The 57,671-nt window shown below is 51.8% G+C and carries 52 protein-coding genes (1 of these 52 cut by a window edge); 39 read left to right on the forward strand and 13 right to left on the reverse strand.

What is annotated here, in order from left to right; genetic code table 11:
* A protein-coding gene (locus PsAD26_RS27170) for a DinB family protein (protein WP_063312895.1) crosses the window boundary here: on the forward strand, positions 1-413 show its 3' portion. Its footprint begins 115 nt before the window's first position; only the last 413 of its 528 coding nucleotides appear in the window; its start codon lies beyond the left edge, outside the window; it ends in the stop codon at positions 411-413.
* 158 nt (positions 414-571) lie between these two features.
* Here the strand turns inward: PsAD26_RS27170 and PsAD26_RS27175 are convergent, their stop codons facing one another.
* Positions 572-1,099, reverse strand: coding sequence for a MarR family transcriptional regulator (locus PsAD26_RS27175; protein ID WP_063312896.1), 528 nt, complete (start codon positions 1,097-1,099; stop codon positions 572-574).
* A gap of 326 nt (positions 1,100-1,425) precedes the next feature.
* Between PsAD26_RS27175 and PsAD26_RS27180 the strand changes: the two genes are divergently transcribed.
* Positions 1,426-1,836 carry a hypothetical protein gene (locus PsAD26_RS27180; RefSeq protein ID WP_153041591.1) on the forward strand — a complete coding sequence of 137 codons (411 nt, stop codon included), beginning with the start codon at positions 1,426-1,428 and terminating at the stop codon, positions 1,834-1,836.
* Positions 1,837-1,861: 25 nt separating this feature from the next.
* On the opposite strand, the gene PsAD26_RS27185 is transcribed toward PsAD26_RS27180, so the two are convergent.
* Both PsAD26_RS27185 and PsAD26_RS27190 read right to left on the reverse strand, forming a co-directional pair.
* Positions 1,862-2,629: an ABC transporter ATP-binding protein gene (locus PsAD26_RS27185; RefSeq protein ID WP_063312898.1), complete on the reverse strand. Its 768-nt coding sequence runs from the start codon at positions 2,627-2,629 to the stop codon at positions 1,862-1,864.
* Between the two features lie 33 nt (positions 2,630-2,662).
* On the reverse strand, positions 2,663-3,475 hold the full coding sequence (locus tag PsAD26_RS27190; RefSeq protein ID WP_153041592.1) for a hypothetical protein: 813 nt from the start codon (positions 3,473-3,475) through the stop codon (positions 2,663-2,665).
* Between the two features lie 207 nt (positions 3,476-3,682).
* Here PsAD26_RS27190 and PsAD26_RS27195 point away from each other — a divergent pair, with 207 nt between their 5' ends.
* Both PsAD26_RS27195 and PsAD26_RS27200 read left to right on the forward strand, forming a co-directional pair.
* Complete coding sequence (locus PsAD26_RS27195) at positions 3,683-4,486, forward strand: creatininase family protein (protein WP_063312900.1); 804 nt, start codon at positions 3,683-3,685, stop codon at positions 4,484-4,486.
* A 113-nt stretch (positions 4,487-4,599) separates the two neighbouring features.
* Positions 4,600-5,841: a radical SAM protein gene (locus PsAD26_RS27200; protein WP_063312901.1), complete on the forward strand. Its 1,242-nt coding sequence runs from the start codon at positions 4,600-4,602 to the stop codon at positions 5,839-5,841.
* Positions 5,842-5,944: 103 nt separating this feature from the next.
* Here the strand turns inward: PsAD26_RS27200 and PsAD26_RS27205 are convergent, their stop codons facing one another.
* Positions 5,945-6,295 (reverse strand): ArsC family reductase, encoded by a 351-nt coding sequence (locus tag PsAD26_RS27205; RefSeq protein ID WP_063312902.1) that lies wholly within the window; start codon positions 6,293-6,295, stop codon positions 5,945-5,947.
* 313 nt (positions 6,296-6,608) lie between these two features.
* On the opposite strand from PsAD26_RS27205, the gene PsAD26_RS27210 reads away from it, so the two are divergent.
* From PsAD26_RS27210 to PsAD26_RS27245, 9 genes are all read left to right on the forward strand, one after another.
* The gene (locus tag PsAD26_RS27210) at positions 6,609-8,189 is read left to right on the forward strand and encodes an ABC transporter substrate-binding protein (protein WP_063312903.1); all 1,581 of its coding nucleotides are present in this window, start codon (positions 6,609-6,611) and stop codon (positions 8,187-8,189) included.
* An 82-nt stretch (positions 8,190-8,271) separates the two neighbouring features.
* Entirely contained in the window at positions 8,272-9,252 is a 981-nt protein-coding gene (locus tag PsAD26_RS27215; protein ID WP_057461862.1) for an ABC transporter permease, read from the forward strand.
* Positions 9,253-9,273: 21 nt separating this feature from the next.
* Positions 9,274-10,236, forward strand: coding sequence for an ABC transporter permease (locus PsAD26_RS27220; protein ID WP_063290307.1), 963 nt, complete (start codon positions 9,274-9,276; stop codon positions 10,234-10,236).
* Positions 10,237-10,248: 12 nt separating this feature from the next.
* The gene (locus PsAD26_RS27225) at positions 10,249-11,976 is read left to right on the forward strand and encodes an ABC transporter ATP-binding protein (RefSeq protein WP_063312904.1); all 1,728 of its coding nucleotides are present in this window, start codon (positions 10,249-10,251) and stop codon (positions 11,974-11,976) included.
* A gap of 270 nt (positions 11,977-12,246) precedes the next feature.
* Positions 12,247-12,705, forward strand: coding sequence for a hypothetical protein (locus PsAD26_RS27230; RefSeq protein ID WP_063290309.1), 459 nt, complete (start codon positions 12,247-12,249; stop codon positions 12,703-12,705).
* Positions 12,706-12,727: 22 nt separating this feature from the next.
* Positions 12,728-12,883: a hypothetical protein gene (locus PsAD26_RS29800; protein ID WP_193758374.1), complete on the forward strand. Its 156-nt coding sequence runs from the start codon at positions 12,728-12,730 to the stop codon at positions 12,881-12,883.
* Between the two features lie 83 nt (positions 12,884-12,966).
* A complete protein-coding gene (locus tag PsAD26_RS27235) occupies positions 12,967-13,332 on the forward strand; it encodes a hypothetical protein (protein WP_063312905.1) in 366 nt (121 codons plus the stop codon).
* Between the two features lie 171 nt (positions 13,333-13,503).
* Entirely contained in the window at positions 13,504-14,487 is a 984-nt protein-coding gene (locus PsAD26_RS27240) for an aminotransferase class I/II-fold pyridoxal phosphate-dependent enzyme (RefSeq protein ID WP_153041593.1), read from the forward strand.
* 178 nt (positions 14,488-14,665) lie between these two features.
* The gene (locus PsAD26_RS27245) at positions 14,666-15,442 is read left to right on the forward strand and encodes an endonuclease/exonuclease/phosphatase family protein (protein ID WP_208985897.1); all 777 of its coding nucleotides are present in this window, start codon (positions 14,666-14,668) and stop codon (positions 15,440-15,442) included.
* 6 nt (positions 15,443-15,448) lie between these two features.
* Here the strand turns inward: PsAD26_RS27245 and PsAD26_RS27250 are convergent, their stop codons facing one another.
* Positions 15,449-16,072, reverse strand: a complete 624-nt coding sequence (locus PsAD26_RS27250; RefSeq protein WP_063312907.1) for a class I SAM-dependent methyltransferase — start codon at positions 16,070-16,072, stop codon at positions 15,449-15,451.
* An 85-nt stretch (positions 16,073-16,157) separates the two neighbouring features.
* On the opposite strand from PsAD26_RS27250, the gene PsAD26_RS27255 reads away from it, so the two are divergent.
* Complete coding sequence (locus PsAD26_RS27255; protein ID WP_063312908.1) at positions 16,158-17,057, forward strand: LysR family transcriptional regulator; 900 nt, start codon at positions 16,158-16,160, stop codon at positions 17,055-17,057.
* A 591-nt stretch (positions 17,058-17,648) separates the two neighbouring features.
* A complete protein-coding gene (locus PsAD26_RS30425) occupies positions 17,649-17,858 on the forward strand; it encodes a GNAT family N-acetyltransferase (protein WP_343229019.1) in 210 nt (69 codons plus the stop codon).
* A gap of 99 nt (positions 17,859-17,957) precedes the next feature.
* On the opposite strand, the gene PsAD26_RS27265 is transcribed toward PsAD26_RS30425, so the two are convergent.
* Positions 17,958-19,295 (reverse strand): aminotransferase class I/II-fold pyridoxal phosphate-dependent enzyme, encoded by a 1,338-nt coding sequence (locus PsAD26_RS27265; protein WP_063312910.1) that lies wholly within the window; start codon positions 19,293-19,295, stop codon positions 17,958-17,960.
* 98 nt (positions 19,296-19,393) lie between these two features.
* On the opposite strand from PsAD26_RS27265, the gene PsAD26_RS27270 reads away from it, so the two are divergent.
* The 5 genes from PsAD26_RS27270 to PsAD26_RS27290 all read left to right on the forward strand — a co-directional run bounded on the left by PsAD26_RS27270 (position 19,394) and on the right by PsAD26_RS27290 (position 26,732).
* Entirely contained in the window at positions 19,394-20,272 is an 879-nt protein-coding gene (locus tag PsAD26_RS27270) for a LysR family transcriptional regulator (RefSeq protein ID WP_063312911.1), read from the forward strand.
* A 270-nt stretch (positions 20,273-20,542) separates the two neighbouring features.
* The gene (locus PsAD26_RS27275) at positions 20,543-22,768 is read left to right on the forward strand and encodes a heavy metal translocating P-type ATPase (RefSeq protein WP_063312912.1); all 2,226 of its coding nucleotides are present in this window, start codon (positions 20,543-20,545) and stop codon (positions 22,766-22,768) included.
* Between the two features lie 335 nt (positions 22,769-23,103).
* A complete protein-coding gene (locus tag PsAD26_RS27280) occupies positions 23,104-24,087 on the forward strand; it encodes a TRAP transporter substrate-binding protein (RefSeq protein WP_063312913.1) in 984 nt (327 codons plus the stop codon).
* Between the two features lie 147 nt (positions 24,088-24,234).
* Positions 24,235-24,981 (forward strand): FCD domain-containing protein, encoded by a 747-nt coding sequence (locus tag PsAD26_RS27285; RefSeq protein WP_063312914.1) that lies wholly within the window; start codon positions 24,235-24,237, stop codon positions 24,979-24,981.
* Between the two features lie 197 nt (positions 24,982-25,178).
* The gene (locus PsAD26_RS27290) at positions 25,179-26,732 is read left to right on the forward strand and encodes a CYTH and CHAD domain-containing protein (RefSeq protein WP_063312915.1); all 1,554 of its coding nucleotides are present in this window, start codon (positions 25,179-25,181) and stop codon (positions 26,730-26,732) included.
* Positions 26,733-26,740: 8 nt separating this feature from the next.
* Here the strand turns inward: PsAD26_RS27290 and phnF are convergent, their stop codons facing one another.
* The gene (gene phnF, locus PsAD26_RS27295) at positions 26,741-27,481 is read right to left on the reverse strand and encodes a phosphonate metabolism transcriptional regulator PhnF (RefSeq protein WP_208985899.1); all 741 of its coding nucleotides are present in this window, start codon (positions 27,479-27,481) and stop codon (positions 26,741-26,743) included.
* Positions 27,482-27,676: 195 nt separating this feature from the next.
* Between phnF and phnG the strand changes: the two genes are divergently transcribed.
* Genes phnG through phnN form a run of 10 tightly spaced genes read left to right on the forward strand, consistent with a single transcriptional unit; the run spans position 27,677 to position 35,558 of the window.
* On the forward strand, positions 27,677-28,147 hold the full coding sequence (phnG, locus tag PsAD26_RS27300) for a phosphonate C-P lyase system protein PhnG (RefSeq protein WP_063312994.1): 471 nt from the start codon (positions 27,677-27,679) through the stop codon (positions 28,145-28,147).
* Between the two features lies 1 nt (position 28,148).
* The gene (gene phnH / locus PsAD26_RS27305; protein WP_063312917.1) at positions 28,149-28,781 is read left to right on the forward strand and encodes a phosphonate C-P lyase system protein PhnH; all 633 of its coding nucleotides are present in this window, start codon (positions 28,149-28,151) and stop codon (positions 28,779-28,781) included.
* A gap of 3 nt (positions 28,782-28,784) precedes the next feature.
* Positions 28,785-29,900 carry a carbon-phosphorus lyase complex subunit PhnI gene (locus tag PsAD26_RS27310; protein ID WP_063312918.1) on the forward strand — a complete coding sequence of 372 codons (1,116 nt, stop codon included), beginning with the start codon at positions 28,785-28,787 and terminating at the stop codon, positions 29,898-29,900.
* On the forward strand, positions 29,897-30,808 hold the full coding sequence (locus tag PsAD26_RS27315) for an alpha-D-ribose 1-methylphosphonate 5-phosphate C-P-lyase PhnJ (protein ID WP_063312919.1): 912 nt from the start codon (positions 29,897-29,899) through the stop codon (positions 30,806-30,808). Before PsAD26_RS27310 ends, PsAD26_RS27315 begins: the two co-directional genes overlap by 4 nt.
* The gene (phnK, locus tag PsAD26_RS27320; protein WP_063291758.1) at positions 30,808-31,605 is read left to right on the forward strand and encodes a phosphonate C-P lyase system protein PhnK; all 798 of its coding nucleotides are present in this window, start codon (positions 30,808-30,810) and stop codon (positions 31,603-31,605) included. Before PsAD26_RS27315 ends, phnK begins: the two co-directional genes overlap by 1 nt.
* A gap of 10 nt (positions 31,606-31,615) precedes the next feature.
* Positions 31,616-32,326: a phosphonate C-P lyase system protein PhnL gene (gene phnL, locus PsAD26_RS27325; RefSeq protein ID WP_063312920.1), complete on the forward strand. Its 711-nt coding sequence runs from the start codon at positions 31,616-31,618 to the stop codon at positions 32,324-32,326.
* 42 nt (positions 32,327-32,368) lie between these two features.
* A complete protein-coding gene (locus PsAD26_RS27330) occupies positions 32,369-32,992 on the forward strand; it encodes a DapH/DapD/GlmU-related protein (RefSeq protein WP_208985900.1) in 624 nt (207 codons plus the stop codon).
* Positions 32,993-33,050: 58 nt separating this feature from the next.
* The gene (locus tag PsAD26_RS27335; protein WP_063312922.1) at positions 33,051-33,749 is read left to right on the forward strand and encodes a DUF1045 domain-containing protein; all 699 of its coding nucleotides are present in this window, start codon (positions 33,051-33,053) and stop codon (positions 33,747-33,749) included.
* Positions 33,750-33,790: 41 nt separating this feature from the next.
* Positions 33,791-34,939, forward strand: coding sequence for an alpha-D-ribose 1-methylphosphonate 5-triphosphate diphosphatase (locus tag PsAD26_RS27340; protein WP_063312995.1), 1,149 nt, complete (start codon positions 33,791-33,793; stop codon positions 34,937-34,939).
* A gap of 25 nt (positions 34,940-34,964) precedes the next feature.
* Positions 34,965-35,558, forward strand: a complete 594-nt coding sequence (gene phnN / locus PsAD26_RS27345) for a phosphonate metabolism protein/1,5-bisphosphokinase (PRPP-forming) PhnN (RefSeq protein WP_063312923.1) — start codon at positions 34,965-34,967, stop codon at positions 35,556-35,558.
* Here phnN and PsAD26_RS27350 read toward each other — a convergent pair.
* A complete protein-coding gene (locus tag PsAD26_RS27350) occupies positions 35,548-36,240 on the reverse strand; it encodes a TetR family transcriptional regulator (RefSeq protein WP_208985901.1) in 693 nt (230 codons plus the stop codon). The two genes, phnN and PsAD26_RS27350, sit on opposite strands and share 11 nt — an antisense overlap.
* Before the next feature lie 100 nt (positions 36,241-36,340).
* On the opposite strand from PsAD26_RS27350, the gene PsAD26_RS27355 reads away from it, so the two are divergent.
* The gene (locus tag PsAD26_RS27355) at positions 36,341-36,805 is read left to right on the forward strand and encodes a (2Fe-2S)-binding protein (protein ID WP_063312925.1); all 465 of its coding nucleotides are present in this window, start codon (positions 36,341-36,343) and stop codon (positions 36,803-36,805) included.
* 2 nt (positions 36,806-36,807) lie between these two features.
* The gene (locus PsAD26_RS27360; RefSeq protein WP_063312926.1) at positions 36,808-39,090 is read left to right on the forward strand and encodes a molybdopterin cofactor-binding domain-containing protein; all 2,283 of its coding nucleotides are present in this window, start codon (positions 36,808-36,810) and stop codon (positions 39,088-39,090) included.
* Positions 39,091-39,148: 58 nt separating this feature from the next.
* Here PsAD26_RS27360 and PsAD26_RS27365 read toward each other — a convergent pair whose 3' ends face one another.
* Positions 39,149-42,133, reverse strand: coding sequence for an AsmA family protein (locus PsAD26_RS27365; protein ID WP_063312927.1), 2,985 nt, complete (start codon positions 42,131-42,133; stop codon positions 39,149-39,151).
* A gap of 366 nt (positions 42,134-42,499) precedes the next feature.
* Here PsAD26_RS27365 and PsAD26_RS27370 point away from each other — a divergent pair, with 366 nt between their 5' ends.
* Both PsAD26_RS27370 and PsAD26_RS27375 read left to right on the forward strand, forming a co-directional pair.
* Positions 42,500-42,979, forward strand: a complete 480-nt coding sequence (locus tag PsAD26_RS27370; protein WP_063312928.1) for a TerB family tellurite resistance protein — start codon at positions 42,500-42,502, stop codon at positions 42,977-42,979.
* Between the two features lie 15 nt (positions 42,980-42,994).
* A complete protein-coding gene (locus tag PsAD26_RS27375; protein WP_063312929.1) occupies positions 42,995-43,744 on the forward strand; it encodes a glutamine amidotransferase in 750 nt (249 codons plus the stop codon).
* A gap of 50 nt (positions 43,745-43,794) precedes the next feature.
* On the opposite strand, the gene PsAD26_RS27380 is transcribed toward PsAD26_RS27375, so the two are convergent.
* The 3 genes from PsAD26_RS27380 to PsAD26_RS27390 all read right to left on the reverse strand — a co-directional run bounded on the left by PsAD26_RS27380 (position 43,795) and on the right by PsAD26_RS27390 (position 49,208).
* A complete protein-coding gene (locus tag PsAD26_RS27380; RefSeq protein WP_063312930.1) occupies positions 43,795-44,400 on the reverse strand; it encodes a GPR1/FUN34/YaaH family transporter in 606 nt (201 codons plus the stop codon).
* Positions 44,401-44,700: 300 nt separating this feature from the next.
* Entirely contained in the window at positions 44,701-48,147 is a 3,447-nt protein-coding gene (gene pyc, locus PsAD26_RS27385; protein ID WP_063312931.1) for a pyruvate carboxylase, read from the reverse strand.
* Positions 48,148-48,488: 341 nt separating this feature from the next.
* Entirely contained in the window at positions 48,489-49,208 is a 720-nt protein-coding gene (locus PsAD26_RS27390; protein WP_057461895.1) for a LuxR family transcriptional regulator, read from the reverse strand.
* Between the two features lie 959 nt (positions 49,209-50,167).
* Here PsAD26_RS27390 and PsAD26_RS27395 point away from each other — a divergent pair.
* The 5 genes from PsAD26_RS27395 to PsAD26_RS27415 all read left to right on the forward strand — a co-directional run bounded on the left by PsAD26_RS27395 (position 50,168) and on the right by PsAD26_RS27415 (position 56,151).
* The gene (locus PsAD26_RS27395) at positions 50,168-53,113 is read left to right on the forward strand and encodes a helicase-related protein (protein WP_063312932.1); all 2,946 of its coding nucleotides are present in this window, start codon (positions 50,168-50,170) and stop codon (positions 53,111-53,113) included.
* Positions 53,114-53,135: 22 nt separating this feature from the next.
* Positions 53,136-53,537, forward strand: a complete 402-nt coding sequence (locus PsAD26_RS27400; protein WP_063312933.1) for an RNA-binding S4 domain-containing protein — start codon at positions 53,136-53,138, stop codon at positions 53,535-53,537.
* A gap of 186 nt (positions 53,538-53,723) precedes the next feature.
* Positions 53,724-54,062 (forward strand): ferredoxin FdxA, encoded by a 339-nt coding sequence (fdxA, locus tag PsAD26_RS27405; RefSeq protein ID WP_057461898.1) that lies wholly within the window; start codon positions 53,724-53,726, stop codon positions 54,060-54,062.
* Between the two features lie 514 nt (positions 54,063-54,576).
* A complete protein-coding gene (locus tag PsAD26_RS27410; protein ID WP_057461899.1) occupies positions 54,577-55,161 on the forward strand; it encodes a CarD family transcriptional regulator in 585 nt (194 codons plus the stop codon).
* Positions 55,162-55,281: 120 nt separating this feature from the next.
* Positions 55,282-56,151, forward strand: coding sequence for an RNA polymerase factor sigma-32 (locus tag PsAD26_RS27415; protein ID WP_063312934.1), 870 nt, complete (start codon positions 55,282-55,284; stop codon positions 56,149-56,151).
* 56 nt (positions 56,152-56,207) lie between these two features.
* Here the strand turns inward: PsAD26_RS27415 and PsAD26_RS27420 are convergent, their stop codons facing one another.
* Positions 56,208-57,614: a M48 family metalloprotease gene (locus PsAD26_RS27420; protein WP_082827061.1), complete on the reverse strand. Its 1,407-nt coding sequence runs from the start codon at positions 57,612-57,614 to the stop codon at positions 56,208-56,210.
* Between the last annotated feature and the right edge of the window lie 57 nt (positions 57,615-57,671).

Genomic DNA, 57,671 nt, shown 5'->3' on the forward strand with positions numbered 1-57,671 from the left:
TCAAGTCAGTCTCCGCGACCTTCAATCATATTGTGGTGGGAGATCTGGTTTGGCTACGCCGCTTCGCAAAGCATTCCCAAACCTATGAGAGCCTGCAGCAACTTGATCAGTTTCCAGTGCCAACAGCACTCACATCTATTCCATATGACAGCTGGTCAGACCTGAAAGCAGCCCGGCAAAAGCTGGACGCGATCATTGAAGAATTTGCAGGGGACATCACCACCGCCCAAGCGGAGGCCGCTCTCACCTATGCCAACATGAAAGGCATACCTGCAACGAAAAACTTTGGGGACTTGGTGCTGCATTTCTTCAATCACCAAACCCATCACAGAGGGCAGATAACAACCCTACTCACTCAGTTTGGGCTGGAAACACCAGACACAGATCTGTTGTTTCTCTGCCAGGACGCTTAGAGCATATTCCCCAAAAATTGGCTCCGGTTATCGGACAAGAATACGCAAGGAAATAAAAAATTTGAGCTTGGTGCGTGAATGTAAATGAACGCAACACGCTCTAAACTAATAAAAAATACAAAACCCTGTGTTCCACGCACAGGCTTTACGCCTTCAGCTTAATCAGCAGCTTCCAGCTCTGCTTTCCTCGTTGCCTGCTCTTGCGCAGTTTTGTCATCATTTTCCAGTTCATCTTCCAGATCCGGATCATCTTCAAAACTGGCAGACAGGTTTTTCTCAACCTGACGCAACAAACGACGAAGCTTCTTGCGGTCTTTGTCATCCATACCTGCAAGCGCTTCTTTCTCAAGACGCTTCCACGCACGGTCAACCAACAAAATCCGGTCACGGCCTTCTTCACTCAAAAACACACGGGCAAGCCGACCGTCAGTTTCAGAAATGCGGCGAAACACAAGTCCCTGAGCTGTCAGGCGTGTCACCATTTTTGTCACGGTTGGCGGCTGAACACCAAGCGCCAGAGCCAACTGGCTCATGGTCTTGCCATCAGTCTCGCTCAAAACTTTCAGAACAGCTTCCTGCCCCGGATGCAATCCAATGCGCGATAAGTGTGCCCCAGAACGCGCCCGTTGCGCCTTCGCGGCCTGAGCAAGACGAAAAGTCGTGCTTTTTTTAAAATTAAAACCCATGGTCTGGCTAATCTCGCTGCTGTCCCGATCAACGTAAAACGCCCGAAAAAAGGCGCCGCACAGCAGTGATAGCCGCCGAATATATAACTCAGATGACAGTTCGATAATTATTTAGTGACCTAATGAGATTTCTTAGGCGAATAAGCTCTTTAAGTTCTACTCAGTGGGATTTTGGGTGCATAGATCTGGAAAACTAATATTCGCTATTGAGGAGGGAAACGTGGCATGAGCTAAACTAATTAGCATTCTAGCGTTTAAAGTTGCTTTCAAACGCAAACTTTGAGGTGTTATGTAAGCATTGTCGGTTGTTTTTATTGGTGATTGAAATGCTTCGTGTTGTACTTTTATTTGCTTTGCTTTCCGGATCAGTTGCGCAGGCCGAAACTATCGATGTTCCTGTGCTAGCCGATGGCAAGGTTGACCTTGATGCTATCTATTCAACGTTCAAAGCAACCACCTATGCAGTAGAAACAGGACGTATGCCAGAATTCACGGGATCATTTCTCGAGCAGTCCTTCTCTGCAATCTATGACAACTCCGACTTCACAAAACCTTTCGATCTGATCATCAAGTCCACAGACCTGTCAGAAAATGCATACTTTATGTTAGCTGTTTTGCTAAACGACATTATTTGCTTGGAGCCCAAGCTCCCCCCCAACAAACTTCTTTGGCAAGAAACTGCTGTATCGTTTAGTGGTGGATGGAAAGTACAGCTCTCTTGTGCTGAAGCTGACTAATTGAAGCACATTTTAGTTGATCTTTCTACGCGGATACTTTTACCCGATGTCCCATAGCTCGCTCCAACGCATCCACCGCTTCACGGCAATACGACGCATACTGTGATTCCATACGGTAGTTCAGCGAGCGTGGGTAAGAAGCGTCCAGTGTCATATCGTGGGTAATACGTCCCGGTCCCGCCGCCATCACAACGATGCGGGAAGACAAAAACACACTCTCATAAACAGAGTGCGTCACGAACAGGATTGTCCAGTCATGGGCAGACTTCAGCTCAAGCAGATCATCATTCAGCTTATTGCGAGTGATCTCATCCAGAGCCGCAAACGGCTCATCCATCAGCAACAACTTCGGCTTGGTCACCAGGGCTCGTGCAATGGAAACCCGCATCTTCATGCCGCCAGAAAGTTCAGAGGGCATATGCGTCGCAAAGTTGGAAAGCCCAACCGTCTCCAACGCTTCTTCCACGCGATCCTTCGCATCACGCTTGGAAACACCCTTCACCTTCAACGGCCAACAGACATTCTCAAAAGTATTCGCCCACGGCAGCAGCGTTGGTTCCTGAAAAACAAACCCAACCTCTTCCTGTCCGGATCGGATAATCTCACCTGAGCTAGGCTCCTCCAACCCGGAAATGAGCCGCAGAATAGTAGACTTCCCACACCCTGACGGCCCAAGAATGCTCAAAAACTCCCCCGCCCGCACATCCAGATCAAACCCATCAACAGCAGTGGTGCCATTGTCAAAGGTCTTGGAGATGTCCTTTAGGGACAGGAGGGGGGAATTTTTCATCATTTAACCTTCTGGTTATCCAGATTTTGGCTGATCTTAGTCAGGGCAAGGGGCATGATCTGCACCGCAAACGTCAAACTCAGTGCCTTCATTGTTCCACTTAATCAGTAAGCCATAGTTATGACTGGTAGCAATATCGTCTGATTGAGCATCGACCATAAATTCTTGATAGACTGCATCATGAAACTCAGCAAGATCATCTGTATCTAATGGGTCAACATATGCCTCACAGGCAGCCTTCCAGGTCACCCCAGTATCTTTGTACTCACCAGTTCCAGACCAGACATCCATGATGTTGTCTGCAACGGTATTGAAGTCATCGTCGTCAGTATGAGACACACTGTAAAGGTTTTGTGCACTTGCAAGGTCAGCACTGCCATCACCAACCAAAGCACATGAGTTAAGTGGCCCATACAGCGAGCCAATAGCATTGCCATACTTTTCATTGGTTAGTTTGCGAACATCACCGGCTCCGGTGCTACAACTGCTAAAAAATATTAAGTCAGGTGTATTCGCATGGGCTGCCTTAAAAAAACTGGCAAAGTGGGCGTTTGTAATGCCCCCCACATTTGTCGGAGACCCGTGCGCTGAAACATACACATTAGCCAGATCATCAAAATCCGTTTCTGTATTGATTTTCTCTACCTCTCCCGTAGATTTCATAAAATATACGTCACTAGCCCCATGCTTCAGCTTAGCCCAATGCGACACAATGATATCAGCGGGATTGGTACAAATTTCCTTTGTAAGCAACACGGCTCCAGCAGCCCCAGCCTCGCCAGCCATCATCCCAGCCAGCGCCAGTGCAACACCGCCGAGCAATCCTTTTCGTGTCTTTCTGGAAAACATAATCGGCTTCTCCTTCTTGTTATTAGCCACCAAGAAGGACGGGGCACCACTCCCCGCGTGAGCCATTAGCCTCTGCCGCCCGCCAGCAAAGTAAACACCTTCCTACCCACTACCTCTGAAAAACCAGAGCATCCCACGCCTTCCCCCATGACGTCCACGCTTCAACACGCTACTCTGCATGCAAGACAACAAGCACCGGAAAACCACATGAGCGCCCTGCCCCGCCGTTTTTGGCATGAGATGACAACAACTGACTTCTCTGAGAGTGACACCAGCGACTGGATCGCGGTGTTGCCGATTGCAGCAATTGAGCAGCATGGCCCTCATCTTCCGGTCTACACGGACACCTGCATCGCAGAGGGGCAAGTCGCTCGCACGGTTGAGCTTTTGCCTGATGATCTGCCGGTCACATTCCTGCCTGTTCAGGCCGTCGGCAAGTCAGACGAGCATCATTCATTCCCCGGCACACTCAGCCTCACATGGGAAACCGCTGTCAAAGCCTGGATTGAGATCGGAGAATGCGTCGCCAGAGCAGGCATCCGCAAACTGGTGCTTGCCAACTCCCACGGCGGCAACTCACCGCTTATGGACATCATCACCCGCGATCTGCGCCTAAAACACAACATGCTCGCCGTGGAATCCAGCTGGCTCCGCTTTGGGCAGCCGGAAGGTCTCTACTCTGCGGAAGAGTTCACCTACGGCATTCATGGCGGCGATATCGAAACATCCATCATGCTGGCTCTGCGCCCGGACCTGGTGCGCATGGATCAGGCCACAGACTTCACCTCGACCCAAACTGACCACATCAACAACGATGCTTATCTGCGCGCCCATGGCCGCCATCAATATGGTTGGATGAGCGAGGATCTGAACAAGACCGGCGCTCTTGGCAACGCGGCTCTCGCTACAGCAAAAAAAGGCCAGACATCCCTCACACACGCCTCTCAGGAATTCATCAAACTCCTGCGCGATGTGCAAAGATTTGATGTCTCCTCCTTCAGCAGGACCTAAGCAGATCCTGAATTAATCACGCAATTTCAACGAGATAAATCCTCTTAAAAATTCCCCTTGCTATAAATTGTCATTTATGACAATTTATTCAAAACAAACACATGAGGTTGGCAATGAAGATCTGTCTCATCAAAGCTTCTGCTCCGAGCTATTTTAAAGATTACAAGAAAGCGCGTGGAGGCCCGCCTCAGTCCATCTTCTCAGCTGCGGCAGCAACCCCTCGCCATTTTCAGCTGGAGATGCATGACGAAACCATCAGGATGTTCGATCCCCGTAAGGTGACCGCCGACCTCGTGGTGCTTTTCTTCGCAACCCCGGATGCCAACCGAGGCTACGAGCTCGCCTCAGCTTTCTCGGAAAAGGGCAGTCAGGTTGTGATTGGCGGTCTCCACGCCACCTTCATGCCAGAAGAAGCCGGCGAATATGCAGATGCGGTGATGACAGGCGAATGTGAAAATGTCTGGGATGAGTTGCTGCAGGATGCGCAAAACCGAAGCCTCAAACCAAGATACACCGGCACCTACGCCGACATGTCCAAGCTTAACCCATATCCGCGCCACCTCATCACCGCAGAACAGTATGGCTGGGAATGGTCGGTGCTGGTCAGCCGTGGCTGCAAACACAATTGCAGCTTCTGCCTCATCCCCGGCATGCTCGGAAAAACCCGCTATCGTCCGATCCCAGACATAATCAATGAGATTTCCGAAATGGAAACCGATTGGGTCGAACTTCACGCCGATCACCTGACGGAGGATCGTGAGTACGCTTTGGAATTATTCAAAGCATTAGAAACGCTCAAGATTAGATGGGCGGGCGAAACCACTATTCGTATAGCAGATGATCCAGAACTTCTGGAAGCCGCAGCAAGGTCCGGTGCGAAGTACTTGCTCATTGGAATAGAAACCCCATCCAAGGCAGCACTCAAACGTGCTGGCAAGGGTTTTGTGAAACCTGAAAACTTAAAATCTCAAATTTCTAACATTCATACACATGGAATTATTGTCGACACCACAGCTATTTTTGGCTTCGACGAGCATACACCAGAAATTTTCATCGAAACCGCCAAGTTCTACCATGACATAGGGGTAGATATTACCGCACCCGCCATCGCCATCCCCTTCCCCGGCTCTCGCTTCTACAAACAGCTGGAAGAAGAGGACAGATTGCTCTCTGACAACTGGGGAGAATTTGATGGGGCCCACGCGGTCTATCAGCCAAAAAACATGACCTGTGAAGAGCTTGAGGCAGGTGCAGAAGAATTCTCGCAGCATTTTTACTCAATGTCGCGGTCAGCTTCGAGAAAACTTCGTCAGATAAAAGATTTCGGGTTGGCAACCACGCTTCAGATTACGTGATTGCCAGCGCCTCATACCATAGGAAGGATGGCTAAGCCTAAAGGATCCCAACCCTTAAACTTTACCGTCCAAAAAAGGAGAGCTTAGAACAGTTCTACTGTCCCTACAGCTCTCCTTTTTCCAAAATTTCACCCCACAAAGACGCATCAAATCCAAGCAAAAGTTGCTTTCCACCCGTAATAAGTGGCCTTTTAATTAATGAAGTTTCCTGTGCCATCAAGGCGATAGCGCTGGCCTGGTCCGTCACACCAGCCTTGGTTTCATCATCCAATTTGCGCCATGTGGTACCCCGTTTATTCAAAACAGCGTCCCAACCGAATCGCTCGCAGGCCTCTATCAGCGCATTTTCATCTGCACCATTTTTCTTGTAATCGTGAAAATTGTACTCGACTTCTGATTCATCCAGAAGTTTACGAGCTTTGCGAACACTGTCGCAATTGCGAATACCATACATAATCAACAAGATCAGAACCCTTCATTTCCTCATCATTAGATGAAATATACTCATCTTAACGTTGGTGTGTCTCTCAACTGACACGCATTAAACCGCAAGAAATACATCCCTTAGCGCCTGAATACGCTATGAAATTGCGCTGCGCCCACATTAATTCCTCGTTTCAACTACGCAATGCCCCCTAGACGCATTCATTCATATGGGTAATATCACTAAGATGCCAGAATCCGCCTAATAAGTGGTCGGCGAAACCAGAGGGGCCCTGCAGAACAATTAATTTTCTGCATGAGGGGAAAAGGGGAGTTAATTTAGAATGCGTTTAAAGATTGCATCCGCTGCATTGGCAATGACGCTTGCTGCTGGAACTCAGGTAAATGCTGAAACGCTGAAGTTCGCATTTCAAGGGACTTACAATCAGCTAGATCCATACAGCTTGAACGAAACATTCACCATGGCCATGCACGGCAATGTGTATGAAGGTCTCGTACGCCGTACAGCTGATCTCCAGATCGAACCTGCACTTGCAGAGAGCTGGGAAGTTATTGAACCAACCCGCTGGCGCTTCCACCTGCGCAAGGGCGTCAAGTTCCACAACGGCAACGACTTCAATGCTGACGACGTGGTTTTCTCTGCAAACCGTGTTCGCGCTGAAGGCTCTGACCTGACAACCCGCATCGCTGCGGACGTGAAGGTAGAGAAAGTAGACGACTACACCGTTGATTTCGTCCTGACAGGCGTAAACCCTATCCTGCACTCCGAGTGGTCCACTTGGTACATCATGGATAAGGAATGGACTGAAGCAAACAACGCTGTAAAAGTGACAAGCGCTTCTGACACCAATCCAAACTATGCATCTTTGAATACAAACGGCACCGGCCCGTTCAAGATTGCAACGCATGAGCCAGGCGTTAAAACCACTTTCACCGTAAACGACGGTTGGTGGGACCAGAAAGTACACAACCTGACTGGCGTTGAGTTCACTCCAATCGGATCTGATGCAACCCGCGTTGCAGCTCTTCTTTCCGGCGAGCTGGACATGGCGTTCCCAATCCCGGTACAGGACATCAAGCGTGTGGACAGCAATGCAGGTACATCTGCACTGACCGGTCCTGAGCTGCGCACCATCTTCCTCGGTTTCGACCAGAAGCGTGATGAGCTGACCTACTCCAACATCAAAGGCAAGAACCCATTCAAGGACGTTCGCGTTCGTAAGGCGTTCTACCAGGCAATTGACGTTGATGCGATCAAAGCGAAAATCATGCGTGGTCTGTCCGAGCCAGCTGCTCTGATGATCTCACCATTCCTGTTCGCAAACTCCGGTGACTTCTCCCGCTACCCGTACGATCCAGCAGCTGCGAAAGCACTTCTCGCAGAAGCAGGTTATGCAGACGGCTTTGAAGTTGGCATGGACTGCCCGAATGATCGCTACGTCAACGACGAAGCAATCTGTCAGGCAACTGCTGCATTCCTCGCGCGCGTAGGCATCAAAGTAAACCTGAATGCACAGCCTAAAGCGAAGTACTTCGCTAAGATCCTGGCATCTGGCGGCTTTGACACATCCTTCTACATGCTGGGCTGGACCCCAGGTTCATTCGACAGCTACAACATTTTGCTCAACCTCAACAACTGCCGTGATGACAAAGGTGCTGGTGGACCATTCAACCTCGGTGGTTACTGTAACCCACGTGTTGATGAGCTGACAAAAATGGTTCTCTCCGAAAACGACGAAGAGAAGCGTAACAGCATGATCTCCGAAGCCTACACAATCCTGAACAACGAAGTATCTCACATTCCACTGCACCAGCAGGGTCTGGCTTGGGGTGTATCCGACAAGGTTACTCTGAAGCAGCGTGCGGATAACGAGTTCCACTTCAAGTTTGTAGTGAAGAACTAAGTTGACGGCTTAGCCAACAAAATAATAGCCCGGCGCCCTAAGCGCCGGGCGCCTCTATTCTCAGGAACAACTATAAAACACCATGTTTGGCTTTATTTCCCGGCGTATCGCCATGGCTCTCGTGGTCATGTTTGTCGTAGCCTTAATCTCCTTCCTGCTCTTCCGCTTTGTTGGAGATCCTGTAAACCAGATGGTGGGCATTGAGACCACCCCGGAACAGCGTGAAGCCTTGCGCCAGCGCCTCGGTCTGAACGACCCTGTTCTCGTTCAGTTTTTCCGTTATGTCCTGGGCGCAATCCAGTTTGACTTCGGTAACTCCTACCAGTTCAAGCAGCCTGTGGCAGACCTGATTGGTCGCCGTCTGCCTGCAACTCTGGAACTGTCCTTCGCCTCTGCAATTTTTGCATTGCTGCTGGGCATTCCAATGGGCGTTTACACCGGTCTGAACCGCGATTCCTGGCTCTCAAAGATGTTCTTGTCGGTATCTCTAGTAGGTATCTCTCTGCCAACATTCTTTATCGGCATCCTGTTTATCTTCTTCTTCTCGGTCACACTGCAGTGGCTGCCAAGCTTTGGCCGCGGCGAGGTCGTTGCCCTGGGGTCTTTCTGGGACACAGGCTTCCTAACCATCAGCGGTCTGAAGGCCATCATCCTGCCGGCAATTACGCTTGGGCTGTACCAGATGACCCTCATCATGCGCCTGATCCGCGCTGAGATGCTGGAAGTGATGCGGACCGACCACATCAAGTTCGCCCGCGCTCGCGGTTTGCCGAACCGGTCTGTCTATTACATCCACGCTCTCAAAAACACGATGGTCCCTGTGATCACCATCACCGGTCTGCAGCTCGGCTCCATCATCGCCTTTGCGATTATCACCGAGACCGTGTTCCAGTGGCCGGGCATGGGCATCCTCTTCCTGCAAGCCGTGCAGAATGTGGATATTCCGATCATGGCAGCTTACCTGCTGCTCACCGCTTTCATCTTCGTGTTCATCAACCTCATCGTAGACATTCTCTACGTCGTGATTGATCCACGCCTGCGCACCGAACGCGGCCGCGCATAAGAAACGGTAAGGATAATAATCATGACAGATAACACACCAACCGTTTCCGGCAGTGAGGCTTCAGAAGCCCCGCGCTCCGCAATGGCCCGCTTCCTCGACAGCGACTTGCTGCACAGCTTCCTCAGCTCCAAGGTGACAGTCCTCGCGGCCTTCACCACGGTAGTGCTGATGCTCGCAGCCCTGTTTGCTCCGCTTGTCGCACCGTTCAACCCGTTCGATCTGGCTCAGATCAGCATCATGGACGCACGCATTCCACCGATTGGTATGGAATGGTCCGACCCACGCTACCTGTTGGGCACAGATGATCAGGGCCGCGATCTGCTCTCTGGCATCCTGTACGGCATGCGTATTTCTCTGGCAGTGGGCTTCCTGTCTGTGGCGTTTGCCGCAGTCCTCGGCATCTCCCTCGGCCTGATTTCCGGTTATGTCGGTGGCCGCACAGACGCGATCATCATGCGTATCGCAGAAGTCCAGCTCACCTTCCCGGCCATCCTGCTGGCACTGCTCATCGACGGCATTGCAAACGGCATCTTTGGCAACATCGATCGTGAGACCTGGGCAATCTGGATTCTAACGTTCTCCATCGGCCTGTCATTCTGGGTGCAGTACGCACGTACAGTTCGTGGCTCTACATTGGTGGAGAAGAACAAAGAGTATGTTCAGGCCGCCCGCGTCATTGGCATTCCGGCATGGATCATCATGATCCGCCACGTGCTGCCAAACGTGCTTGGTCCGGTTCTGGTTATTGCAACCATCAACCTTGCTCTGGCAATCATCACAGAAGCAACCCTCTCCTTCCTTGGCGTTGGTGTTCCATCAACACAGCCATCTCTGGGCACCCTGATCCGCATCGGCAACGACTTCCTGTTCTCAGGTGAGTGGTGGATCGCGATCTTCCCAGGTCTGGCGCTCGCGATCCTCGTGCTGGCAGTAAACCTGCTGGGCGACTGGCTCCGCGACGCTTTGAACCCGAAACTGCGCTAGGGAGGCCAGACCATGAGCATCTTAGATATTCGCGGCCTCACTGTTGAGTTTCCGAGCCGCAAAGACGTCTTCACAGCGTCCCGTAATGTCAATCTCTCCGTAGACGCCGGTAAAATCCTCGGCGTGGTCGGAGAAAGTGGCGCCGGCAAGTCCACCGTCGGCAACGCCGTCATCGGTCTTCTGGAAAATCCGGGCCGGATTGCCGAAGGTGAAATCCACCTCGACGGCAAACGTATCGACAACCTCGCAGCTGAAAGCATGCGCAAACTGCGCGGCAAGCGCATCGGCATGATCTTTCAGGATCCGCTGACCTCTTTGGATCCACTCCAGACCATCGAGTTCCAGCTGGTCGAAACCATCCGCCTGCACCTGCCGCTCTCCAAGGCAGAAGCTCGCGCACATGCGGTTGATCTGCTGGATCAGGTTGGCATTCCAAATCCGGAAGAACGCATTGCGCAATACCCGCACCAGTTCTCCGGCGGTATGCGCCAGCGTGTGGTGATCGCTCTCGCTCTTTGCGCAGACCCGGAAGTTGTCATCGCAGATGAGCCAACAACCGCGCTCGACGTTTCCATTCAGGCTCAGATCCTGAAGCTGATGAAGCGTCTGTGTGAAGAGAAGAACGTGGCGATGGTCGTCATCACCCACGACATGGGTGTGATCGCAGACCTCACCGACCACGTTGCGGTGATGTACCGTGGTGATCTGGTTGAATACGGCGAATCCAAGCAGGTACTGGGCGCTCCAAAGCACCCGTACACTCAAAGCCTGATCGCCGCCGTTCCGCGTCCGGATGTAAAAGTGCATCGCTTCCCGCAGGTCGATTACATTGAAGGCTCAGCAAAGCCCTTCAAGCAAATCGACATCGGCACCCACTGGCTGGGCAAGGCGCGTGACTACAAATCTGTCGATGGCCCACTGCTTGATGTAAAAGACATCACCATGAAGTTCCTCACCAAGGACGCATGGATTTCTAAAAACAGGCAGTACTTCACCGCTCTGGATAAAGTTAGCTTTGACATCCATGCAGGGGAAACCTTTGGCCTCGTGGGCGAAAGTGGTTCCGGTAAATCAACCATGGCCCGCGTCATCACTGGCCTTTACCACCCGGCAGGCGGCACCGCCCACTTTGCTGGGCAGGAGCTGACCAGCCTGAAAGACAAGAAGCAGGTTCTGGCAATGCGCCGCCAGATGCAGATGATCTTCCAGGATCCGTTCTCCTCCCTGAATTCCCGCATGCGTGTGCGTGATATTGTGGCTGAACCAATCAAGTTCCACAAACTCGCCAGCACCAACAGCGAAGTGAACCAGATCGTTGATGACCTTCTGGAGCACGTCGGCCTTGGCATCGCAGCAGCAGCCAAGTTCCCGCACGAGTTCTCCGGCGGTCAGCGCCAGCGCATCTCCATTGCCCGCGCCCTGGCGACACGCCCTCGCTTCTTGGTTTGTGATGAACCAACTTCCGCGCTGGACGTATCCATTCAGGCACAAATCCTCAACCTGCTCAAAGACCTGCAGGACGAGCTGGGCCTCACCATGCTGTTCATCAGCCACGACCTCGCGGTCATCCGGCAGATGTGTAACCGCACCGGTGTTATGCGCCATGGCCAGCTTCTGGAAGTTGCGGACACCGAAGACCTCTTCGACAAACCTCAACACGCTTACACCAAGGAACTCCTCTCCCTGATGCCAAGCATGGACGGCCTGTCCCGCCAAAATCTGGAAGAAGAACTGGCCTAACACCACTCACATTCCGAAGACCACAAAGGGCCCCCAGCGGGCCCTTTTCATTTGCCTGCACGCCAGATGATAAGTTAACGCAACAACACAACCACTAATTCAATAGCGCTTAAAGTCTCCTACAAGCACTTCAGCTTGCATTACCCTAGGATACACTTCCTCCCAACGCTTAGCATTTTCATTAAGACAGCCATCCCTAAGCTCTGCTCATCCGCAAGGATACAAAAGCGACTAATGCGAACCCATTTCGATCAGAGCAGGCTAAAAAATATGAAAAAGACAACTGCCGCCGTCGCAGGCCTTGGCCTCCTCGGCCTCGCGATCTCACCGGTCCTGGCTGACAATCACGACACGACTGGGAAAACCACCGTCGAATTTTCTGAACTGTCATTGGTCTCCGGCCAGCCTGATGACGGCACCTGTAAGACCCGCTATTCCGACGGTTACTCTGCCGTACATAAAGGCAAAAATGCTGATGGCCATCAGCAGGTTGAATCTGAAAAAGGCCACGACATTCTCATTACGGAAACCGACGGCACTGTAGGTGAAGGTATTTTCACCGTCACGAACACTTATGAAATCGTCTTCCCTGATAGCGAGGATAAAGCCCCCGTCGAAGTGACGATGTTCGCCTCAGGTGTGAGCGGCGAAAGTCCCGTTGTTGGCGTATTTTCTGACGGCACATGTCGCGGACACATCACCATTCACGACGCCACAGATAAATCCTGACAGACTTTAAAAGGAGACAATTATGAAAGACTTGAGCAAACTGCACGCAGCAGCCCAAAACCCTTTCGCACATAAAGCTGTTACACCAACTCAAAAAGCAGCATGCTATTTTTTCGGCGGCTTCCCACTCGATAAAATTGAGAACAAGTCTGACGTAAAAGAAGACGACAAAGACTAGAGAAAAACGAGCGCGTTGCACTTTAATTCCGGCGCGCTCTTCCAACTCAAACCTTTACCCCCTCTCCCACAAGAGCAACACAAATGGACTGGTATTCAGCAGAACGCACTAGCTGCACAGAAGGTCGCAACAAGATTGCTGCGTTAGATTTAGAATGCATCTTCAATCAGCTCGTTGGCTCCGTAGAAACTGGAGGTTATGAATGGCCGCAAAAAGAGGCGCGTGAAGCAGTCAATGCCTATCGCAGCTTCCTGGTTGATACACTCGAGTTAGAGATCAGGTACAAAGAAGACTACCCGCAGGACGCCCGCGCCTGGCCTTCCAAGGCCGTAGACATTGTCTGGCACACACACATCCTCTTCACCGAAAAGTACTTCGATGACTGCGACGCAATCTTTGGGCATTATCTCCACCACCGCCCGCAAGTCCCTCCACCCGTCTATGAATGATGTCTCCGGTCTCCCATCTCTTTCGCAACACGGGACCCCCATACTGTGCCCTTTTTTCTCTCAGATTTCTGTCAGGCTGCACAACACCAGAGAACCCCGTTCAATCTGGAAAAATTCATTGATTATCGAACCCCTCAACTTGAAGGGTCAGACACACGCCCAGAGGCTCTGATGCACATCGACAAGTGCATTCAACGCAATATCTCCAAGCTCAATCTGTCCAACTACAACATCAAAGCAATCACTGAGTTGGAGACAACACTCAGGGAAAAAAACAATCTGCCTGACAACTGCTCTGTCATGCTCGGCAGTGGTATCAATACCTTCCTGGAGGAACTCTCGCTCGCATTCGCGAAAGGTCGATCCGTCCTCCTGCCTGAGTTTGATTACTTCCTCTTTGACATCACGCTAGAAAAACTCGGCATCCAGTCCAACAAGTTCAAGCTCACAAATGGCGGACACTGGGACACTGCCGACGCTTTAGCAAAGCTGCAAGAACACGACCCGGCAATCACCCTGCTCAGCACGCCCAACAACCCCACATCCAGAACAGCCCCGGTGGAGTTCATCGAAACGCTCGCCACCCATACAAATGGTCTCGTCGTCATTGATGAAGTTTATCACTTGTTTGCAGATGATCCGCACGCCCTGTGTCGCTTGCTGGAGACACACGAAAACCTCGTCCTCATGCGCAGCATGTCAAAGGCAGGTTATGCGGCAACTGGTTTTGGCTATATCACGGGCAACACCAAGATCATCAGTTGCCTCAGGCAGTTCAAAGGCGGCACGACCATCTCTCCACTCAACGTGGCCGCTGGCAAAGCTTTGATTGAAAACCATGACCTGCTTGCAGCACACGTCAAATCCTGCTGCCAATGGCGCGATCATGTAAAGAACAGCGTCGAGCAGCACACCGCTCTCTCCTGCCTGCCCAGCGAAACAGATTTCTTGCTTATCGAAACACCAGCAGGACAAGCAGATGCATTCACCACCCATTTAATCGAAGCTGGCATTCCTTGCATCAGCTACGCACCAATGCCTCAGCTCACCAACTGCATTCGGGTCATGCCCTCCAGCATATCTGACGCAATCACTCTGTGTCACTTCCTTCAGAAACTTAATGATCTGGCAGAGGGAGTTTTGCAAAAAACCTAGGCTTTCTGCCAAATGATTGCGCTGTCAAATAATGAACATAGTTTCGATTATACATAGCAGGTTCGCGCCTTCTAACCCATGAACGAAGACTGTCATGTTCCTGCGCAACTCAATAATTGGAGTAACAAGTTTACTCCTCATATCTTTCCTGGGAATTATACATCCAATCGGCGACAGCTTGTCTGTTCTCCGGCTGCCTCTGGCCGTCTTGCTCGCAATTCTCACACTGTTTTCCTACCGCCAGCCCAAGTTGATGATCATCGGCTTTCTAGTCGCATCAATCAGCAGCGGAACGGTATTGTGGGCCGATCAGGGAGTGCGCGTCCCAGAGAATTATGATCTCGCGGTCTATCAAAAGAACCTGAGTTTCCGCGCCGGAGATCGCATGGATGTCCTCAATGACATCCTCATGCTACAACCAGAGGTGATCACGCTTCAGGAAGTGCACAAAAGGCATCTTCCCCTCATCAACTCACTCAAAAAGCAGTATCCCTACCACATCGTTTGTCCGTTTACCGCCGTCGGTGCAGTCGCTGTGCTCTCACGCCTCCCCCTTGCTTCTGATGCTTATCGCTGTGAGATCGGCCTCGGCATAGCAGCACTGCACATCCAAAGCTCAGAGGGACCGCTCTGGGTTGTGTCTATCCATCAGCACTGGCCATGGCCGTTTCCTCAAGAGACACAAGCTGGGAAAATCATCTCGATCTTATCAGAGCTGGATGGACTGAAGATGATTGCTGGCGATTTTAACATGGTCCCGTGGTCGCACAATCTGGATGAATATACCGACGCCACGGACACTCAACTGGCCGGCCCATTTGAAGCAAGCTTCCTCTTCAAAGGCACCTATGCCATGCGCATTGACCACGTCCTCGCACCAAAGGGCGGAAAGACCTTTCTCCGCCCTTACTACGGCTCCGACCACCACGGTTTGTTTGCCCGTGTAGACCTGTAATCGGCCTTACACCTTACGCGCAACTATGAAACGCCCCATGGGAGACGCCGGATAATTGCCAGTCTCAACAATCTTGAAGCCTGCCTGCTCAATCTGACGCCCCAACTCCACCTGCTTGAAGTAGGTCACATAGGGCGCATACCCAACAAGGCGCATCACATTGATCAGCCAGCGCCAGTAAAACGCGGAATCGCCCAAACATGGCGTCTTGGAAATGAGCAATCCCCCCGGCTTCACGAGTCGCTGTACCTGATTGATTGCATCAGCCGGACCTTTGATCAGATGAATCACGTTATACGCCATCACCACATCATAGGTCTTGCCATCAAGCACTGATCCACCTGCGGGAGCATGCACAAAACTCACATTCTCAACGCCGTCGTCCCACGCTTTTTCACGCCCGAACTCAATCATCTTTCCGGAAATATCGCTAGCGGTCACATGCTTGACATGCTTGGCCAAAAGCATCGCCGTCGCGCCACTGCCACACCCCAGCTCCAACACCTCTTGCTCCGGGGTGAGATAAGAACGCACACGGTCCATTGCCTTCTCATAGGAAGCAACATCTTTCATTGGTCGCGCCACATAACCCGGCGCATGTTTGTCCCAAAATCCTGCGGAATTCGCCATTGGAAACCCTCCATTTCCTGCAGTGTATCCATGCATATTCTCAAAACAAATTGCCAAAATTCGCAGTTGGGTTATACAAATATGCATGAATTGGCAGAGCGTCTCATTCGACTGGAATCAGGCCCGCGCTTTCCTCGTCACAGCGGAGGAAGGCTCCCTTTCGGCTGCGGCAAGAGCTCTCGGCCTCACCCAGCCCACATTGGGCAGACAAGTCTCCGCACTGGAAGAAGCCCTCGGCGTAACACTGTTTGAGCGTGTTGGCCGCTCTCTCGCCCTCACACAGGCAGGCTTTGAACTGCTGGAGCATGTGAAATCCATGGGAGAGGCTGCCAACCGCATCTCATTGGCAGCTTCCGGCCAGTCTCAGGAGATCGACGGAACCGTCTGCATCAGCGCAAGTGACACCGCTTCTGCCTTCCTCCTCACGCCAATCTTGAAGCAATTGCGCGAGATCGCACCCGGCATTCACGTGGAGATTATCGCCACCAACTCCGTCAGTGATTTGCAGCAACGCGAAGCAGACATCGCCATCCGCCATGTCCGCCCGGAGCAGCCAGACCTGACTGCAAGGCTTGTAAGAGAAACCACCGCACACTTCTACGCCAGTAAAACCTATCTGAACCGCAAGGGCCGTCCACAATCGGCCAATGACATGGCAAACCACGAATTCATCGCCTTCGATAGGCCAGACAAGTTCCTCAAGTACTTCACAGAGTCAGGCCTGCCACTCACAGAAAGCAATTTCAAACTAACAACCGCAAGCGGGCTGGTGGGGTGGCAACTGGTCAGAAACGATCTCGGCATCATCGTCATGATCAAGGAGATTGCAGAAATGTTCCCGGAAATCGAACAGGTACTGCCAAGCTTTGAGCCATTCGTCGTGCCCTTCTGGCTGGCAACCCACCGCGAACTGCACACCTCAAAACGCATCCGCCTGGTCTTCGACCTCCTGGCGGACACACTCTCAAGCAAACAGTTGTTGTGACTGTGTGACAAATTCTATAATGACAACAGCATTCAAAATACGATGTGTGCACCAACACCCTTAATCGTGAGTAGATGCCCTGAATGTCTGGTTATGGCCCGCACGACTTGAAAGCACTCATCTTCAGCTTGCTGCTAATATTTGGTCTTCATAAGATGTAAGAGCGGTTGCATTCCAAATGGGGATATTGAAATGAGCAAAATACGAAGAGCTGGTCCCCATGATTTGGAAGGACTCTACCGTATTTCGGTTCAAACAGGCCATTTGGGTGATGATGCCAGCCACTTGTATGCCGATCATCGAATGATGGGGCACATATATTCAGCCCCCTACCTAAAGTACTCACCTCAATTCGCTTACGTGATTGAGAGTCAAAACCAAGTCGTAGGTTATTGTGTAGGCACACATAATACCGTTGAATTTGAGGAGGTCCTAGAATCTCAATGGTGGCCGAGCTTAAGACGAAGGTACCCAAAACCTGACCAAGGAATGCGATCAGCTTGGACAGCGGAAGAACGCAGATGCCAGATGATACATCTTCCGGAGAGAACACCAGAACAGATTTCTACATGCTTTCCTGCACATCTACACATGAACCTTCTCCCAGTTATTCAAGGACAAGGCATGGGTGCCCTGCTTCTTGAGGAATGGATGCGAGACGCAAAACGACATGGGGTAACAGCTGTACATGTTGGTGCGAATGCAAAGAACGCTAGAGCCATTCGCTTTTGGCAGAAATATGGGTTTAGCGAGCTTGATGCTCCAGCTTCAAGAACAGTCTGGATGGGTCGCGTTGTGTGATGTCCCTGATGCCCGCCGCCTAAACCTAAGCAACTAAGAAGAACTCAACCCAGTAAACGCGACCTCATCATTGAACACTTTGTTATGCCGTAACAACTGCTAGGCTGACACCGGCTCTTCGGCTATCACATAATGCAGTTTCTTGAACTGCTGACGCCATGCAGATACCTCAGGCAGATACCGCTCGGGCTGGTCAGACCGTAACGCTGCAGCAATCAACCGCGCCATCTCATTCGCATGGCTGGTACCAATACCCCAGCGCACCAGCTCAGGCGTCCCGATACGCAGCCCGTTCATGTCTCCCTCAACCTCAGCAATCGGCAAGCCAATGCCACAGGCAAGGAATCCAGCCTTACGGAGTTTCTTGGAAGCCGCCTGCCCTCCCCCAAACGAAGCTGCTTCAACAGCAAACTGATGTGACTGAGTAAAGCCCTGCGCTTTGGCAAACACGGGAATGCCCTCTGCATCAAGGGCCTGTGCCAGAGCTTTTGAAAGAGCAATCATCTCAGCAGCATACGCTTGCCCGTAATCCCGCCAGTCCAGCATGGTCACAGCCAGCGCGGCAGACTTCGCTGCATCAAAGTTGGCAGTCATCCCCGGAAACGCGATAGCATCCATACGTTCAACCAACGCGGCGTCATTGGAGACGATCAATCCACCTGCTGGTCCACCAAGGCTCTTGTAGGTGCTCATGGTCATAAAATGAGCGCCTTCATCCAATGGGTTTGACCAGGCTTTGCCAGCAATGATCCCGCATTGATGCGCCGCATCAAACATCACCTTCGCACCCACCTCATCCGCAATCTCACGAATAGCCCGCACAGGATGCTCAAAGAGGTTGAGGCTGGACCCAACTGTGATCAGCTTCGGATTTTCCGCTTTAGCAAGCTCACGGAGCCCCTCCACATCAATGGTGTAGCCATCCGCATTCACCGGAGCAGGCACAGTCCGCAAACCATAAAGCCCCGCACATCCTGCAATGTGGTGGGTCACATGCCCTCCAATAGAGGCCGGTGGTGCGATAATCGTATCTCCCGGCTGACAAGTCGCCATAAACCCGTAAAGATTGGCGATGGCTCCGGACGGCACACGGATCTCCGCATACTGCGCATCAAACACTTCCGCGCTCAACTCAGCCGCGATCACCTCAATCTCTTCGATAGCTTCCAGCCCCATCTCATATTTATCACCGGGGTAGCCGAGAGATGGGCGAGAACCGATGCCAGAAGCCAGAAACGCTTCAGCCCTTGGGTTCATCACATTCGTAGCTGGGTTTAGGTTGAAGCACTGATCCTCATGAATTTCCCTGTTCTGAGATGCCAACGCATCCAACCGACCCAAAAGAACTGCAGAACTCTGAGCCTGCGTCCGCTGCGCAACCTCCTGCACCAGCCCTTCACATTCAGCCGGAACCCAATTTCGTTTCGCTAAAACCATCACAACCTCCCAATTGCTAAGAGGAGTGTGCGGACAGAACGCTTGAGAGCGCAAACCAGAATATGTAATTATTGGCCTAGAAAAACTAAGGCTAAGCCATGTCAGTCTCTCCATCCCGTCCTAAAGGACCACCTCTCAACGCTCTCCGCGCGTTCGAAGCAGCTGCCCGCCTCGGTGGTTTTGCCAATGCAGCAGAAGAACTGAGCGTCACACCCGGCGCCGTCTCGCAGCATATCAAAGCACTGGAAGAATGGGCTGGCGCAGACCTGTTTGAGCGCCGCTCTCAAGGTGTCCACCTGACAGAACTGGGATTGGAGGTTGCTCCGCATTTCTCTAAAGCCTTCGATGAACTGGGCAACGCAGTCCGGCAACTACGCGCCAAAACCAGCCGCAAAACCATTCACATCGCCGCCCTGCCAAGCGTCGCCCAGCTCTGGCTTTCCCCGCGTCTGCCTAAAATCAGAGAAGCTTTGCCAGAGACCAACATCTCCGTCATCGCACTGGAAACACCGCCCAATCTGGACCGCGAGATTTACGATCTCTCCATCTTCATCGGCAAACCCAAAGGCACGGCTCGCGAACGCATCATCGCAGAGGATCTCATCACCCCGGTCTGCTCATCAGCAACAGCAGAGAGTTTGAAAGAACCACAGGACCTTGAGACAAAAACCTTCCTCCACGATGTGATCTGGGCAGAAGACTGGCAGATCTGGGCCAGCACAAACGCACCAAGTCTGGACGGCTTAAGCGATGGCCCAAACTATTCCCTCTATGCCATCGCAATGGAAGAAGCGAAAAACGGTGCCGGCATTCTCATGGGTCACAAAGCCCTTGTCGAACCGTCTCTGAAGAAAGGTGACCTGCAAGCCCCTTTCACCCAATGGCAACCAACCGGAAAATCCCTCATCCTGGAATGCGCCAGCCTGCCAACCCCATCAAAAGAGATCACCCAGATCATCTCACTCCTGCTGGCATAGCCTTCAATCAGACGCCGCTCGTTCCCATTACGTGACTATCCACAGAGCGCCTTTCCGCACCAAAGGACCAGGGAGAGGCCAAACAGCGCAAAACCCTATGTGTTCTCTGCAAAAATGATCAGCCTGTGGTCTCGGCTGCGATCAGGATCACAACACGACTACATCACATAGGAGAGCTTGCGTATTTACCCTCTCTACAACCTCTTGACCCGCCCTCACCAATGGTAATAAGTCCTGAGGGTCTGAACTCGGCAACCGAAGATAGCTCTGATGAACGCACCCTCAGCCTCTGCAGCCCAAACCGTCAAACTCGACATCACCGGAATGACATGTGCAGGTTGCGCATCTCGCTTGGAAAAGACACTCCAGGCAACCGAAGGTGTGGTCAAAGCCACGGTCAATTTCGCACTTGAAATGGCAGAGGTGGAACACCTGCCTCAGGTCGCTGCGAATGATCTGGTGGATGTGGTCTCAACAGCTGGTTTTGAGGCAAAGGAGCGCCGGGACGAGGCAGAGGCAGCAAAGAAGGCTTTTGAAGAGCGCGAAGCACATAGCGACGCAGAAGAACGCAAAACCTTTCAACTTTTCGCGCTTTCAACGCTTCTTGCGATTCCACTAGTCATTCCAATGGTTTTGATGGCGTTTGGCGTGCAATTCGAGCTCTCTGGCGTGCTGCAGTTTGCATTAGCAACGCCAATCCAACTTTTCGTCGGAGCACGATTCTACAAGGGTGCGTTTGCAGCCCTGCGCCATGGCAGCGCTAACATGGATGTCCTCGTTTCGCTAGGCACATCTGCCGCTTATCTATACAGCGTTTACAACGTCTTCTTCGCAGCGCAGGCTCAGGCGACAGACCTCTATTTTGAAGCATCCGCTGTCATCCTCACCCTCATCTTGATGGGTAAGTATCTGGAAATACGGGCGAAACGCTCCACTTCCGCCGCTGTTCGTTCTCTGATTGCTCTGCGCCCAACCACAGCCAACAAAATCGTTGGCGATAAGATTATCTCCGTCAGCATCTCAGATCTGCGCCTCGGCGATTACATAGTTATCAAACCGGGCGAGTGCGTTCCAACCGATGGCTTGATTGAAGAGGGTGAAAGCGAGCTGGATGAATCTATGCTCACCGGTGAGAACCTCCCCGTGCACAAAAACAAGGGTGATCAGGTAACCGGTGGAACAATCAACGGAGCAGGTGCAATTTTTGTGCGCACCACCGCCCTTGGTGAATCAACACGCTTAGCTCAGATTATCCGCCTTGTTGAAGGCGCACAGGCCTCCAAGGCACCGCTACAAAAATTAGTCGACAAAGTCGCAGCTATTTTTGTTCCCGTTATTGTGCTGATCGCCCTCGCAACCTTCGCTGGCTGGATGCTTTACTCCGGCGACGTCACAACAGCCGTCAGCGCATCCGTCGCCGTCCTCGTCATCGCCTGCCCATGCGCACTGGGACTTGCTACCCCAACAGCACTTGTCGCAGGCACCGGCGCAGCTGCGAAGGCTGGCATACTTATCCGCGATATCGAAGCGCTGGAACGCGCCCACAAAGTCGATACAATCCTCTTTGATAAAACCGGTACGCTGACCGTCGGCAAGCCAGTTCTGACGGATGCTCAGGCGTTTGACCGCAATGACGACCGCCTGCTGACAATCGCAGCCAGCATCCAACTGGGCAGCGAACACCCACTCGCGAGCGCACTTATCCGCGCAGCAGAAGAGCGTAACCTCAAGCTCACCCGCCCACGCTCCATCAAGGCTATCCCCGGCAAGGGCCTGATTGCAGAGCTCACCGGACAGCAGGTCTCCATCGGAAATGCAGCCCTGATGAAAGACCTGAATGTCGCCCCATCCATGATGGGTGATGGCCTTGTAAAGACTTACGAATCCTCAGGTAAAACCGCAGTCACAGTCGCCCTTGGTGATCGTGCAATCGGTGTTCTAGCGTTTGTTGATCAGGCACGGGACTCCGCCCGTGAAGCTGTAGAATCCCTTAAGAAACAAGGCATTCGCACAGTCATGATTACGGGTGACACGGAACTCGCCGCCAAAAACATCGCAGATCAGGTCGGCGTTGACGAATTCCAGGCACGCGTTCAACCAGAAGGCAAGAACGAAGTCGTAAATGACTTGAAAGAACAAGGCTATAGAGTTGCAATGGTCGGCGACGGCATCAACGATGCCCCTGCTCTGGCAGCTGCTGACCTCGGCATCGCAATGGGCTCCGGTGCTGATGTTGCATTGGAAACCGCTGGTGTCACACTCATGCGTTCTGAGCCAAAAATGATCCCGGCAGCGCTGGACATCTCCAAGGCAACCCTCCGAAAAATCAGACAAAACCTGTTCTGGGCCTTCATCTACAACATCATCGGCATTCCACTGGCAGCACTGGGATTGCTCTCCCCTGTCATCGCAGGAGCTGCCATGGCCATGAGTTCTGTCTCCGTGGTTACCAACGCCATGCTGCTGCGGCGCTGGAAACCGAAAAACATGAGCTGATATCATCAATCCAGCCCCTGAATGACAAGTTCAGGGGCTTTTTTGTACCTTTTCGCCCTCTGGTTGACCAATACAACCATTTCTTAGAAGAACTCCGACCAATCATACGAGAGCAAAAGTGAAGAATAATGTTTCCATTCTCCTATCAAGCTGATCCATTATAAATAATTCAGTTAGACGGAAAACAAATATGCTCCTTATAAGGTCAACCAATATATAAAATGGTTTGACAACTCCTCGAATCCATCCAATTCTTTTCGTTACATATCGCAGCCTCAGCATTCTATAGTTTCATCTCACGAATACATTAGCTGCGATCATCCGGGGGGAAGCATATGTTTACGAGCAAGATTGCCAAAGCCACAGTTCTGTGCGCAGCTCTGCTTGCAACAACTTCATTCGGCTACGCGAAGACATTGAAACTCAGCCACAATCAGGGACCAGAGCACCCTCTGCACATTTCCATGCAGCACATGGCAGACAAAGTTGCTGAAGCCACCGACGGCTCTCTCAAAATCCGCATTTACGGCAATGGCGCACTGGGAACACAAAGAGAATCCATGGAGTTAGTGCAAGAAGGCACCCTCGCAATGGCCAAAACCAATGCCAGCGAATTGGAAGCCTTTGAAGAGTCCTACTCAGCACTGAACCTGCCTTACATCTTCGTAGACGAGAACCATTATTTCGATGTTCTCAGTGGCCCAATCGGTGATGACATCCTTGCAGCATCAGCAGACAAAGGCTTCATTGGTCTGACCTTTTACGTGGAAGGCGCCCGCTCCTTCTACTCCAACAAGGAAATCCACTCACCAGCTGATCTCAAAGGCATGAAGATCCGCGTCCAGCCATCCCCCTCAGCAATCCGCATGGTAGAACTGCTCGGCGGCAGCCCAACGCCGATATCCTGGGGCGAATTGTACAGCGCATTTCAGCAGGGCGTGGTTGATGGTGCAGAGAACAACCCGCTGGCGCTGACCACGGCCCGTCATGGTGAGGTCTCCAAGGTTTACTCCGATGACGGCCACACAATGATCCCGTCCATCGTGGTCATTTCAACCACTGTCTGGAATTCATTAAACTCCGATGAGCAAACAGCAATTCGTGCTGCGGCCAAGTCCTCGATGCACTTCCATCGTGCGCAATGGAACGAGATGACCAAGAAGCATATAGAGCAGGCAAAGTCCGAGCTTAATGTGAAGTTCATTGAGGTGGATAAAGCACCATTCATCGAAGCTGTTCTACCGATGCATGCAGAAGCAGCGGAAAAGTCTGAGAGAGTTGGCTCTCTGATCACACGCATCAAAGCATTGACCCAATAAGCCTTCTAATGGAATAAGAAAGGCCAGAGTACCAAGGCAAATCTCTGGCCTTTTGTCTCGCTTGCAAATCTGCTTTATTTAGTATCTTAAGCGTGCAGCAATCACTAAAAATCCGCCAAACCGCGCAGGCATGGGAGAATGAGCGAAATGGATGGTCAGCGTCGCCGCTATCAGGAAGTAGCTGAGGTCTTGCGCAAAGAGTTAGGCAACGGAACGTTCAAGGTTGGGGATCGCTTGCGCCCGGAGCGCCAGATTGCTGAAGAAATGAACGTTAGCCGCTCACTCCTGCGCGAAGCTATGATCATGCTTGAGATTGAGGGCTTGATTGATGTGCGCAAAGGATCAGGCACTTACGTTGTGCGCCTACCGGATGCAGAACAAGTTACTCCCACTTCAAATCTGGAAGACATCGGCCCGTTTGAGCTCCTTCAGGCACGCCAGCTTATGGAAAGCAACATCGCCGCCTTCGCAGCCTCCATGGTCACCAAAGCAGATATCTTGCGTATGCGTGATGCTCTGGAACGTGAACGCGAAGACCTTGCAAAAGGCTCCGGCGGGTATGAAGCGGACGAAGAGTTCCACCTGCTCATAGCAGAGGCCACGCAGAACTCTGTGCTGGTCGATATGGTCAGAAACCTCTGGCAACAGCGCACCCGCTCCAGAATGTGGGATAAGTTGCACGAACGCATCTTTGACAATACCTATCGCGAAGAATGGCTCAACGACCATCAGGACATCCTCGACGCCCTGCAGCGAAGAGACCCGCAAGCAGCAAAACAAGCGATGTGGCAACACCTTGAGAACGTCAAGAAACGCCTGATGGATTTATCAGACGTCGATGATCCTGCCTTTGATGCCTACCTGTTCCAGCAGGATCCGCTAACGCCCGCATAACCTACCAACGGGCATTAATCTGGCACATTTCATAATACCATTGCCAAATAGGGATTATATCTTTGATAAATTCCCATAGACGTTTTGCACCCTTTACAGGGGGGTGCGTTCGCGAGATGTTTACTACGTAAAATCAACAAGAGTGGGATGGAACAAGCTTCCACTTCGCACGCTGTGCATAGGGTGGCCCGGCAATCATGCACGAGATTGAGCTTAAGCTTTCTGTAGACGAAACAACTCTGGAGCAACTGGCTAAAGCAAAACCGCCAAAAGGCTTTGCGGTCAGTGAGCAATCCGTAAAACGTCTCCGTTCCGTGTATTATGACACGCCAGATCACACGCTCAAGAAAGCCCGTATCTCACTACGAACACGCCATAACGGCACCAATTGGCTGCAAACCATCAAACAAGGCGGTGGCATGCAGTCCGGGCTCTCCAAAAGGATTGAGCTAGAACTGCCAATTGAAGGAATTGAGCCAGACTTCAGCGTGATTTCTGATAATGAAATCAAGCAACAGCTCATATCTCTGCTGGAAGGCAAAGAATGGGGAATTCTGTTCGAAACCGCCATCACGCGCACTTTGGCCTACTATACGGACAAAGCAGGTGCAAAGATTGAAGTGGCGTTGGATTCCGGCGTAGCCAAAACAACCTCCGAAGAACATCCGATCCATGAAGTAGAGCTGGAGCTGATGGAAGGCCCGGTCGAAAGCCTGTACAAGCTGGCAGGCGCCCTCATGAAAGATCGACCAATTCTGTTTTCCAACAGCAACAAAGCAGGCATTGGCTACCGACTGGCAAGTGGTGAACCACCTGAGCTCCCCTCAGAGGCGCTCCACTCCAACTACATCGAGTTGGAATCAGAAGACAACGCAGGCTCAGCCTTCCAAAAAATCCTCATCGAATGCCTCAACCAAATCGTCGCCAACCGCTCTTGCGTCCTTCAACAAAATATCTCCGAAGGCCCACATCAGTTACGTGTCGGACTGCGCAGATTAAGAAGTGCGTTCAACATCTACAAAGCGGCGTTTCCGGACAATGACATCATCGGTGAACTCGATGCCTCCGCAAAACAACTGGCAACAACTGCAGGAAATCAAAGGGATATAGATGTGCTGGTGGAAGATATCATCACACCCGTCATTCCGTTATTGCCAGACACACATTCTGTAGAGCCTCTCTTTGAGGCAATTCAATTGGCGCATGTGGAAGCACAAGTTGAACTGAGACAAGAACTGATCGACCCAAAACTCAACAACTTCCTACTCCAATTGGGAGAGCTCGCACACAGCCCGGCCTGGAAAGAGAACCTGGGAGTAAGTGAGTTCAAGAAATTGGACTTACCAATCGAGGTTTTCGCCCAGCGCGCATTGTCCAAGCGCTGGAAGGCCTGTGAAAAGCGTGCAGAGAACTTGCAGGACCTCACCATTGAGCAACGACACGATCTCCGCAAAGCGCTCAAAAAACTGCGTTATACGGTTGAGTTCTTCCGCTCTCTCTATGAACCAGAAGACCTGCGCATCTTCCTCAAGTGCCTGAAACGCCTACAAAATACCTTCGGCTACCTGAACGATGTTGCCATGGCAGATCGTCTGGTCGCAATGAAACTTCCACAGTCCTTACAAAACAACGAGGTTTCAACGGTCATCGGTTTTGTAGCCGGTTGGCATCAGGCCAGAGCAGACAATGCATGGCTGGAAGCTCAGGAACGTTGGAACGCCGCCGTAGAAGCACCCAAGTACTGGCTCTAAGCAAAAGCCTAGTCATTTCTGACTGTTAGGTGCATCCGGTCAGCAGCCACATAGGCACGACCAATTTGTATAGGCTCACCACTGGCAGTCACATTAATAGATTCCATCACAAGCACAGGCGATCCCTCGGAAATCTTAAGCAATTCAGCATTCTGTGCACTACAAAGCGCTGCCGTAATCCGGGTTTCCTGACGCCGATAGTCGCCAAAACCATACTTCTCCATGATCTTGGTGATCGAGTTGGTCTCATTCAAATCTGAAGGCAGATTGGGAAAACGAGAGACCTCAAACCAGCGCGTTCCTGCGATAATTGGTGTGCCATCTGCGTAACTCACAGACTCACATTTAAACAGTGCAGTGCCTGGTTCAATCTCCAACAGTTCGGATGTGTAAGCATCTGCAATCACTTCGGTCGTGCGGAAGATATCCCCATAAACCTCCTGCGCCTGACCCGACAAGTTCTCCGAAAAGCGCGTGCGCGGACCGATGGGATAGACCAGCGGAGCCTTGGCAACAAAGGTTCCCCGCCCCTGATCCGAGCGCAAAAAGCCCTCTTCAATCAGAGTGGAAATCGCACGCCGAACAGTATGGCGGTTAACCTCAAAATTATGTGCAAGCTCTTGTTCTGTGGGGATTTTCTCCCCCTCAGAAACCTCAGCTCGCGAAAGCTCCGAGCGCAGTACTTCAGCAATCTGCTTCCACATGGCAACGCCCGCACGTCGCTCAACAGGAGAAAAATCAAATTTCATCGCATTCGTCATGCCTTCGTCATGAAACAACACTAATCAGTTGGCGAGCAAAATATTTGTCTATACAACTAGACAACATAAGTTCTAGCTTAGCAACCAAATTCAGGCGCCCAGACACAGTTCTCCGTGAAACCACAGGGCGTCACCACACAATGCCAGAGAACCAGTGTGTTCCTGAAAGTTAAAGGGGCTGAAATGACGGCAAGTTCGCTCAAAGAGCAATCACCGGAAATTGCAGCTAGGCAGAATGCGATGGGCATTCTGGCAAAGGCCTCAGCGCAAGACCTTGCAGAAGCGTGGAAAAACCTCGGCTTAGAACCGAACTATACCGTTATCCGCCCGGCGGAAATCGGACTTGTGATGGTTCGTGGCCGCGCCGGTGGCACAGGTGCCCCCTTCAACATGTGCGAGGCAACCGTCACACGATGCGTCATCGCTCTGGACGATGGCACCACCGGATTTGGTCAGGCTCTTGGTCGCGACAAGCAAAAGGTTCTACAGGCCGCTTTGGTAGACGCGCTCTGGCAGCAACCAGAACACCGTGATCTCATTGAGACGAAAGTTCTACAGCCTCTGGCCAGCACTCAGGAACAAGCGGAAAACGAAACACGCGCTGAAGTCGCTGCCACCAAAGTTGATTTCTTCACCATGGTACGAGGTGAGTAAGATGAGCACGCAAACAGCCTCCTCAATCTTCGCTAAAGCGCCCGCTCCGGGCCTGGCAGATCCAGTCCACGACGCACAGTCCGTATTCCACTCCGCTATGAATGCACTCGCGCAACCGGGCACTGTGCAGCAACTGGACGATCTCAAGCTCAATCCACCGGCTCCGCTGTCTATAGCCGCAACTGCGCTCGTATTGACACTTTGCGATTATGACACGCCACTCTGGTTAGATCCTGCGCTGGCAGCGAGCGAAACTGTCAAAAATTACATCCGTTTCCACACTGCAGCACCCTTCGTTGAAAGCCCGGCAGAAGCTGCTTTTGCACTGGTCTCGGACGCAAAACTACTCCCAGCGATCGCGAGTTTTTCCGCTGGAACTGCCGAATATCCAGACCGTTCAACCACAATCATCCTGATGGTCGATGAGCTCACTGAGAACGACGGCATCACGTTAAAAGGCCCGGGGATCAAAACAGAGCAGCAGTTCAACGTCGCTCCCGCACCAGCAATGTTCTGGCAGCAGATGCAAGACAACAGCGCGCTCTACCCGCTCGGCATCGACGTCGTTTTCGCCGGAGCCAATCAGGTCGCAGGCCTGCCCCGCTCCACTAAAATCACCGGTTTGGAGGCTTAACTCATGTATGTTGCTGTGAAAGGTGGCGAGAAAGCCATCCGTAACGCTCACAAGCTCATGGCACGGGATCGTCGCGGCGATACCAGTGTACCATCACTCGGGCTTAAGCAAATCTCCGAACAGCTTTACCTCTCTGTCTCCCGTGTGATGGCAGAAGGATCTCTGTTTGACGCGGAACTGGCAGCACTCGGTATCAAGCAATCTCGCGGTGATCTCATCGAAGCTGCCTTCCTGATGCGTGCTTATAGGACTACCCTGCCACGCTTCGGATACTCCAAACCAATCGATACTGCCAAGATGCTGATCCGCCGCCGAATTTCCGCGACTTATAAGGATCTTCCCGGCGGACAGTTGCTCGGCCCAACCTTCGATTACACCCAGCGCCTTCTCGATTTTAAGCTGGCTGCTGATGGGGAAGCACCAGCACCAGAAACACAAGAGTTCGAGAAGGAAGAGGTGGTTCCGCGCGTCACTGACCTTCTCAATGATGAAGGCCTGATCGAGCCGGATGAACCAATCGCACCCGATGCTCCAGTAGGAGACATCACCCGCGAACCGCTCACCTTCCCAGCTGATCGTGATCTGCGCTTGCAGAACCTCGCTCGCGGCGACGAAGGCTTTCTGTTGGCGCTTGGTTACTCAACCCAGCGCGGTTTTGGCAGAACGCACCCGTTCGCAGGCGAAATCCGTCTTGGGGAAGTCGAAGTCGATTTCTTTATGGAAGAGCTCGGTTTCAAAGTTCCTCTTGGCACAATGACAGTCACTGAATGTCAGATGATCAACCAGTTCCAGGGCTCCGCTTCCGCACCGCCACAGTTCACGCGCGGCTACGGTCTGGTCCCCGGTCAGGGAGAGCGCAAAGTCATGGCAATGGCTCTGGTGGATCGCTCATTGCGGGCTGAAGAGCTGGGCGAGGAAATAGACTCTCCGACGCAAGATCAGGAGTTCGTTCTGTCTCACTCAGACAACGTGCAGGCCACTGGCTTCGTAGAACACCTCAAGCTCCCGCACTACGTCGACTTCCAGTCAGAACTGGAGCTGATCCGCAAGGTGCGCAAAGAGTGGCAAGAGAAACGCGAAGCAGCTGAACAGGAACTCGTAGCGGAGGCAGCACAATGACCGAGCGCGTTGAAACACAAGGCATCTCCGGCGAGCATTACAACTTCGCTTATCTGGATGAGCAAACCAAACGCATGATCCGCCGCGCAATCCTCAAAGGCATTGCGGTCCCTGGCTATCAGGTTCCTTTCGCTGCCCGCGAAATGCCAATGCCGTACGGCTGGGGAACCGGCGGTGTACAAGTGACTGCCGCAGTCATCGGCAAGAACGATTGCCTGAAGATGATCGATCAAGGCTCAGACGACACGACAAACGCGGTCGCCCTGCGCAACTTCTTTGTCGAAACAACTGGCGTAGACACCACCACAAAGACAAAAGACGCCAGCATCATCCAGACCCGCCACCGCATCCCGGAAGAAACTCTCACAAAGGATCAGGTGCTCGTCTATCAGGTTCCAATCCCTGAACCACTCCGCTTTCTGGAACCACGTGAAACCGAGACCCGCAAGATGCACGCGCTGGAAGAATACGGCCTTATGCATGTGAAGCTCTACGAGGACATCGCAAAGTTCGGTCACATCGCAACGGCTTACGCCTACCCGGTCATGGTGCAGGACCGCTATGTGATGGACCCTTCTCCAACACCAAAGTTCGACAATCCGAAGATGGACCAGATGGAAGCACTTCAACTGTTCGGAGCAGGCCGCGAAAAGCGCATCTACGCCATCCCGCCACACACCAAAGTGGTGAGCCTCGATTTTGAGGACCATCCATTTGAAGTGACTAAGTTCGAACAACCCTGCGCAATCTGTGGCGCAGAAGAGGTCTATCTGGATGAAGTCATTCTGGATGACGATGGCAACCGCATGTTCGTGTGCTCCGACAGTGATTTCTGCGAGGAACGCCGCGATGCAGGTCATGTCGGTCACCTTGGAACCAATCCTCTGGAAGCAGAAGGAAACGACTAATGTCCCTGGATATTCAAAGTTCTGAAGACCTTCCGCTGCTTCAGGTCAGTAACACGACAAAACTCTATGGCGGCCGCATCGGCTGTAAAGACGTCAGTTTCGATCTCTATCCGGGTGAGGTGCTTGCAATTGTAGGCGAGAGTGGCTCGGGCAAAACAACGCTGCTCAACAGCCTTGCAACGCGCCTCACCCCAACCTCAGGTTCGGTCAACTACCGCAACCGCATGGGCCAGATGCGCAACCTCTATGAAATGAGCGAAGCCGAGAGACGCATGCTCATGCGCACCGACTGGGGCTTCGTCCACCAGCATCCAGCAGACGGTCTGCGCATGACTGTCTCTGCAGGGGCCAATGTGGGCGAACGCCTCATGGCAGTCGGCGCTCGGCACTACGGTAATATCCGTGAAACTGCCACCGATTGGCTTGGCCGCGTTGAGATTGCAGAAGACCGCATTGACGATGACCCACGCGCATTCTCCGGCGGAATGCGCCAACGTCTCCAGATCGCCCGCAACCTCGTCACCGCCCCACGGCTGGTCTTCATGGACGAACCAACTGGCGGCTTGGATGTGTCTGTTCAGGCACGCTTGCTGGACCTCCTGCGCGGTCTTGTCGCCGACCTCGGTCTCTCCGTGATCATCGTAACTCATGATCTCGCAGTAGCCCGCCTGCTCTCTCACCGTATTTTGGTGATGCGCCACGGTCACGTGATCGAAAGCGGATTGACAGACCAAGTGCTGGATGACCCGCAAGAGAGCTACACCCAGCTCCTCGTCTCCTCCATCTTGCAGCCATAAGGACAAGACAATGACAAACACTCCGAAAACCAAGGTGCTTGTTTCTGACCTTGCCAAGTCCTTCAAGATGCACTTGCGAGATGGCTTGGAAATCCCGGTCGTCTCCGGTGTAAACTTCTCCGTTTCAGCAGGAGAATGTGTGGTTCTTGGCGGTCCGTCAGGTTCGGGTAAAAGCTCAATTCTGAAAATGATCTACGCCAACTACCGTTGCCAGAAAGGGCAGATCCTGATCACGGATGGTGATGAGATTGTCAACGTAGCCGACGCAACTCCGCGCCGCATTATCCGCCTGCGCGAAACCACAATCGGTTACGTCTCACAGTTCCTCCGCGCAATCCCACGCGTCCCAGCACTCACGCTGGTTGCCGAACCTCTTATGGCGCAAGGCGTTGCAGAAGACGAAGCGTTTGAGCGCGCTGGCAACTTGCTTTCCCGCCTCAATGTGCCAGAGCGCCTCTGGCAGTTACCACCAGCGACTTTCTCGGGCGGAGAACAGCAACGCGTCAACATCGCCCGCGGTTTCATCGCGCACTACCCGATCCTTCTTCTCGACGAACCAACCGCCTCACTCGATGCAGCAAACCGAGCCGTTGTCGTTGAGCTGGTGGAAGAGAAGAAAACGCAAAGTGTAGCAATGGTCGGCATTCTTCACGATCATGACGTTCGTGATGCCATTGCGGACCGGATCATCGACGTAACTTCATTCGCGTCGGCTGCATAAAGCATATCCGAAAGCGATATGCAGAGAAGGGAAACTCGCTCCATGACAAAGCCCCCCAAAATTGCGGAGACGGTCATCGAGTCAACCGTCACTCATCGAGAGGCTGCGATTGGCAAGCAATGCGAAGTGCTTGGTCCAACCTATCTGGAATATTGTGAGATCGGCGACTACTCCTACATTGGCCCGAACTCGACGGTTGCGGACACCACAATCGGCAAGTTCACGGCCATTGCATCCAATGTTCGCCTTGGTCCTCCCAATCATCCCTTGGAACGGGTTTCCCAACATCGTTTTACCTACACACCGGAATACTACCGGGAAGATAAAGAACGGGATCACCAGTTCTTTGCTGACCGCAGAGCTGCGCGTGTCACTATCGGCAATGATGTTTGGATCGGACACGGCGTAACCGTGCTGCCCGGCGTAAAAATTGGCGACGGCGCGATCCTCGCAGCAGGCGCAGTGGTTGCAAAAACCGTGGAACCCTACACTATCGTGGGCGGAGTTCCGGCTAAACCGATCAAAAGAAGATTCTCCAAGGAAGCTGCTGATCGACTGATCAAACTCAAATGGTGGGATTGGCCAGAGGATAAAATCTTCGAGCGCCTCCCTCTGTTTCAATCGATGACTGTGGAAAGGTTTCTGGAACACTTCGAACCAGCCTGAGGTGTCATAGGACTGACACCGTTTGCCCGGTAATTCGAAGCCTAAGGATATTCTGGATATGCGTTACTCAATCTATTTCACACACCCACAATCAGCCAAACTCACAGAATTAGGGAGCCAATGGCTCGGGCGCTCGGCGTTTTCCAATGACAGCCTCGCGCACCCGCACTTGAACGAGTTTGAGCCTGCGCACTTGCACTCAATTACCGAAGATGCGCGTCGCTATGGCTTCCACGCCACAATGAAACCGCCATTTCATTTAGCGGAAGGCAAATCACAGGAAGATGCAAAAGCGGCTTTCAGTGCGTTCGCCAAACAAACATCTGCTTTCACCATCGAAGGATTGGCGCCAAATTTCCTCGGCAAATTTCTAGCTCTGACACCGACACAGCCATCAGACCAGCTCAACGGGCTGGCAGCGCAATGCATCAAACAGTTCGATCATCTGCGGGCGCCTTTAAGCGAACAAGACATTGAACGACGCCGCAAGGCAAACCTGACACCACAGCAGGATGCCTATATGCTGGAGTGGGGTTACCCCTACATTTTCAAGCATTTCCATTTCCATATGACCCTGTCAAAACAGCTGGAAGAAGAAGCTGAACGCAAAGCGCTCCAAGCTGCCGCAGAAGACCACTTCAAGCCTGTCATTCATCAACCAATCTCCATTTCGCACCTCGCCCTCTGCATAGAGCCAGAGGCTGGCGCGCCATTTCAAGTCATTGAAATAAGACCATTGGAAGGACAAGTAGCATGAGCGATGTATTAGTCGGCGAAGCGCCACATCAGACATCAACAATGGTCGAGCCACACACACCAATGACCTTCACCAACGCAAAACTGATCCTGCCTGATCAGATGTTGGAAGGCACACTGGCAGTCGAAAATGGCATGATCAGCGATTTAAGCGACGGCAACACATCCAACGCATTGGACTGTGAAGGCGACTACCTCATCCCCGGTCTTGTCGAACTGCATACTGATCATCTCGAAAACCACTATAAGCCACGCCCCGGCGTCACCTGGAACGCAGTCTCTGCTGTTCAGGCCCACGACGCACAGATTGCTTGTTCCGGCATCACCACCGTGTTCGATGCCCTGCGCGTTGGAATGGAAGATGATGCAGACCTGACAGCACAAGACATGCGAGCCATGGCCGATGCAATCGAGATCGGCCAGCAGGAAGGCCGCCTGCGCGCTGACCACTACATCCATCTACGCTGCGAAGTTTCCGCCGACAATTGTGTGGAAGGCTTTGAACTGTTCAACGACGATCCACGCGTTCGATTAGCCTCGCTGATGGACCACACGCCGGGACAACGCCAGTTCACCTCTCTGGATCAGTTCGAGCTTTACTACAAAACCAAGAAGGGTTTCTCGGACGAGCAAATGCAGGAATTCATGCTGCAAATGCAGGCCCGTGCAGACCGCAACTCCGATAAGAACCGCCTTGCGATCGCAGACCGCGCCAAAGCTGCAGGCATGATGCTGGCCAGCCATGACGACGCGACCCTTGCCCACGTTGAGGAAGCAAACAAGTTTGGCATCAACGTCGCTGAGTTCCCAACCACCATGGAAGCGGCAAAGGCCTCACACGAAGCTGGCATGGCTGTGTTGATGGGGGCTCCAAACGTGGTGCGCGGCAAGTCCCACTCCGGCAACATTTCCGCGCGTGAGCTGGCAGAAGCCGGTTATCTGGACGTTTTGTCCTCGGACTATGTTCCAGTCTCCCTTCTGCAAGCAGCCTTCTTGCTAGCCCAGCAAATTGAGCGCGTCTCCATTCCCGAAGCCATACAAAAGGTAACCAAGATCCCGTCAGAGGCTGTGGGCCTTACAGATCGCGGCGCACTGGAAGTTGGTCGCCGCGCGGACCTTGTGCAAGTGCGAATGGTTGGCGACGTGCCAATCGTCCGTGGTGTCTGGCGCGAAGGATATCGCGTCGCATAGCACAGCTGATGAGAGGGGATCTATCGTGACGGTTTTGGATATAGCTCAGGAGCAAGCAAAAAAGCTTGGCCCTGGCGCACTAATAATGGTCGTTGGACCAAGCGGTGCAGGCAAAGACACATTGATTTATGGCTATAAAGAGCAGTGTGAAGGCGATGCAAACATCATGTTTGCCCGTCGCCTGATTACCCGTCCGGCAGATGCCGGCTCAGAACCGCACGAAGCAGTCTGCCACGAAGACATGTCGGAGCTCATCGATCAGGGACGCGTGGCATTGTCGTGGCCAGCTCATGGATTGACCTACGCTCTGCCGGAATGCGTCGATCACCACATCGCCAAGGGCGGGATTGCCATTGCAAATGGCTCACGAAAAGCCTTGGCAGAAGCCGTTGGCAAGTATGAGAAACTGCTGGTCGTACATATCACGGCACCAATCCACGTGCTCGCGCAACGACTGTCCATGAGAGGCCGCGAAACTGCAGAGGATATCGAGCAACGACTGAGGCGCGCAGATCTTTCGCTACCAGAACTACCGCATCTGGTAGAAATACAAAACACAAACGACCCTCAGGTCGGCATTAAGCAACTGGAACAAGCTATCACGGCATTTATGCGCTGAGCTTTTTCATTGCCTCTAAGCCCAGCAGGTGCGCGGTGATCATGCCGAACAAAGCCGGAGCAAATTCGTACTTAAGTAGAGCAAACTCAGGCTCCTCGTAGAGTGTCACCAGAACTGGCGGTGGATTAGTCACTGGCCATAGTCCGGCAACGAACACGTGAATGCTGAAGAAGACATTCATCGCCTCTTCAGCCTCAAGCCACGGCAGCCCTTTTTGCAAAGCACTCGTTGCCCGAGCAGCCTCCACCAGCAATACCCGTTTAAAATCGCGTACACAATCAATGGAGATATTCTTCTCCATTGTCGGAGCAATTTCACTCATCAGCTCACATAACACCTGACGAGAGGCAAACATCTCAGCCAGAAGCTTGGCCATATCAGCAGGAGCCATCTCACCCGGAACTTCCTGCTCCAGATCTTCAATCAGCTTCACAAAATCACGCAGCAGCAACTCAACCAGAATGGCTTCCCGTGTTTCAAAATACCGATAAATGTTGGATTTCACGATACCTGCACGGCTGGCAATCGCCTGCAAGGTCAGTCCATCTACGCCGTCCTGCTCAAGCACGCAAGTTGCGGCACGTATAAGATCATTATGGCGCTGTGCCTTCGCTTCGGCAGATCTGGCGCGCTGAAAACTCTGGTTGGTCATAGTTTGGTGATAGGTCTCATTCCAATCCATGTCAATTAAACTTGGCAGGGTCCATTGACAAACATCCGTCAGACCATAAGTTAAGAGAACAAAAGTCTCCTAACTATAAATTTACGGGATCGCCAAACAAATGTACCCGAAAATACCTCTGACCGTGAATGGTCAAAAACAAGAGATTGAAGCCGACCCGGAAATGCCACTTCTGTGGGCGCTTCGGGACATAATGGATATCAAAGGCCCTAAATTTGGATGCGGCATCGCAGCTTGCGGCGCATGCACTGTTTTGATTGATGGGGAGGCCGTGCGCTCTTGCTCTCAGCCTGTTGGAGAAGTCGAAGGTGAGATCACCACCATCGAAGGCATTTCCCAAGGCGGTGAGCTGCATGCTGTTCAGCAAGCATGGATGAAACACTCCGTCCCTCAATGCGGTTACTGCCAATCCGGTCAGATCATGGCTGCTGTCGCTCTACTGGAAGAAAATCCAGACCCGACAGATGAAGATATCAGCGATGCTATGACCAACCTATGTCGCTGTGGCACTTATCCGAAAATCAAAGCCGCGATCAAAGACGCAGCACAAACGCTGGGAGCTTGAAGATGAGCCGATTGGGAAAATACACCCGCCGTGCCTTTCTCGGCCTTGGCGTTGCGGCCGCCGGTGGCCTTGCCGTGGGCTTCTATTTCTACCAGAAGCCCTACGCAAACCCGTTGGATGCCAAGAAGGCTGAGGGAGAAACGCCCTTCAATCCTTATGTGATGATTGATGAAGACAACACCATCACTATCATCGCTCCACGTGCTGAGATGGGTCAGGGCGTCCACACAACACTGGCAGCTCTGGTCGCCGAAGAGCTGGAAGTTCCACTGGAACAGGTGGTTGTCGAGCACGGCCCATCCAGCCCGGCTTACTTCAATGCAGCAATGCTGGAAGAATCTACGCCCTTCCCGTTCTATGATGAGAGTGTCTTAGCTGAACTTGCACGTGGCTCTATGAAAATCGTCGCCAAGTTCCTCGGCCTGAACATGACGGGCGGCTCCTCCTCCACGACGGATGCCTTCGTGAAGATGCGCGAAGCTGGATATGCCGCAAAGTTCGTCCTACTGAAAGCAGCAGCAGAACACTTCGGCACCTCAGAAGACAATCTCACACTTGCAGATGGCACCATCACAGACAAAGCTTCTGGCAAGTCCGTCACTTATGGAGAGCTGGCAAGCAAAGCAGCCGCGGTCTCGCCACCAAGCGAAATGAAGCTTAAGAAGGCCAGTGACTGGAAGATCCTTGGCAAAACCCAAAAGCGTGTTGAGCTGAAAGACAAAGTCACCGGAGGCCGAATTTTCGGCATCGACGTACAACTACCGGACATGCTCTACGGCACCGTAAGAATGGCCCCGCGCAAAGGTGTCAGCCTCAAGAACTACGACAAGACTGCAACACTCGCCATTCCTGGCGTCAAAGATGTAGTCGAAATCAGAACAATCACTGGCGAAGGTCTTGGCGTTATTGCTGACAACACCTGGGCAGCGTTCAAAGGTGCTGAAGCCTTGGAGATCGAGTGGGATGATCCACTCTCACTTCAAAACTCCGATCAGATGTGGTCCGCCCTTGAAAACGCACTAACACAAGAAGCCACATTCGAATTAGGCGGTACCGGATCTGATGCAGAGGTGTTCACATCCATTCCGGAAAGCGAAGCTGTATCAGCGCAATACCGTGTCCCATTCCTGGCCCATGCCACTATGGAACCGATGAATGCAACTGCCCAGCACGACGGAAGCACAATCCGTGTCTGGACTGGAACACAGGCTCCCGGCCTCATTCAATCTGTTGTCTCCAGTCATTTCGACATGGACAGTGCGAACATCGACGTCACCACCACTCGTCTCGGTGGAGGCTTCGGCCGTCGTCTGGAAGTCGACTTTGCGCTCTATGCTGCCGTCATTGCCAAAGCAACTGCGCCAAATCCTGTAAAAGTGACCTGGACACGCGAAGAAGACACGCAGCACGACACCTACCGCCCTATGGCGATCGGTGAATTCAAAGGTCAGGTGACACCGGACGGCACTTTGAAGACCATGGACATGCAGGTGGCGTCCCCATCCATCATCCAGAGCGTAATGCCACGGATCTTCCCGGGTATCAGCCCGGCAGGCCCAGACAACACTGTGCTCGATGGCGCCTTTAATCAGCCGCTGGACGTTGAAAACATCCGCTGTCAGGCCCACGTGGCAGACCTTCAGGTGCCTATTGGCTTCTGGCGCTCAGTCGGCAACTCAGTCAACGGTTTCTTCCATGAGAGCTTTATGGATGAGGCAGCGCATAAAGCTGGCAAAGATCCTCTAGAATTCCGCTTGGCTCACCTCACCAGCGATGAGTTCCGACCAGCACGGGAAGCCTTGAAGCGTGTGGCCGAAATGTCTGGCTGGGGGACATCTCTGCCAGCGGGCAAAGGCCGTGGTATCGCCCACGTTCTCTCGTTCGGTACATGGACCGCACAAGTGGTTCAGGTAGACGTCACAGACAACACTGTCACCATTGAAGAAGTCTGGGCTGTAGCCGATCCGGGTATCGTTCTTGATCCGGGTATGTTCAAGGATCAGATCATGTCCGGCATCAACTTCGGTCTCAGTCAGGCATTGGGACAGGAAATCACATGGGTTGATGGTGAGGTTGAACAAGCTAACTTCGACACCTTCGATGCCATGCGCATGTATCAAGCCCCCAAGATCACAATTGAGCTGCTGGAGAACTCTCCACGCATGGGCGGTGCAGGCGAACCCGGCACGCCGCCATCAACGCCAGCTCTGGCAAATGCAATCTTCGCAGCAACGGGCAAGCGCATCAGACAGATGCCTCTCAGCAACGAGATAGACTTCATCTAAAAACAAAAAAGCCCGGAGCATTCCCCGCTCCGGGCTTTTTAATTTGCTTGTAAGTCGATTAGTCAGTCAGGAAACCAGCGGGCATCCCAAATGCCTCCTCCAGAGAGGTCAACGTTGCATCCGTATCCGCTGTTCCATCTGCAACGGCTTCCACGTTCACATTCCCCGGCCCACGCGGCACCACATCACGTCGTTTCAAATCACGCTTGGGTGCAGCGATCACCCGTGACTTCTTCGGTGTTGTAGCCGCAACCGCAGGCGCTGGTGCTTCACCCGGCTTAGCCACAGGCATGACAATCTTGGAAGTATCAGTGTTCGCGACAGCACCTTCAGCAAGAGGAGGCAGATCGCCGTCTCCAACCGAAGCTGTAGTCACATCACTATCTTCCGCAGTCGGCTGAGCAAGAACGGCCGGCTCCGCTGCTGCATTCGCGGTAGTTGAAGGTGAAGCAACAGCCGCATCTTTTGCAGCAGCAGCTCTCAAACGCTGTGCCTCTTCAACTGTCTTTGCAGTTTCAAGGTCCTTCGCCAGCTTCTCAGAAAGCTTTTGTGTCTGCTTCACATCACCAAAGGAAGCACTCGCATATTCCTGAATGCCGACAGGCTCAAAGCTCGGCAGGTTGATCGATCCACGGATCTTCAACGGCGCAATATCCGCAGTCTGCGTTGTTGCAGCTGCTTCATCATCCAACTTAGATTGGTCCAGCAGGCTTGGCTGCAAATACCAGAGCACCTCCCCGTCTTTGATGTTGATCGCACCACGCCCTTCAATCAGCGCGGTTTTGCTCTGCAACGTCAGTGCTTGAAACTCTGCGGTGCCCTGCTCAAAGATCACATCTGCACCCCAGCTGGAAAACTCAGTCTGATCACTGTCAGTAAACGGCCAACCTGTAATGCCTTTGCCTTCGACAGAAGCAACCAACCGATCCACATCCAGTTCATGCAACATACCATTGCCAAGCTGGAAGCTGAGTGCACCGCCCATATTGACCCAGAGATCACTAGGCGTCTTGCCGGAGGTGCTCACATCCAGTTCAGCATACAGATTGCCATCAACACGTGGCATATCTCCAAGCGAAGCAAGGAATGGAGCTGCATCAATACCTTTCAGCGAAAACTCAGCAGCGACGCCCGGTTTAACCGTTGCTCCGTTTAAAAGAAGCTTGCCAGCGCCCTCACCCTGATAAAGACCGACACGGGCAACATTCAAAGCCAGCCGGCCATCAGACAGCGCAGCTTTCAGCTCTGCATTCTGCCCACGAAGCGCACCGAGCTTCAGGTCCTGAATGGAAAGCGCCAGGTCCAGATCAAAGCTGCGCAGGACGGAGAAATCATAAGCGCCTTCGCCCTTGGCATTCTTTTCATCACTGCGAGAGAACATCTTGTCGAACGACGCGTGCGCAACTTCCAGCTCTCCGCTCAGCTTAGGAACTTCGCCTGTATCCAGACGACCGGTTCCTTCGAGGCTTGTATCATCCAGTACAAACCGCGCATTTTCAAAGGCGACACCACTGTCATCAGCTTCAAACTGGCCAGAAAGCTCCAACTTCTGACCGCGCAGATAGCGAGGGAGCGGTCGACCATACCAACGGGCAAAATTGTTGAAGTCATCTGTCTGGAAAGCAAAGATCCCATCAAAGCCATCACGCAATGAGTACGGACCAGTCAAACTCCCGGAAAACATCTCACTGGAGAACGCGAGATCTATATTCGCATCAGAACGGAGACCACCCTGCAAAACAATCGGCTCACCATGCCAGCGCGCAGTGCCTTGCAGCTGTAGTGGCTGAGACAGGCCTGAGAAGACAAAAGTCAGATCCATGTCATCAAGAGCTTCGTCGCGCCCTTCAACCGCCAGCATATTTGGCAGGCGAATGTCAGCGACACGCCCCTTGCGAAGGATCGCACCACCATCAACTTCCAGCGCAGCAACCAACTCATCATAGGATTGGCCAACGCCGTAGAAAGATGCATCCACATTGGCAAAACCGGATGCAGGGGCATCTAGCCCTACCAGGCGAAGCAGTTGCTCAAAATTCAAGGACTGCCCGCTGACCTGTCCCTTCAACTCATAGCCGTCTTCAAGGTAGTTCAACGCAATGTTGCCGCCAAAGCCAACAGAACCAGCGGTAATGGAAAGGTCTTTTGTGCGAACCCCACGTTGACGGAACTGCAACTCACTTGTCAGTGCACCACTGCCAACCCCTTCTGGAAAGGCCGCATCATGTTGCGCAGCAACGGCAGCAAGGCTCGGCAGCTCAACAGAAACTTGCAGTGTGCCAACAGGCCGTGCACCAAAGGCAAGCTGGCCATTAAAACCAACTTTCTCTTGTGCGGGCCCAGTTACATGAGCTTCAACAGACGTCGCGCGAGCCTCGCTCAGCGCGGTGACTGATCCAACACGGCCCCCAACAACATAACGCTCATCACTCTGATTAAACGCACCTTCGGCTGTCAGGCCGTCACCGCCATGCTCGAAATTAAGCACAAGATCAATCTCAGAAAGAACTATTGGTGCTTCTTGCTCTGGCTCACTGTAAGAAACGACACCTTTTTGAATGCTGACGGTGTCTAAGTCCAATTGCTGCATAAAGGAAGCAACTCGTCCTGCAATATTTGCAGCAACCAGAGAGGCTTCCCCTTCTTCACCCTCAAAAAGCTGCGGCTGCCAGGACGCACCGCCTTTCTGATCAAATTCAAGCGTCCACTTTGGCTCGACAAGCTCAATGTTGCGGATGATGTTGCCACCAGTCAGCAAACGCAGAGAGTTCAGCTCGAACCGGGCTTTCTCAACCCGTGCAAACTCAATCCCGTCAGCTCGCGCAACACCTGCAACGCCAACATTGTCAACTTCGATCGCCAGTGTCGGAAACAGATCCACACTCGTGCGCCCGTCAAGACGCAACTTCCATCCGGTTGCTGTCTCAAAAGACTCTGCAATTTGGGCTTTCAGCTGTTTCTGCGGAACGAGAAGCGGTGCAAGCACCAGACCACAAACCGCAAGAGCGGCAAGAGCTCCAAAAATAAGAAGAGAGCGTTTCATTTAGTCTTAGTATCCTAGTGGACGATTTCGTGAGGCCCGAAAAAGGACTCTCATGTAAGCAGCTTGTACTCAACAAATACAGGGCAAAAAGCCCGTAGAAAACGTCTAAATTATGATTGGTTAAAGCCTCTCAAGACCCAGAACAAAAGCACAACCTACCTTGAGCCAGTGCGTTCTATCATATTTGCTCCCAATTGTCGCAGTATCACATGGCTTCAAATTGGCGTATTTCTGTCCTTTTCCTTGGCTTTTGTAATTGTTTTTGCGTATCAATAGTATTCCATTCGGATCTGAATCACCTTTAAGCACAACAGAAAAGCACTATTTAAAAGTGCAAGAAAACCAATAATTGCATGGAGCACATGAATGCTGGACGCCCTGAAAAAGTTCTTCAAAGACTTGTCAAACGAGCAGGAAGAGGCAGGCCGCTTTTCTGAAGACGATGAACGGCTAGCGGTCGCAGCGCTCATGTTCCATATCATCGCTGTAGATGGCGAGATTGAGCAGCAGGAGCTGGACCAGTTAAAACGCGTCTTACAACAGCAGTATGAGCTGAATGAGGAAGACACAAAAGAGCTGATGGACCTCGCCAAAGTACGTGATGAGGATGCAGTTGATCTTTATGGCTTCACATCAGTCCTCAAGCGCAAGCTGGAGCCCGAGCAGCGTCTGACAGTCATCGAGGCTCTCTGGGAAATGGTCTACGCAGATGGGTCCGTCCATGAATTTGAAGACAACACAATTTGGCGCGTTGCCGAGCTATTAGGCGTGTCCTCCAGAGACCGCATGAAGCTTAAGCACAAAGTAGCTCAGCGACAGAGCGGTAGCAGCCCCTCTTCGACCTGAAGGTTTTGATTTACAATGTTAGAGCGGAATAATCAGCACTCAGCCAAAATTCTGGTGGTGCTGCATCAGGAAACATCAAATCCCGGCCGCGTCGGGCAGCAATTGGTCAAACGCGGGTTCGAGTTGGATATTCGTCGCCCTCGTTTTGGCGACCCACTACCGGGCACACTTGCTGACCACGCGGGTTCTGTCATTTTTGGTGGCCCGATGAGCGCCAATGATACTGATGATTTCGTGAAGCAAGAGATCGACTGGATCAGCGTTCCGCTCAAAGAAAACAAACCCTTCTTGGGCATCTGCCTTGGTGCACAAATGCTCTCCAAAAACCTTGGTGGCCAAGTCACAGGCCATGATGATGGATTGGTTGAAATAGGCTATTATCCGCTGGAAGCAACTCAGTCCGGCACTGACCTTATGAAATGGCCACAGCAGGTCTATCAATGGCACCGGGAAGGCTTCTCTCTTCCCACCGGCGCTGAGCTTCTGGCTTCAAGCCCGACCTACAAAAATCAGGCTATCCGCGTGGGAGATAATGCATTCGGCATCCAGTTTCACCCGGAACTCACCTACGCCATGATGAGCCGCTGGACCACTCGCGCAGCAAGTCGTCTTGTATTGCCTGGAGCCAAAAAGCGCGGCGAACACTTCCGCGAGCGTTTTGTGTACGACCCGGCAGTTCTGCATTGGCTAGACAACTTTATGGACAACTGGATCGGCTACGCATCTGAACCCGCCAGCCATTGGTCATCCCATTCAGCTAAATAACAAAAAGGCCCGGTCATTGCCGGGCCTTTTCATATAGGTTCGCACTTTGATTACTCAGCTGCAACAGCCTCTGCGCCAGACATCTTTTCGCCCGGCTGCAGGATTGGAGAACCAACTGGCAGAACATCACGACCACAAACATCTTTGTAGATGATGTGCGCCATAACGTACCAAGCACAGAATGAACACAGGATCAGCACGTAACCAGCAATCACGTTGAAGAACGCCGGACCAAAATGGCCCAGAACCAACAGAATGAAACCGAGCAGTAGGCTGCCAAAGATGGAAGCCTCTGCAGTGTGAATGTGCAGAGCGCCGTAGAACATAATGCCAGTGTAGATGGTGAATGGCAGAAGGAAGAAGCCGATGTCAGAATGGGAAGATGTATAAAAGCCTAGTTTGTTGCCAACAAGAATGCCTGCAAACGCCAGCCAGAATGCACCGTAAATGGTGAAAGCGCTGTAACCGAAGTTATTGCCAGTCTTACCTGTCTGGAAACCTGCTACCAACTGCGCAAGACCGCCAACAAAAACACCAAGCCAGAGCACTGGGCCCATGTTTTCCAGAAGACCAATGTTCACCATCTGAAGAACAAAGGTCGTCATACCAAATCCAGCAAGGCCGATAACTGCTGGGTTTCCTGTTTTAGTTTGCACGGTTGCACCCTCAATAAAAAACCCAACTCTGGCCCGGTAGGAAGGCAGTTCCTAAAGATCAGAAATTGGGAAACACACTGTTAAATTAGTTGGAGCGCTGAATACAGAAGGGCTTGGACAGGAACAACCGCACTACTACGGAACGTAACAATACCTAACGTCATGCATCACCCAAGCAAACACATAACACATTGACAATTATATATATTTTACGCATCAAAACGAAAAAACCAGCAATGCATAGTGCTCATGCACCAAACGCATTGCTGGTTAATCCAGACTAGCAAATACCTTCAGGGCTTATCCCTTAAAGGTAACAATCAGATCTTTCGCATCAAGCTGATCACCCGGAGCCACACAGACTTCGCTGATCTCGCCATCACGCTCGGCATGAACAGATGTTTCCATCTTCATTGCTTCAATAGAGACAAGCAGATCACCAGCTTTCACAGTCTGACCAGCCTTCACAGCCAGCGTGGAGATAACACCTGGTACTGGCGCACCCACCTGAAGTTCATTGTCTTCATCTACCTTACGGCGTGCAGGTGTGTTTGCAGCACTGTGCGTACGGTCGATAATGCGGATGTTCCGCGGCTGACCGTTCAGCTCAAAGAACACACGCTTTTCACCGTGCTCATCAGTTTCACCAATCGCAAGACAAGAGATAACCATTGTCTTACCCGGCTCCAGTTCGGCCATGATCTCATCACCGACCTTCAAGCCATAGAAGTAGGTTGGCGTTGGAAGCACACTGGTCGGGCCATACTTGTCCTGGGCCTTGGCAAATTCAGTGTAAACCTTCGGGTACATGAGCATGGAGGACAGTTCTTGCTCTGAGCCTTTGCGGCCAAGAATACCTGTCAGCTCATTACGCTTCGCATCCATGTCCTCAGCTTCAAGCAAGGATCCCGGACGAACCGTGATTGGCTCTTGTCCCTTCAGAACTTTCTTCTGCAGCTCAACAGGCCAGCCACCCGGAGGAATACCCAGGTCACCGTGCATCATGTTGACGACAGATTCAGGGAAGGAAACTTCCTTGTTCGGATCGATAACATCTTCAGGTGTAATGCCTTGAGAGACCATCATCACCGCCATGTCACCAACAACCTTGGAACTTGGCGTCACCTTCACGATGTCACCGAACATCATGTTTACGTCCGCATAAGCCTTCGCCACTTCGTGCCAACGCATTTCAAGACCAAGCGAACGCGCCTGTTCTTTCAGGTTGGTGAACTGGCCACCTGGCATCTCGTGCAGATAAACCTCAGAAGCTCCAAAGCGCAGATCACTCTCAAACGCACGATACTGAGTACGAACTGCTTCCCAATAGAAGGAAATCTGCTGGATACGGTCTGTGTCCAGACCACTGTCGCGAGAAGTTCCCTTCAGAGCTTCAACAACAGAGCCCATACACGGCTGAGATGTCAGACCTGATAGGGAATCCATCGCCAGATCAACAATATCAGCACCACTCCCAACAGCTGCCAAAACTGTAGAGGCTGCAATACCGGAGGTGTCGTGGGTGTGGAAGTGGATCGGAATATCGATCTCATCTTTCAGCGCTTTAATCAGAACCTTCGCAGCCTGCGGCTTCAACACACCGCCCATATCCTTAATACCAAGAATATGCGCACCTGCAGTTTCAAGCTCTTTCGCCAGATTGACGTAGTACTTCAGATCATACTTCGGACGTGCGCTGTTCAGAATGTCGCCAGTGTAGCAAAGCGCTGCTTCACACAGCTTGCCTTGTTCCTGAACCGCATCCAGAGACACACGCATGTTCTCAACCCAGTTGAGGCAATCAAACACACGGAAAACATCAACACCAGACTCTGCAGCCTGACGCACGAAATGCTGAACAACGTTATCTGGATAGTTTGCGTAACCCACACCGTTGGATCCGCGAAGCAACATCTGCATCAGCAAGTTAGGTGCTTTCTCGCGGACAAGACGCAGACGCTCCCACGGATCTTCTGTCAGGAAGCGCATGGACACATCAAAGGTCGCGCCACCCCAGCATTCCAGAGAGAACAGCTCAGGCAAACCCTGCGCATAGCTATCAGCAACCTGCGCCAAATCGTAGGTACGCATACGTGTAGCAAGCAAAGATTGGTGCGCATCACGCATCGTTGTGTCTGTAACAAGCACTTGCGGCTGAGCTTTTACCCACTTGGCAAACTCTTTAGGGCCAAGTTGTTCCAGCTTCTGACGCGTCCCGTCCATTACTGGCAACTTGAACTTCGGCGCCACAGGTGCCGGTGCATCAGCTGGTGGTTTCGGACGTCCCTTTGTTTCAGGGTGGCCGTTTACAGTGACATCAGCAATGTAGTTCAGCAGTTTCGTGGCACGGTCAGCTGTTTTAATGTTCTCAAACAGCTCAGGCGTGTCATCAATAAAGCGCGTTGTATAAGAATTGTTTTGGAAGGACGCATGCCCAATGATCCGCTCAAGGAAAATCAGGTTGGTCGCAACGCCGCGAATACGGAATTCGCGCAGTGCACGATCCATACGTGCGCATACTTCCTCTGGTGTTGGTGCCCAGGCAGTCACTTTCTCAAGCAGTGGATCATAGAAGCGGGTGATCACCGCACCGGCATAAGCCGTGCCACCATCAAGACGGATACCAAATCCGGTCGCACCACGATAAGCGCTCAGGCGACCATAATCTGGAATGAAGTTGTGCTCAGGATCTTCCGTCGTAATACGACACTGAAGCGCATGACCATTCAACTCAATCGCGTTCTGCTCCGGAACACCGGTAACCGTTTTATCACCAATGCGGCCGCCTTCTGCAATGCGGATCTGCGCGCGAACCACATCAATGCCGGTAACTTCTTCAGTAACGGTATGCTCAACCTGAATACGTGGGTTCACTTCAATGAAGTAAACTTTGCCGGTATCCGCATCCATCAGGAACTCAACGGTGCCCGCACCGCAATAATCCACTTCACGGCCAATCTTCAGGCCATACTCACAAAGCTCACGGCGTTTTTCTTCATCAAGATATGGCGCAGGCGCACGCTCAACCACTTTCTGGTGACGGCGCTGAATAGAACAATCGCGTTCAAACAGATGTACGAGACTGCCGTGCTGATCACCGAGGATCTGAACTTCAACGTGACGGGCGCGCTCAACAAGCTTCTCGAGGTAAACCTCATCCTTACCGAACGCAGCTCTCGCTTCACGTTTCGCTTCAACAACTTCGCGAAGAAGCGTCTCTTCATCACGAATAACGCGCATACCGCGGCCACCACCGCCCCATGATGCCTTGAGCATCACCGGATAGCCGATCTGCAAAGCAAGACGCTTCACTTCTTCCATATCTTCTGGAAGCGGATCCGTCGCAGGCATAACAGGAACGCCAGCTTTAATCGCCAGTTCACGCGCAGCTACTTTGTTACCCAAGCGGCGCATTGTATCAGGCGATGGGCCGATAAAGATAATGCCGCTCTCAGCGCATGCCTCAGCAAACTCTGGACTCTCGGAAAGGAAGCCATAACCCGGGTGGATTGCATCAACGCGTTGCTCTTTCGCTACACGAATAATCTCGTCGATAGACAAGTAGGCCTCAATTGGGCCCAGGCCTTTACCAACCTGATATGCTTCATCAGCCTTAAAGCGATGCAGAGCCAGCTTGTCTTCTTCGGCAAAGACAGCAACTGTCTGGAGACCAAGTTCATTCGCAGCTCGAAAAACTCGAATTGCAATCTCTGAGCGGTTAGCAACCAATATTCGTTGAATAGCCAAAGTTAGGTCCCCCAGTCTCTATGTATTTTGGGGCTTTATAGTCGAGCAAATCCCTCTATGGAAAGATTAATTTATAGTCACTTGAGCCATTACTATATTTAGCGGGTCACAAAACATTAAGAAAACGGGGAAATTCTAAGGAATTTATCGTACAATTGAGAAAAACTAAACACGTAAAAATATATACACACACACCTTAAATTTTGACTTCTCTAATATATCTCACGAAAAATTTTCTACTTTTACGACTAAAGGTGCAACTTTTATCCGATCGCTCATGTGCAAACAGCAGGATTCGCGATGCGAACCCTGCCGAGAGCATAGGTAGGTGTCATTTTGGCTTAACGAATTAAGCCCAGCCGGAAACCCTCGGCCACAGCATGTGTTCTGTTTGCAGCATGCAGTTTTCTGGCAGCGGAAGCCAGATACCAATCTGCTGTATGCTGAGAGATACTCAGGATCTGACTAATCTCCCAACTTGTCTTCCCTGCAGCAGACCATTTCAAGCATTCAAGTTCACGAGGGGTAAGGCGATGGCGGGGCCGACTGGTATTAGCACCAATCAATTCGCGCACCTTATTGCTCGAGTAAATGCCAACGAGATGAAGAACACTGATTTCGCGTTCATTCAGACGTACTTCCGGCCCACCAAAGATCAACATGCCTTGATAGCCTTGAAGGCCATGTACTGGCACGCAGACGCCGTCATACATTCCATAGTCACGCGCTTCGGACAGAACTTGCTGTGCAGCGGCAGTAATATTGCGATCACGAGCAACGCTTGACCATAAGAATGGACGACTTGCAGTGCGCGCCTTCGCAACAATCGGATCGTTTTGTACGTAATCACGGTCGAGATAACGTTGTTGCCACTCAGGGCGCCAACCACTCAACATAATTGACCCATCAAAGGATGCGCCAGCTTCGGGGATCGCAGCGAGACAGAAGCTTGTAAAGCCAAAAGACTGGCCAAGTTCAGCAATGCGCTTAGAAACACCTTCGGATGTTTCTTCATTATTAATAGATTCAACAAATTCTAGTGCAGCAGTCAACGGATTCATTTTATACACCCCTACATATTATGCCTCCAACAACCTTACTCTACGCAATATCCACTCAATATAGAAGGTGTATCTATCACCCATCTTCTATTCGAGGCTCATTGTTTTCATATTGGGAAAGAAATCTATTCAATTTAACTTCTATACCAATAGAATTACGTCCATATATATTGACATTGTTAAATTGCACTATGTCTTTTTCGAAAAGCTCTGAAGGAAAAACTTTAAACTTAAAGATCGAATTAGTATTTCTTTGAAAAAAGCTATTGTTAGGAGCAGGTTAATAAAACGTTAACCTTAGATTGCACACTCACCAATACGGATGCGTATGTAACATAGGAAAAATATTCCAGCAATTAGCAAGGTATCGCAGTTAGATTCCGTGTTTCTTTTCATTCTGCATAGATGCAAAAAACTTAACGATACAGCTGAGGGGAAAGCGGGGATAACTCCTCCCCGATGAAACTCACTGGTTAAAACAGAAGTGGCAACAAGCCTTATCTAACACTTATCCGCTGCATGTCTGGGGGCAATTAGAACTGGCAAAATTTATGCTAATACAAGACATTTACTAATGAAATCGGCTAGTAACAACGGCGAATGTGTTACACATAACTCGCACAACCTCAGGCTTCTTGTAACCATTTAACACGATGTAACCTATCCAAAACGGCATATACTGCACGTTATAGTCATGCATCTTATTCAGCGAAAGCAATACGCGGACGATAACGTATACGCAAAAAACCCTTTTATGCCGGTATGAAACTGAAACTTCATTCCAGCGCTCTTCATCAGCATTTTTCGTCTTTATTCATTCCAGAGCTTTACAGCGATTTTCTCTGCCATATAAATGCCACTTCATTAGGTGAGGCACCGCACGGGCATTTTCAGTATCCCAGCCAAAGAATTGGGTACCGAGATACGTTTGGCCACAGACTACGGAATTGCACTTCTAGATGAACAAGAACACGATGCACCGAACAACAAGATCACGGTCTGTCACTGCGATTTTGGGGCCAACGAACACTGGTAAGACCCATCTGGCTATCGAGCGGATGAGCGCGTACTCGTCTGGCCTCATCGGATTACCACTCCGTCTGTTGGCCAGAGAAGTCTACGGTCGCCTTGTAGAGAAGAAGGGACCCGATCTTGTCGCGCTGATTACAGGCGAAGAAAAGATCATCCCAAAGAACCCACGCTTCTGGGTCTCTACAGTCGAGGCAATGCCAAAAGATCTCGACGTGGATTTCGTCGCCATAGATGAAGTGCAGCTGGCTGGTGATCTGGAACGTGGCCATGTCTTCACAGACCGCATCCTGAATTTGCGCGGCAGAGAAGAAACTCTGCTGCTTGGCTCTTCGACAATCCGCCCCTTGCTTGAAAAGCTGATGCCGGGTCTGAATGTGATCACTCGTCCGCGCATGTCCATTTTGACATACGCTGGATCCAAGAAGATCACTCGCCTCCCGCGTCGCTCTGCAATCGTCGCATTCTCTTCCGATGAAGTGTACGCCATCGCAGAACTGGTTCGCCGTCAGCGCGGCGGTGCAGCAGTTGTCCTCGGCTCCCTTTCTCCACGAACGCGCAACGCACAAGTTGACCTGTTCCAAAACGGCGACGTTGACTGGCTCATTGCCACCGACGCTGTAGGTATGGGTCTCAATCTGGATGTGGACCACATCGCGTTTGCCGGACACCGCAAGTTTGATGGCTATCAGTACCGTCAATTGACTCCATCAGAGACTGGCCAGATCGCCGGACGAGCGGGTCGACACTTGCGAGATGGTACTTTTGGTGTAACGGGCCGGGTACCTGGTTTTGACGACGAACTTGTCTATCAGCTCGAATCTCACGAGTTTGAGCCCCTCAAAGTGCTGCAATGGCGCAACCCAAATCTCGATTTTTCCTCGATTCGCGCACTTTTGCGCAGTTTGGAGCATTCTCCGCGAGAAGAGGGCTTGACCAAAGCCCCTCCGGCGGAGGATATCGGTGTTCTCGAACTTGCTAATCGTGACAGGGACATTCTTTCCCTCGCGACGACGCAAGAAAGAGTTTCATTACTGTGGGATACCTGTCAGGTTCCAGACTATCGCAAGATAGCTCCGGCAAACCATGCAGATCTCGTAACAGGGATTTATTCCCATCTGATCCGGGATGGAGCCATTCCGGATGATTGGTTTAACAGTCAGATAAAACTGGCAGACAAAACCGATGGGGATATCGACACACTGGCGAACCGGATAGCACATATCCGTACGTGGACCTTTGTGGCAAACCGTGCCGACTGGCTGAACGACCCTGCTCATTGGCAGGAAGTGACGCGCGGCATAGAAGATCGATTATCAGATGCCCTTCACGAACGGCTTACACAGCGGTTTGTGGATCGGCGAACCAGCGTATTGATGCGACGTCTGAGAGAGAACAAAATGCTCGAAGCGGAGATCACCGCAACCGGAGATGTCCTTGTAGAAGGACAGCACATTGGCCAGCTTCACGGCTTCCGCTTTGCTCCGGATGCAACGGCAGAAGGACAGGAAGAAAAAGCTGTCCGTGCTGCGGCCCAAAAAGCACTAGCTAGCGAGATTGAAAACCGTGCAGAACGGTTATCTCGCGCGCCCAACGAAGAGTTCATCCTCTCCGCAGACGGCACATTAAGATGGCAGGGTGAATCTATCGCCCGCCTGATAGCTGGTGAACAGACCCTGCGCCCATCCCTGATCATTCTTGCTGATGAGCAGTTGACGGGACCTGCACGTGATATGGTGCAGGAGCGCCTTGATCTATGGATCAAGACACACATCGAAACACTCCTGAAGCCACTTTTCGACCTGGAACAGGGCGAAGAGATTGAAGGCATCGCTCGTGGCGTGGCATACCGCCTGACCGAGAGCCTTGGCATCCTTGAGCGTCAGGAAATTTCTGATGACATTCGTCAGCTTGACCAGCAGATGCGCGGTTCACTCCGCAAGCTTGGTGTTCGCTTTGGCGCCTATCACATCTATGTCCCTGCTCTTCTGAAACCAGCACCAAGCCAGTTGCTCGCGCAGCTCTGGGCGCTGAAAGAAGGCAAAGGCGAGATCAAAGGCCTGACTGAACTCCCTCAGCTGTCCGCATCTGGCCGTACATCCGTTCCTGTAGATCCGGAGATCGAAGGCGCACTGTATCGCGTCGTAGGCTTCCGCGTTTGTGGTCCACGTGCTGTACGCGTCGATATTCTGGAGCGCCTGGCAGACATTATCCGTCCGCTGGTAGCCTGGAAACCTCTGGAAGAAGGCGTTGAGCCACCAGAAGGTGCTTTGCCAGAAGGCGGCGCATTCACCGTCACTGTTTCCATGACCTCCCTGCTCGGTTGTGCAGGCGAAGACTTCACAAACATCCTGAAGTCTCTCGGTTACCGTTTGGAAACACGCGAAGAACAGCGCCCTGTCGCCAAGAAACCTGAAGCTCCAGTTGAAGCACCAGAAAGTGCGGAAGCTGAGCAGAGTGAAGGCGAAACTGTAGCACCGGTAGCAGAAGAAACTGCAGCCGAAGAGACCCCAGCTGAACCAGTAGAAGAAGCAGCACCAGCTGAAACTTCTGAAGAAGAAGCTGCCGAGCCAGAGATGGAAACAGTTACTGTTGAAATCTGGCGCCCGGGTCGTTTCGGTGGACGCCGCAACAACAACGAACGTCAGCGCAATACACGCGGTGGCAACGAACGTCGTGGCGGTCCTCGCAGCAACAACGCTCAGCAGCGTCGCAATCCTGGTAAGCCTGGTGGTAAAGGCCGTGGCTTTAACAAAGACCAGAACCGCGGCCAGCAAGGTAAGCCTGCTCCACGCAAAGACAAGCCGTTGGATCCGGATTCCCCGTTTGCAGCGCTGATGTCCTTAAAACAGAACTTGGAAAAGGGCGACAAATAGTCGCCCCTTCGGGCTAACTGATATGGCAACACCAGAAGCACAAGAGTCTCTTCGCATCGACAAATGGCTCTGGTATGCCCGCATAACAAAATCTCGGACACTGGCACAAAAGCTGGCAGTGTCCGGGCATGTTAGATTGAACAAAGATAAGATTGCGGCAGCCAAAATAGCTGTAAAGCCCGGTGATGTACTGACCATCTCAATGCCGCGACGTCTTTTGATCCTTAAAGTGTTAAAACTAGGCACCCGGCGAGGTCCTGCCCCTGAAGCACAGTTGCTTTATGAGGACATGTCTCCCCCTCCACCGCCCAAGGAAACACAGGTCCAGGTCGCTAAGCGCGAGGCCGGTGCAGGACGTCCAACTAAACGAGATCGACGCCAAATCGCCCGGATTCGGGGCTTCAACGAAATTGATCCTTTTTAGCGACCACTTTAGGCAAATTTTGCCCCAATATTGCAATCTCTTCGCCTATGACAGCGCTTGCACTACCCACTGAAAACCGGTAGCAAAGAGCACAAGTTTAAAGGACGAGAAAATCGTCAGGGCCACGAGAGCCCGTGCCATTTGTCTTCAGACAAATTTGCAGCGCCAGAGACTAAGAGGATTGCGATGACATACGTCGTCACAGACAATTGCATCAAATGCAAATACACCGACTGTGTTGAAGTTTGCCCGGTCGATTGCTTTTACGAAGGCGAGAATATGCTCGTCATTCATCCAGACGAATGTATCGATTGCGGTGTATGTGAACCGGAATGTCCAGCAGATGCAATTCTCCCAGATACTGAGCCAGGCTTGGAAAAGTGGGTTGAGCTTAATGCTGAGTACGCAGAGAAGTGGCCGAATCTGACCGTCAAGAAAGATCAGCTTCCAGAAGCTGCTGAATTTGACGGTGTTGCAGAAAAACTCGAAAAGTATTTCTCTGATAAGCCAGGCACTGGTGACTAGAGCGCGTTCCGTTTGATTGGCTTCAATCAAGCGACAAAAATTCGCTCAACGAAAGATATTAGATTACGATGCGTGAATGTAAATGAGCGCAGCGTGTTCTAGAGTACCAAAAGTTTAGAGCTACCAAATATTTATTATTTGCCAGACAGTATCCGCGGATGTCTTAATTCCTCTCTTGCTTGAGAGAGGTTGGAAATCCGTGGATAATGTGCTATACAGTTTTTTACAGTCATTTGGCAGTCTGGTTGCACCCTCCCCATTCGGAGGTTTTTTTATGGTCGCAGTTCCACTGAAGTGCGCACAATAATTTACTCCAGCATTCGCCGAAGTAGCCACAACATAGAATTCGACTGATCACATTTGAACGCGGAACCAATTGATGCGAGAAGTAGCTTTCCGCATACATTGGACTTTTCACGTTTTTCCAAAGAGAAAGATGCGGCGAACGCGCTGCATCTAGGTTGGTTGCGTCTCCCAGACAGCAAACAACCACTGCGCAGGAGAAGTATAGCGTATGGCCACACCCGCAAAAAAGACCGCGCAGCGTCAGGGGTTTAAAACAGGTGAGCACATCATTTATCCATCTCACGGCGTTGGATTGATTACTGCAATTGAAGAGCAGACCGTAGCTGGATACTCTCTTGAACTCCTCGTAATTGACTTCGAACAGGATAAGATGACGCTCCGTGTTCCAGTTGCAAAAATTGCTTCTGTTGGAATGCGTAAACTGTCTGACGCATCTACCGTAAAGAAATCTCTTGAGACCATCGCAGGTAAACCTCGCGTGAAGCGTACCATGTGGAGTCGCCGCGCACAGGAATACGAAGCAAAGATCAACTCTGGCGATCTCATTTCAACCGCTGAAGTTGTTCGTGACCTTTATCGCTCTGATTCTCAGCCTGAACAGTCTTACTCCGAACGTCAGCTTTACGAAGCCGCATTAGACCGTATGGCACGTGAAATCGCAGCTGTTCAGAAACAGACTGACACAGAAGCAATCAGACAGATCGAAGGCGTTCTTTCCACGTCTCCAGGTCGTGCTGCCAAAGTTGCACCAGCAACTGATGGTGAAGGCGGAGGTCAGGAAGAGGCAGCTTAATCAGCCTCTCCTAATCTAACTGATTAAAAGAAAGCCCTGCTCCAAGCGGGGTTTTCTTTTTTTGTTAAAGATCCAAATGAACTTCAGCGCCGTATCTCAGTTAAATCGAGGGAGGCGTAAATGGCATATTATGAAAGAGATCAGAGTGTCGGCCCTCTTGCCCGTTTAGCAAGAAAAGCCCCGTATCTGTCAAAAGAAGAAGAATACAAGCTTTTGGAAGGCTGGATTGTAAAAGGTGACCACAGATCACTCGATAAGTTGTCCCTATCTCACTCCCGCTTGGTCATCGCGCAAGCACTTCGTTTCAAGTCATACGGTGTCCCGCTCTCTGATTTAATTCAAGAAGGCCACATCGGTCTCATGGAAGCGGCCAACAGGTTTCAGCTCTCTAAAGACGTCCGTTTCGCCACCTATGCATCTTGGTGGATCAAATCATTCATTCAGGACTACGTGCTCCGCAACCAATCAATTGTTCGCGGAGGAACCTCATCTCGTCAGAAAATGTTGTTTTTCGGCTTCAAGCGCTTGCGAGCAGAACTCTCAAGCAAGAACCCAGATCTGAATGAAGAACAGCTGCATCAGCGTATCTCTGAAAAGACAGGAGCAAAACTGAGAGACATCAGAATGATGTCTTCCAGACTAAGCCGGAGTGATACATCCCTCAATGCCAGCCTGAAAGGCAGCGAAACAAACCTTCAGTTACAAGATACCCTTGCAGCTGACGAGCCTCTTCCAGATGAGCTTGTCGAGGTGCATTTAGACCAGGAGCGCGCAAAGCACCGCCTATCCAATGCAATCAAAACACTGCTGCCACGTGAGCAAAGGGTCATTAAAGACCGTAAACTCGCAGATGAGAGCGTTACGTTGGAAGCACTTGGTAAGAAACTCGGCGTCTCAAAAGAGCGCGTTCGACAAATTGAATCGCGCGCAATGCAAAAATTGAAAGATGCCCTTGTGCACTCGGATGGTTATGACGCCAGCAGCTCATAAAATACATCGTTAAAAACTGATGTGAATTACCTAGCCCTGCTTAAAAACGGGCTACTTCAATCAGTGATGACTTTGAGCAACTCACCTGGCTTGAAGCGTTGGTTCGCCTTAACCTGGTTGAGGATCGTGAACAGTTCCAAACGACGCGACGGCTCAATACCGCTCATACCAACAGCAAGCTTACGAGCTGTCTCGCCACCCTTAGCCTGAATGATCTTAACTCGAAGCGGGTTAAGCCGAGCTTGCTCCGTTGGGCTCAGCTGTCGGAAGCTACCGAGCGATTTTTCAAAATCGCGAGTAAATACAGCCGTTGGCGAGCGATTTGCGAAAATAAACCGATAACCAGTTAATCCGATACGAACCACACCAATGCGGAAAGACCAACCGTCTGTAATTGCAGAGCCAATAACGGCTGGCAGACCATTGATCGTGGTCGGACGCACACTGTTATCAATCAGACCGTTGATCCAGCCAGATAACATATAATCGGTTAAACTCGCATATCCCGTCAAATCAGCGCCATCAAAACGCATCGCTGTACCGGAGTTATTACTTGCCAAAACAGCCTCAGCAGAGTTCTCAAGCACAAACCCCTTTGGAACACTGAAGGAAATGCCAAGACCTTTGTGAAGGAACTGCCGCGCACGAACATATCCTTCCAGAGGATCATCACCAAACAACATGCCATCCAAACTGGTCAGATAGTCTTCACGACCATTCAGACCAATCCCCGGCGCACCAATCTGCCGTGCACTACGAACAGCGCGTTGAATACGATCAGGCGTGTTCGGATGAGAAGAAAGAAAGTCTGGCGCAGAACTACTTTGCCCACCAAGCTGCTGATAGCGCGCAAATTGCCCCATCGTGTTCAGGAAGCGCGCTGCGGCGTAAGGGTCATACCCAGCACCAGCAAGTGTTCTCACACCCACATCATCGGCTTCAAGCTCTTGCTCCTGAGAAAAGCGCGCGAACTGAACCTGCTTTTCCTTGACTGCGGCATCAATGGTCTGCTGATCTTTGCCGATATTGGTCATCACTTTGGTGACGAACTCAGCCTCTTCAGCCTGACGTTGGCGCTTGATCGCATGGCGTGCTGTCACATGTGCCATTTCGTGAGCAAGCACAGCAGCAAGCTCTGACGTATCATTGGCAAGCGCCAACAACCCACGCGTCACATAAAGATAACCACCAGGAAGAGCAAAGGCATTGACTGCAGGGCTGTTGAGCAAAGTGATACGGTAGTGCGCTTCTGGGTCTTCTGAAGCTGCAACAAGGCCACCAACAACACGCGCAATAGCTGCTTCAGCCTTACCATCCTTATAGACACCGCCATAAGTCGCGACGACACGCGGATGCTCTCTCGCCCCAACGTCGCTTCCAAGCCCAGTTCGCAAGCTACCTGGTTTTTGAGCGCCTTGATTGGCAGAGCCGGTCAGCTGACACGCAACAAGAGCTACGGTCACTGCAGATATCACTAGCATTCTCAGGCTTGTCTGAAGTCCAGACAATGCACTACTCAA

Source organism: Pseudovibrio sp. Ad26 (assembly GCF_001623285.1).
Taxonomy (GTDB): Bacteria; Pseudomonadota; Alphaproteobacteria; order Rhizobiales; family Stappiaceae; genus Pseudovibrio; species Pseudovibrio ascidiaceicola.

Coding starts and splice junctions, on each gene's coding strand:
- PsAD26_RS27310 (WP_063312918.1), top strand. CDS start 28,785: ATGTATGTTGCTGTGAAAGGTGGCGAGAAAGCCATCCGTAACGCTCAC.
- PsAD26_RS27285 (WP_063312914.1), top strand. CDS start 24,235: ATGGATGGTCAGCGTCGCCGCTATCAGGAAGTAGCTGAGGTCTTGCGC.
- PsAD26_RS27230 (WP_063290309.1), top strand. CDS start 12,247: ATGAAAAAGACAACTGCCGCCGTCGCAGGCCTTGGCCTCCTCGGCCTC.
- PsAD26_RS27395 (WP_063312932.1), top strand. CDS start 50,168: ATGAACAAGAACACGATGCACCGAACAACAAGATCACGGTCTGTCACT.
- PsAD26_RS27270 (WP_063312911.1), top strand. CDS start 19,394: ATGTCAGTCTCTCCATCCCGTCCTAAAGGACCACCTCTCAACGCTCTC.
- PsAD26_RS27195 (WP_063312900.1), top strand. CDS start 3,683: ATGAGCGCCCTGCCCCGCCGTTTTTGGCATGAGATGACAACAACTGAC.
- PsAD26_RS27410 (WP_057461899.1), top strand. CDS start 54,577: ATGGCCACACCCGCAAAAAAGACCGCGCAGCGTCAGGGGTTTAAAACA.
- phnF (WP_208985899.1), bottom strand. CDS start 27,481: ATGAAATTTGATTTTTCTCCTGTTGAGCGACGTGCGGGCGTTGCCATG.
- PsAD26_RS27185 (WP_063312898.1), bottom strand. CDS start 2,629: ATGATGAAAAATTCCCCCCTCCTGTCCCTAAAGGACATCTCCAAGACC.
- phnG (WP_063312994.1), top strand. CDS start 27,677: ATGACGGCAAGTTCGCTCAAAGAGCAATCACCGGAAATTGCAGCTAGG.
- PsAD26_RS27235 (WP_063312905.1), top strand. CDS start 12,967: ATGGACTGGTATTCAGCAGAACGCACTAGCTGCACAGAAGGTCGCAAC.
- PsAD26_RS27265 (WP_063312910.1), bottom strand. CDS start 19,295: ATGGTTTTAGCGAAACGAAATTGGGTTCCGGCTGAATGTGAAGGGCTG.
- PsAD26_RS27205 (WP_063312902.1), bottom strand. CDS start 6,295: ATGTATGGTATTCGCAATTGCGACAGTGTTCGCAAAGCTCGTAAACTT.
- phnL (WP_063312920.1), top strand. CDS start 31,616: ATGACAAACACTCCGAAAACCAAGGTGCTTGTTTCTGACCTTGCCAAG.
- PsAD26_RS27200 (WP_063312901.1), top strand. CDS start 4,600: ATGAAGATCTGTCTCATCAAAGCTTCTGCTCCGAGCTATTTTAAAGAT.
- PsAD26_RS27350 (WP_208985901.1), bottom strand. CDS start 36,240: ATGGATTGGAATGAGACCTATCACCAAACTATGACCAACCAGAGTTTT.
- PsAD26_RS27215 (WP_057461862.1), top strand. CDS start 8,272: ATGTTTGGCTTTATTTCCCGGCGTATCGCCATGGCTCTCGTGGTCATG.
- PsAD26_RS27275 (WP_063312912.1), top strand. CDS start 20,543: ATGAACGCACCCTCAGCCTCTGCAGCCCAAACCGTCAAACTCGACATC.
- PsAD26_RS27400 (WP_063312933.1), top strand. CDS start 53,136: ATGGCAACACCAGAAGCACAAGAGTCTCTTCGCATCGACAAATGGCTC.
- PsAD26_RS27290 (WP_063312915.1), top strand. CDS start 25,179: ATGCACGAGATTGAGCTTAAGCTTTCTGTAGACGAAACAACTCTGGAG.
- PsAD26_RS27335 (WP_063312922.1), top strand. CDS start 33,051: ATGCGTTACTCAATCTATTTCACACACCCACAATCAGCCAAACTCACA.
- PsAD26_RS27360 (WP_063312926.1), top strand. CDS start 36,808: ATGAGCCGATTGGGAAAATACACCCGCCGTGCCTTTCTCGGCCTTGGC.
- phnH (WP_063312917.1), top strand. CDS start 28,149: ATGAGCACGCAAACAGCCTCCTCAATCTTCGCTAAAGCGCCCGCTCCG.
- PsAD26_RS27220 (WP_063290307.1), top strand. CDS start 9,274: ATGACAGATAACACACCAACCGTTTCCGGCAGTGAGGCTTCAGAAGCC.
- fdxA (WP_057461898.1), top strand. CDS start 53,724: ATGACATACGTCGTCACAGACAATTGCATCAAATGCAAATACACCGAC.
- PsAD26_RS27390 (WP_057461895.1), bottom strand. CDS start 49,208: ATGAATCCGTTGACTGCTGCACTAGAATTTGTTGAATCTATTAATAAT.
- PsAD26_RS27315 (WP_063312919.1), top strand. CDS start 29,897: ATGACCGAGCGCGTTGAAACACAAGGCATCTCCGGCGAGCATTACAAC.
- PsAD26_RS27365 (WP_063312927.1), bottom strand. CDS start 42,133: ATGAAACGCTCTCTTCTTATTTTTGGAGCTCTTGCCGCTCTTGCGGTT.
- PsAD26_RS27355 (WP_063312925.1), top strand. CDS start 36,341: ATGTACCCGAAAATACCTCTGACCGTGAATGGTCAAAAACAAGAGATT.
- PsAD26_RS30425 (WP_343229019.1), top strand. CDS start 17,649: ATGAACCTTCTCCCAGTTATTCAAGGACAAGGCATGGGTGCCCTGCTT.
- PsAD26_RS27210 (WP_063312903.1), top strand. CDS start 6,609: ATGCGTTTAAAGATTGCATCCGCTGCATTGGCAATGACGCTTGCTGCT.
- PsAD26_RS29800 (WP_193758374.1), top strand. CDS start 12,728: ATGAAAGACTTGAGCAAACTGCACGCAGCAGCCCAAAACCCTTTCGCA.
- PsAD26_RS27175 (WP_063312896.1), bottom strand. CDS start 1,099: ATGGGTTTTAATTTTAAAAAAAGCACGACTTTTCGTCTTGCTCAGGCC.
- PsAD26_RS27280 (WP_063312913.1), top strand. CDS start 23,104: ATGTTTACGAGCAAGATTGCCAAAGCCACAGTTCTGTGCGCAGCTCTG.
- PsAD26_RS27225 (WP_063312904.1), top strand. CDS start 10,249: ATGAGCATCTTAGATATTCGCGGCCTCACTGTTGAGTTTCCGAGCCGC.
- PsAD26_RS27255 (WP_063312908.1), top strand. CDS start 16,158: ATGAATTGGCAGAGCGTCTCATTCGACTGGAATCAGGCCCGCGCTTTC.
- phnK (WP_063291758.1), top strand. CDS start 30,808: ATGTCCCTGGATATTCAAAGTTCTGAAGACCTTCCGCTGCTTCAGGTC.
- PsAD26_RS27370 (WP_063312928.1), top strand. CDS start 42,500: ATGCTGGACGCCCTGAAAAAGTTCTTCAAAGACTTGTCAAACGAGCAG.
- PsAD26_RS27415 (WP_063312934.1), top strand. CDS start 55,282: ATGGCATATTATGAAAGAGATCAGAGTGTCGGCCCTCTTGCCCGTTTA.
- PsAD26_RS27340 (WP_063312995.1), top strand. CDS start 33,791: ATGGTCGAGCCACACACACCAATGACCTTCACCAACGCAAAACTGATC.
- PsAD26_RS27240 (WP_153041593.1), top strand. CDS start 13,504: ATGCACATCGACAAGTGCATTCAACGCAATATCTCCAAGCTCAATCTG.
- PsAD26_RS27190 (WP_153041592.1), bottom strand. CDS start 3,475: ATGTTTTCCAGAAAGACACGAAAAGGATTGCTCGGCGGTGTTGCACTG.
- PsAD26_RS27180 (WP_153041591.1), top strand. CDS start 1,426: ATGCTTCGTGTTGTACTTTTATTTGCTTTGCTTTCCGGATCAGTTGCG.
- PsAD26_RS27250 (WP_063312907.1), bottom strand. CDS start 16,072: ATGGCGAATTCCGCAGGATTTTGGGACAAACATGCGCCGGGTTATGTG.
- PsAD26_RS27330 (WP_208985900.1), top strand. CDS start 32,369: ATGACAAAGCCCCCCAAAATTGCGGAGACGGTCATCGAGTCAACCGTC.
- PsAD26_RS27375 (WP_063312929.1), top strand. CDS start 42,995: ATGTTAGAGCGGAATAATCAGCACTCAGCCAAAATTCTGGTGGTGCTG.